Source organism: Pseudoduganella lutea (genome assembly GCF_004209755.1).
In the GTDB taxonomy this organism is placed as follows: domain Bacteria; phylum Pseudomonadota; class Gammaproteobacteria; order Burkholderiales; family Burkholderiaceae_D; genus Rugamonas; species Rugamonas lutea.
In genome coordinates, this window is the sequence record NZ_CP035913.1 from 4,361,912 (window position 1) to 4,417,235 (window position 55,324).

A 55,324-nucleotide genomic window follows, 5' to 3' on the forward strand; every position below is an offset into this window, starting at 1 on the left:
ACGCGCGCTGGGTGCCGGCTGGCAGCCGGAAGGCAGGCTCGCGCAGCTGGCACAGGCGCCGCGGCCATAACCGCCGCGCTACGTGCGTTGCGCGGTTTCCCCGGCCAGCCACTCGATCAGTGCCCGCGCGGCGGGGGAGAGGCCGCGGTGCGGCGCATAGATGAGCGAAAAGGCGCGCATGCGCCCGGACAGCGCGGGCAGCACCGGCACGAGCCGGCCCGCGGCAATGGCTTCGGTGGCCATCAGCTCCGCGCAGATCGTGATGCCGAGGCCCTGCGCGGCCAGCGTGACGACGCCCATCACGTCGTCGGACACGGTGATGGCCGGCGTGGGCGGCCAGTCGACGTCCTTGCCTTCGACACGCAGCATCCACGGGATCACGCGCCCCGTGCTGGGGCGCACGAAGGCGATGCAGCGCTGGCGCCGCAGGTCGTCGAACGTCTCGAGCGGGCCGGCGGTGCGCACGTAGCCGGGCGAGGCCACGAGGATCATCGCGCCGTCCTCGAGCTTGCGGGCGACCATGCTGCTGTCCGGCAGCGGGCCGGAGCGGATCGCCGCGTCGTAGCCTTCGGCCGCCAGGTCCACGTTGCGGTTCGTGATGTTCAGTTCCACGTGCACGCGCGGATGGCGATGGGCGAACGTGGCCAGCATGGGCGCCAGCCGGCAGTGGGCATAGCTGGTGGGCACGCTGAGGCGCACGCGGCCGGCCAGTTCCTCGTGCGGCGCGCTGCCGCTGATGGCCTGCTCGGCTTTCTCGACCAGCGCGAAAGCCTGGCGCGCCTCGTCCACGTAGAGGCGGCCGGCGTCCGTCAGCCCCTGGCTGCGCGTCGTGCGGCGCAACAGCTGCGTGCCAAGCCGCGCTTCCAGGCGGGCGATGGCGCGGCTGAGCACCGAGGGCGTGGTGCCGAGCACAACGGCGGCATTCGTCAGCGAACCTTCGTCGACGACGCGCAGCAATGCCTCCACGTCGGCCAGGTGATCGAAACGGCGCGCCATTTTTACCTTTCAAGAACAGATGATTTGTCGATGAGCCAGTTTATCGGCGCTTCGGCGAAAAATACAATGGCTTCATTCACCCACAAAGGAAAATCAACCATGCCATTACTGGAAAAACTGCAGTGGCGCTATGCCACCAAGAAGATGGACCCGAGCCGCCCGGTGCCGGCGGACAAGGTCGAGCGCATCATCGAGGCGGCCCGCCTGGCGCCCACGTCCAGCGGCCTGCAGCCGTATGAGATCCTGCTCGTGACGAACCCGGCCATCCGCAAGCGCATCGCCGAGGTGGCGTGGAACCAGCAGCAGGTCGTCGACGGTTCGCACCTGCTCGTGTTCGCCGCATGGGACGACTACACGCCCGAGCGCATCAACCAGATGTTCGACTACACGAACGACGTGCGCGGTTTCCGCAACGAAGGCTGGGAAGCCTATCGCCAGCAGCTGCTCGCCACGTACCCGCAGCGCGGCGCCGACGTGAACTTCAGCCATACCGCCCGGCAGGCCTTCCTGGGCCTGGGCGCGGCGCTGATCGCGGCCGCGTTCGAGGAAGTGGACAGCGTGCCGATGGAAGGCTTCGACCCGGCCGCCGTGGACGACATCCTCGGCCTGCATGCCCGTGGCCTGAAGAGCGTGGCGATGCTGCCGCTCGGTTATCGCGCCGAGGAGGGCGACTGGCTCGTCAACCTGCCGAAAGTGCGCCGCCCGCGCGAGCAGTTCGTTACCGAAGTCGCGTAAGCAGCACCCGCACCCGGGCGAAGCCGGCCTGCACGATCACGGGCCGAAGCGCTCCAGCAGGTAGCCGACGAACGTCGTCAGCTTCGGCGTGGCGCGCCGGTCGCGCGAGTACACGAGGTGCATCGGGCGGGGCGCCGGCAGCCAGTCGCGCAACAGGGGAACCAGCCGGCCTGCGGCGATGTCGTCGGCCAGGATGCGTTCCGCCTGCATCACGATGCCGAAGCCGTTCAGCGCGGCCATCCGCAATGCGGCCGTGCTGTTCGCGCGAAAGCGTCCCGGCCGCACCAGGCGGCCATCCACTTCTCCCTTCAGCTTCCACCTTGCCTGCGGCAGCCAGCCCGTGAATTCGAGGCACTCGTGGTGTTCCAGGTCCGCCGGCGTGCACGGCGTGCCGTGCCTGGCCAGGTAATCAGGGGCGGCGCAGATCGCCATCGCATAGGGTGCCAGGGGCCGCGCCACGAGCGTGGAATCGGGCAGAGGCCCGATGCGCACGGCAAGATCGAAACCTTCCTCCACCAGGTCCACGGTGCGGTCGCTCAGGCTCAAGTCCACCGCCACGTCCGGATAGCGTGCCAGGTAGCCGGTGATTGCCGGGCTGAGCCACTGGGCGCCGAACGATACCGGCGCGGTCACCCTGACCAGGCCGCGCGGCGCCGCCCGCATCGCCTCGGCCACCGATTCCGCTTCGCCGATTTGCGCCAGGATCGCGCGGCACTGCTCGGCGTAGCGCCGGCCGATTTCCGTCAGCGCCTGGCGCCGCGTGGTGCGGGCCAGCAGTGCCGCGCCCAGCATCTGTTCCAGTGCGCGGATGTGCTTGCCCACCATCACGGGCGACATCGCGCAGCGCTCGGCCGCCGCGGTGAAACTGCCGGCGTCGACAGCGGCGACGAACACTTCCATACTGCGCAGCTTGTCCATTGCGAACCCTGGGTTTGTAATATCCGTCATACTAGCGCATTTATTCTTCAGAAGACAGGGACGATACTGGCTGCTCACTCAAGCAAAAGGAGCAGACATGAAGATCATCGTCATCGGCGCGGCAGGCACTATCGGCAAGGCCGTCGCGGAACGGCTGGGGCAACGGCACGACATCATTTCCGCCGGGCGTTCCAGCGGGCAGCAGCAGGTGGCGATCGAGGATTACGCCAGCGTGCAGGCCCTGTTCGCGCGCACCGGCCCCGTGGATGGCGTGGTCGTTGCCGCCGGCGGCCTGCACCTGGGACCATTCCCGGACATGACGCCCGAGCAGTTCCGCACAGGCCTGGACAGCAAGCTGATGGGGCAGGTGCACGTGGCGCTCGCCGCGCAGCACGCCTTGAACGACGGCGGCTCGATCACGCTGACGTCCGGCATCGACGCCTACCACGCCATCCGCCATGGCGCCAATGCGATGGCCGTCAACCTCGGGCTGGAAGGATTCGTCGCCGGTGCCGCGCTGGATCTCGCGCGTGGCGTGCGCATCAATGTCGTTGCCCCCACGGTGCTGACGGAATCCGTGCCGCTGTACGGACACCTGTTCCCGGGCTTCGAGTCCGCCGACGGCAAGCGCGTCGCGCTCGCATACGAACGCAGCGTGGACGGGCCGGAAACGGGCAAGGTGTACCGCGTCTACTGATGCCGGGCGCCGGCATGCCGGGCTTACAATGGGCGCTTCTTTCTACCCGAGGAAACGCGCATGAAGAATCTCCTGCTCCCGATGGTACTGGCCGTGTCGGCCGCGACGGCGATGGCGGCGCCGCCCGGTGTGGCCGAATTGAACCGGATGACGCAGCGGTTCGCGCCCGTCGAGCTGAAGGCCGATACGTCGAAGCTGTCGGCCGGCGACCGCAAGGCGATCGCGAAGCTGATCGAGGCGGCGCAGGTCATCGACACGCTGCAACTGCGCCAGCGCTGGGTGCACAACGAGGCGCTGTGGGCCGCGCTGAAAAAGGACGCGACGCCGCTTGGCAAGGCGCGCGCCGATTACTTCTGGCTGAACAAGGGCCCATGGTCGAACCTGGACGGCAACGCCTCGTTCCTGCCCGCGCGCATCAGTGGCATCGCCATCCCGGCCAAGAAGCCGGAAGGCGCGAATTTCTACCCGGCCGGCGCCACGAAGCAATCGCTCGAACAATGGATGAACGGCCTGCCGCCAGCGGATAAGCAGCAGGCCCAGTGGTTCTTCACGACGATCCGCGCCGGCAAGGACGGCAAGTTCCGCACGGTGAACTATGCCGACGAATACCGGCCCGAACTCACGAAGCTGGCGGCGCTGCTGAGGGAGGCGGCGGCCGCCACCGATAACGCATCGCTGAAGAAATTCCTCACCCTGCGCGCGGACGCCTTCCTGTCGAACGATTATCTACCGTCCGACTTCGCGTGGATGGACCTCGATTCGGCGGTTGACGTGACGATCGGCCCCTACGAGACCTATAACGACGAGCTGTTCGGCTACAAGGCCGCATTCGAAGCGTATGTCAGCATCCGCGACGAGGCCGAGACGGCGAAGCTGGAATTCTTCGCCAGGCACATGCAGGAAATCGAGGACAGCCTGCCGCTCGATCCGCAGTATCGCAATCCGAAAGTGGGGGCGGTGGCGCCGATGGTCGTCGTCAACCAGGTGTTCGGCGCCGGCGACGGCAATATGGGCGTGCAGACGGCCGCCTACAACCTGCCGAACGACGAACGCATCATCAGCCAGCGCGGTTCCAAGCGGGTGATGCTGAAAAACGTGCAGGAGGCGAAGTTCAAGGCCACGCTGACGCCGATCGCGCGGATGGTGCTGCGGCCGCAGGACCAGCAGGACCTGGATTTCAATTCCTTCTTCACCCACATCCTGGCGCATGAGATCACGCACGGCCTGGGCCCCCACAGTACGCAGGGCGGCAAGTCGACACCGCGCCAGGACCTGAAGGACACGTATTCGACGATCGAGGAAGCCAAGGCCGACGTGACGGGCCTGTACGCGCTGGCGACCATGATGGAAAAGGGCCAGCTGAAAAGCATACTGGGGCAGGGGGAAGCGGCCGAACGCAAGCTGTATACGACGTTCCTGGCATCAGCTTTCCGCACGCTGCATTTCGGCCTGTCCAGCTCGCATGCACGCGGCATGGCGATCCAGGTCAACTACCTGCTGGACAAGGGCGGCTTCGTCGCCCATGCCGATGGCACGTTCTCCGTGGATTTCACGAAGATCCGCCAGGCCATTACCGATCTCGACCGTGAATTCCTGACGATCGAAGCCACTGGCGACTACGCCCGCGCCAGGGACATGATGGCCAGGTACGTGGTGATCCGGCCTGAAATCGCCCGCGCGCTGGACCGGATGAAGGCGATCCCGAACGATATCCGCCCGGCGTTCCCGACGGCCGCGACACTGCTGGCGAACTGAACCTTCCCATGGCAGGCCACTGGCCTGCCAGTCACTTGCGCTATCTGTTGCGCATTCCCGCATTGCTTTGCGAAATCTCAAACCTGGTCAGCACATGGCAACATTCATATTGCCCAATGTTAAGACCACTATGTCGGGCCGCAAGAGCCATTACGCTTCGTGCAAACTTGTAAATTTCAGTAAGGAAATATTTTGTAACAGCCCGGATTTCCCGGTAACAAATTTCCGTACGGCATGTATAGTAATTCTTCCCGATGGAGAAATTCATGCCGACGTTTTCCTTTATCCCTGCCCGCGCCGCCGTCACTGCACTGCTGCTTTCGCTGTCCGCGACGTCCGCCTTTGCCGCCCAGCTCACCACGCTGGAAACCCGTTGGCTGGCCGCCGCCGCCCCCGTGCTCGCCTATGCGAAGACCTTGAACCTGCCCATCGATATCATCGTGCAGCCGAAAGCGGGCCCGAACGACGTGCCGCTGGCGATGGGGTTTGCCGACGGGCGCTGCAAGATGGTGCTGTCGATGCGGGGCAATCCGAATGCGGAAACGATCCTGGCCGACGTGGTGGACGACCAGCGCGATATTTTGATCGAGGCCATGGCGGCGCACGAGGTAGGCCATTGCTGGCGCATCGCGCGAGGACACTGGCATGCGCTGCCGGCCGGTTTCACCGAGGCAGGGCAGGAAATCGCCGCCACGCCGGAGTTGCTGGAGCTGTCGAAACAGATGCGGGAAACGCGCCGCGAAGAAGGCTTTTCCGACCTGGTGGCCCTGGCATGGACGCAGTGGCGTCATCCCGCCCAGTATGGCCATGTATATGGCTGGATGCGCAAGGTGCGTGACGACCAGCCTGCCAGCCATGGTTCACACGACACGCGGGCCTGGCTTCAACTGGCGCCGCACGGCGGCGTGTTTGCCGCGGCTGCCGGTCCATTCGAGCAGGCTACCGCATTGTGGAGCAAGGGCTTGCTCGTGCCTGAGTAACAAATCGACAACAAGTTCCAGTCTGTGTTCGGCTGCGCACAGAAGGATGGGCTGCGGTAGCGTTTAATCGTTCGTGCCAACCATCCTAAGGGGACTATCATGAAAAAAGCCGCATTCATCACGCTGGCACTGGTCAGCGCATTCGCCACCGCCCAGACCGCGAACAACTCGGCCTACAAGGCAGCGCACGACAAGGCTGAAGCCAACTACAAGGCCGCCAAGGACCGCTGCGAGAAGCTGAAGGATAACGCCCAGGACGTGTGCGAAGAAGAAGCCAAGGTCGCACAGGCCCAGGCAGAACGCGACGCCGTGGCCAAGCACAAGAACACCGGCAACGAACTGGCCCGCGCCGATCGCAAGCTGGCCGAGGCCAAGTTCGAACTGGCCCAGGAGAAATGCGACGACCTGAGCGGCAACGCCAAGGATTCCTGCCAGGCCCAGGCCCGCTCGATGAAGGCCAATATGGCATCGACGATGGCCGGCGATGGCCGCACCGCCGTGCTGGTCGATAACGGCACGGGCGCCGCCGTGGCCGGTACCGCCGCCGACGTGCGCGATCGTACCGCCGCTGCCGCCGACCGCGCAGGCGACCGTACCGAGGCCGCCCTGGACCGTGCCGGCGACCGCACCGCCGCCGCCACCGCGAATGCCCGTGACAAAGCTTCCGACATGGCCGCCAACGCCAAGGAAAAAACGGCTGACATGGCACATTCTGCGAAAGAGAAGACCGCCGGCGCCGCCGGCACCGCACAGGCTGCGATGTCGGACACGATGATCACCGCGAAAGTGAAAGCCGACATGGCCGCCGACAAGACCGTGAAGGCGATGGACGTGCACGTGGAAACCCAGAAAGGTGTCGTGATGCTGAGTGGCTTCGTGCCATCGAAGGCCGAGGCTGACCGCGCCGTCGAACTGGCCAAGGGCGTGCAGGGCGTGACGGACGTGAAGAGCTCGATCCAGGTCAAGAAATAAGCGTCAACCAGCTGATTTCAGCATCTCCGGTCTGGCCCGCCTCTCAGGCGGGCCTTTTTTTCGGACCTGTTTTCGGTCTTTTCTGGCCGTCCCCCGCTCCGCCTAGCGCGCGGTATAGCCGCCGTCGACCGCATAAAAGCCGCCGGTGCAGAACGAGGCCCGCTCCGACAGCAGGAACGCGATGAACTCGGCGACTTCCTCGCGGGTGGCCAGGCGTTGCAGTGGATGCGATGCGGCCATGGCATCGAGTACTTCACCGGGCGATTCCAGCATGCGTGGCGTGGCCACGTAACCGGGGCCGATGGCGTTGATGCGCACGTTCTTGTCCGCGTATTCGAGCGCCGCGGCCCGGGTCAATCCCAGCACGCCGTGTTTCGCGGCCGTGTAGGCGGCAATGCCGGCCACGCCGACGATCCCGTTGGCGGACGACAGGTTGACGACCGCGCCGCCGCCCGCTGCGACAATGGCCGGCAACTCCGCCTTCAGGCTGAGGAAGATCCCCGTCAGGTCGGTGCCGATGACCGTGTTCCAGGTATCGAGCGACAACGCTTCGAGCGGCGTGTCATGGGGCCCCGTCAAGCCCGCATTGTTGACGGCCAGGTGAAGCGCGCCGAAGGTGTCGACCGTGCGGCGCACCACCTCGCGCACGGCCTCTTCGTCGCGCACGTCGGCTTCGATCGCCAGTACGCGCCCGCCGCCCGGGTCGAGTTCGCGGCGCAACCGTTCCAGCGCCGCGCCGTCATGCCCGGCGACGGTAACCGCCGCGCCGCCGGCATGCAGCCGCCGGGCGACCTGTTCGCCGATACCTGTCGCGGCGCCCGTCACCAGCGCCACGCGGGATGAAAATTCAGTGGAAGAATCCATGGAGCCTCCTCGATGGGACTTTCTGAATGGAAGCCACTGTCATGATCCGGTCAAATTCCGGTGGGATCATGGCGGCCTTTATCCGACCGGAGTATTACATGCACCCTCGCGCGTACGGCGCCGCCCTGGCGCTGGCCCTGCTGTCCGCCTGCGGCAGCGATAACGATCATGATCGCGGCACCGGTACCGCCCCGCCGCAGGCCGTGCCGGAAGCGCCGGTCGCCACGCCGGCGGTGGCATTCATGACGGACGTGCACTTCGAGAACGTGTATGGCGATTTCAAGAGCACGCAGTTCGCCGGCATTCCCACGAAGGATGGCAGGAACGCGACGATCCGCACCATGTATGCGCAGCTGACGTCGACCCGGCTGTTCAACGAAAACTACTTTGCGTTCCGCGCCGCGCTGGACGACGCCTATGCAAAGGGTATCCGCCACGTGGCGCTGCCGGGCGATTATTCGGACGACGCGCAACCGATCAACATCGATGGCATCGCGGAGATCCTGAAGGAATACCAGGGCAAGGGCATGCGCTTCTTCCTGGCGCCGGGCAACCATGATCCGAACGAGCCGCATGACGACAACGAGGCGGGCAAGAACGATTTCCTGACGAAGGACGGCAAGGAACAGAAGGTATACGCCACCGGCAACGCAGCCTGCAAGGCCAAGGATCCCACGGTAGTCTGCACCGACCAGCTGATGGAGCAGGGCTACGAGAAGCTGCTGGTTAAGCTCGGCGAGCATGGCTTCATGCCGAACCGGGCCGACGTGTACTGGGAAACGCCGTTCAGCAGGTACGGCGGCGCGTATAACTATGACCAGGCAAGCACCCAGGCGGCGCTGGCCAACCGCCACTTCGAGATCTGCGCCGAAGGCACCGGCGGCACGTACAAGGCGGCGGGCGAGACAAGGCTGGGCCGCTCGTACACGAAGTGCACCAGCATCGTCGACGCCAGCTACCTGGTGGAACCCGTGAAGGGCCTGTGGCTGCTGGCGATCGACGCCAACGTGTTTGTCCCGAACGGGAACTTCGACCCGGCCAACCCGAAGAATTTCAAGGGCTTCGATGGCGCCGGCAACGCCGGCTGGAACAAGGTACTCACGCACAAGCAGCACCTGATGGCGTGGATCAAGTCCGTCAACGAGCGGGCCAGGGCGCAAGGCAAGCAGCTGATGGCGTTCTCGCATTACCCCACGATGGATTTCTACGCGAACCAGACGGGCGCGATGAAAGCCGTGTTCAAGCCGGGTGCCTTCCAGACCGCGCGCGTGCCCGAAGCGGCGACCACGGCCGCGGTGGCCGCCACCGGCATCCCGCTGCACGTGGGCGGCCACATGCACTTCAACGGCACCAACGACACCACGGATGCGAACGGCAACTTCCTCGTCAACGTGCAGTCGCCTTCGCTGGCCGTCTATGGCGCGTCGTACAAGATCGTCGCGTACAAGGACAAGGACACGATCGATGTGCAGACCGTGCCGCTGAACGCGGTACCGCGCTTCAACGAACTGTTCCCGCACTACCAGGTCGAATACGACCAGCTGCAGGGCAGCCCCAAACGCTGGAACCGCACCGTGCTCGATACGCAATCGTATGGCGAATTCACGCGCTACTATTTCGGCGAGCTGTCGCGCCTGCGCTTCATGGACGAATACTGGCCCTGCGAAATGAAGGAAGCGGCGATGAGCCTGGACGGTCGCCAGATGCTGATCCTGTCGCAACTGCAGACGAAGGTCACGCTGGCCCAGCTGAAGGACGTGCCGGGCGTGCTGCCCCTGACCGCGGGCTGCGCCGCGAAGGGCACCGCCGGCAGCGATGGCGTGCCCGCCAGCCAGCTTGCCGCCGACTGGGCCGCGGCCACCACGAAAGCGGACAGGCTGGCCAGCGCGGCCGGCCTCACGCTGGCCAGCTTTGCCAGGATCACCGCCTACGACTTTTATGGCGACTTCCACCGCACCGCGTATGCCGGGGAGCTGGCGCTGCGCGACATGGGCCAGGAGCGGGTGAGCCAGTACAAGGTGCTGATGGGCGCGTTCCCGGCCGCGCCGGCGCCGATCGCGATGAGCGGTGGCCAGCTGTCCGACCAGAATCCCGTGCATGTGGCGTTCCAGAACCAGTTCAAGGCGGTCTTCGGCATCTTCCGGGGCCTCGGTTCGGCCAAGCCGAGCGGCCACTTCACGATCGACCTGAAAGGCAAAAAGGTCAGCAACGCCGAAAGCGCAGCGCTCACGTTCAACTGACCTGCAACGCAAAAACGGCGGGTATACTGGCTGCCCAGGAGGATGGCCAATGATCGATGAAGTGAAACGGGTGGCGGCGTTCTGCGCCGGCGGCAGCGGTGGTGAGCACGGCGGCAATCCCGCCGGCGTATGGACCGGCGCGGTGCTGCCCGCCGAAGCGGACATGCAGCGGGTCGCCGCCGCGATCGGCTATTCGGAGACGGTGTTCGCCGCCCCCGATGGCGAAGGTGCGGCAGCGGGCTGGCGGGTGCGCTATTTCTCCCCCGAATCCGAGGTGCCGTTCTGCGGCCACGCAACGATCGCGCTCGGCGCCGTGCTGGCGCTGGAACACGGCCCGGGCACGTTCGCGCTGCGCACCAACCATGCCAGCGTCAGCGTGGAAAGCAAAGTGGAAAGCGGCGCCATTGCCGCCAGCCTCGTTTCGCCCCCTGCGAGCGGCACCCCGGCGCCACGGGCCATCGTCGACGAAGCGCTGGCGCTGTTCGGCTACACCGATGCCGACCTCGATGAACGCATCGCCCCGGCGCTGGCGAACGGCGGCGCGGGCCACCTGATCCTGGCATTGAAAACGCGCGCTGCATTGGCCGCGATGCGCTACGACCTTGCCGCGGGCCGTGCACTGATGCGGCGCGAAGGCTGGGCCACGATCGCGCTCGTGCATGCCGAAACGCCGCGCCGCTTCCACGCCCGCAATCCGTTTGCTTCCGGCGGTGTCTACGAAGATCCCGCAACCGGTGCCGCGGCTGCCGCACTGGCCGCCTACCTGCGCGACAGCGGCTGGCCTGAACCGGCCATCGACATCGTGCAGGGCGAGGACATGGGCGTGCCGTGCCGGCTGCATGCGCAGGCGCTGCCGGGGCGGGGGAGTGCGGTGCGCGTCTCCGGCCGGGCGCGGCTGATCGGGGAGGGGGCGTGATGCGCGCCGTGTCGCTGTTGCTTGCGGGGGTGCTGCTCGCTGCCGGCGCCCACGCCCGCGCCTGGGAGGCGCCGGCCGCCTGTCCCGCGAATGTATCGGATGCCGACTTGCCCAGCATCTTCGCCGGCCACGAGGGCTGCAATCCGATCGGTAAATACTACGGGGCGCTGCGCAGCGCCAGGCCGGACTGGCAGGCCGTGCATCGCTGCGCCGTGCAGGACCGCAACGATGCGGTGCTGATGATGCTGCATGCGAATGGCCATGGCGTGCCGCGCGACGTCGACCGCGCGATCGGGCATGCGTGCCGCGTCGACGGCGCGAAGGCCGAACTGGAAGGCCGCATCGCGCACCTGCAGCAGATCAAGGCCGGCAAGGACAACGAGCCTTTCGACCTGTGCGACGACATCACCAGCGGCATGATGATGGGCTTCTGTGCGGGCATCGAAGAGGATGGCGACAGCGCTGAACGGCATGCCGCGCTGGCCAGGCTGGGCGCATCGTTCACCGCCGCGCAGCAGGCACGTTTCGCGGCGCTGCGCAAGGCCACCGATGCGTTCGCGGAGAACGTGGGCAGGCTTGAAACGGACCTTTCCGGCACGGCGCGTGCCGCGATGGTGATCGGCGCAGAGTCGGCAGTCCAGGATGCATTGCTGGCCGACCTGCGCGCCGCCGAAAGCGGCAAGCTGCCTTCCGCGACCGAGGCTGCGTTCGCCACCGCCGACAAGGCGCTCAACGACGTCTATCGCAAGGTCATGGCGCTGCCGGCCGACGCCGAGGGGCGCATTGGATATTCCACCGTGACGAAGCCGGATATCCGCATGACCCAGCGCAGCTGGATCGCCTACCGCGATGCGTGGACCGCGTTTGCACAGGCGCGTTATCCATCGGTGCCGGCTGCCGCATGGAAGGCGCGGCTGACCACGCGCCGCACGGCAAGCCTGCAGGAGTGGCTGGACTGAGTGGCTGGACTAAGTGGCTGAACTAGGTGGCTGAAACCAGGCGCCGCCGTCAGTGCGATGTCGTCTTCGAGAACAGCTGCATGACGAGCACGCCGGCGACGATCAGGCCGATGCCGACCAGTGCCGGCAGGTCGAGCCGCTGCTTGTACAGGAAGTAGCCGGCCAGCGTGATCAGCACGATGCCGGCTCCGGACCAGATCGCATAGACCACGCCCATGGGGATTGTGCGCAGCGTCAGCGACAGCAGGTAAAACGCGATGCCGTAGCCGGCCACCACGAGCACGGAAGGCAGCGGGCGCGTGAAGCCTTCGGAAACCTTCAGCGCCGAGGTGGCGATCACTTCAGCCACGATGGCGATAGCCAGGTACAACCAGTTCATTGCGGGGTCCTTGCAGGGAAAACCTCACTCTAGCATTCCGCCGCGGATTGCTACCCATGCGCACCCATGCGCCTGTTCCGCTACCTTGCCGCAACATGCAAGTCGTATGGCATCATCGCGCGCACCGCAGTGCCCAATTGGTCCCGCAGTTTCCCGAACGATCCTGTCACGAAAGGAAATCAGATGCCATCCCGCTTGCCGCTTGCCCGCTTGTCCGCTTCCCTTGTCGCCGCCGCCCTGATGGCCGGCGGCACGTCCGCCGTTGCCCAGACCGCGCCGCTTCAGAAAGGTATTACGCTGGAAAAAGTGGCCGACTTCGGCCACCAGGTCACCGGCGTGACGGTGGCCGAGGATGGCCGCATCTTCGTCAACTTCCCGCGCTGGACCGAGGATTCGCCTGTCTCCGTGGCCGAGGTGCGCGATGGCGCGACCGTGCCGTTCCCCAACGAGCAGTGGAATGCGTGGCGCAACGCGCGCAAGGATGAACTGTCGCCCGGCGAGCACTGGGTGTGCGTGCAGAGCGTGGTGGCCGACAAGGCGGGCAATGTGTGGGTGCTGGACCCGGCCGCGCCGGCCCAGGGGCCGATCGTGCCGGGCGGGCCGAAGCTGGTGCGCGTGAGCCTGGCGTCGAGCGCGGTGCTGCAGAACATCCGCTTCGACGAAAGCGTGGCCACGCAGGGTTCCTACCTGAACGACGTGCGCTTCTCGCCGGATGGCAAGTGGGCGTACATCACCGATTCCGGCGTGCGCGGCGCCATCGTGCTGGTGGACCTGGGCACGGGCGAAGCAAAGCGGCTGCTGGACGGCCACCCGTCCACGCAGCCGAAGAAGGGCCTGGTGGTGACGGCCGACGGCAAGCCGCTGCGCCGGCCGGACGGCAAGGGCATCGAATTCGCCGCCGACGGCATCGCGCTGTCGCCGGATGGCCAGTACCTGTACTGGCAGGCGATCAAGGGCGATACGCTGTACCGCATCGCCACCAGCGTGCTGGTCGAGGAGGGCTGGCGCGGCGACGATATCGGCGGCAAGGTGGAAACGGTGGGGCGCAACGGCGTGGCGGACGGGTTGCTGATCGACCGCGGCGGCAAGCACATGTACATCACGTCGCCCGAGGACGACTCGGTCAAGGTGCGCAACCTGCAGCTGCCCGGCAGCGAGCCGCGGCTCGTGATCCGCGACCAGCGGCTGCGCTGGCCCGACACGTTCAGCCAGGGCCCGGACGGCACCGTGTACGTGACCACGTCGCGCATCCAGGATTCGGCATTCTTCAAGCCCGATGCGCCGATCGCCTTGCCCACGTCGCTGTGGCGGCTGAAGAACGGCAAGTAAACGAAAACAAACGCAGGCAAGCAGCCTGCGACAGCATTTCTGCGAACAGACGTGCGCTTTTTTGCGCCACGGATCAGCCAACTCGGCTATTCTCCCGTCCTTTATCAAATCGTCACGGCCCACAAGGCCGTGGCGGGCAGCAAAAAGGAAGCGGATGAAGTTGGCAAGCCCTGGAGACCATGCACAAGCAAGATCGGAATTTGTACTCATCAACCTGTTGAAGGCCGTGGCCGCACAGTTGATCGTGCTGCACCACCTGGCGTTCTACGGCCCCATGGCCGACCGGGCACGGCCCCTGGTGCCGGACCTGATGGACTGGCTGGGCGACACGGCGCGGATCGCCGTGCAGGTATTCCTCGTCATCGGCGGCTTCCTGGCCGCGAAGTCGCTGAGCCCTGCGGCGCATGCCGGGCTGGCCAGGCCGCGCGCGGCGATCTGGCGGCGCTATGTGAAGCTGGTACCGCCGTTCATGGCCGCGACCCTGCTGGCCGCGCTGGCCACGGCCGTGGCCGCCGCCTGGATGACACACGATTCCATTTCCGCGCCCGCCACGTTCGCGCAGCTGTGCGCCCACGCGGTCCTGCTGCATGGGGTGCTGGGGTATGAATCGCTGTCGGCCGGCGCATGGTATGTCGCCATCGATTTCCAGCTGTATGCGGCGCTGGCGCTGCTGCTGTGGCTTGCGGGGCGCGTGGCCGGCACGCGTGCGCTGCCGTACCTGGTGCCCTGCGCCGTGGCCGCGGGCATGGCGGTGTCCCTGCTGTACTTCAACCTGGATGCGGACTGGGATGACTGGGCGCCGTATTTCTTCGGCAGTTATGGGCTGGGCGCGATGGCCTGGTGGGCCGGGGATCGCGGCCGCAAGGGCGGTGCCGTGGCGCTGCTGGTAGCACTGGCCGTGCTGCCGGTGCTGGGTGCGCTGGTGCTTGAATTCCGTGAACGGATCGCGCTGGCGCTGGCCGTTGCCGGCGTGCTGTTCCTGTTCGGCCGGTCGAGGACGGCGTCGGGCAGCCTGGCGGCCACCGTCATCGGCAGGCTGGGGCGCATCTCGTATGCGGTCTTCCTCGTCCACTTCCCAGTGTGCCTGGTCCTGAACGCGGCATTCACGCGCTTCGTGCCGCTCGATCCGCAATGGCAGCTGCTTGGCGTGGCGGGCGCGTGGGCCGCGAGCCTGGTGGCCGGTGCCGCGTTCCACCGCTGGGTGGAAGTGCCGCTGGGCCGCATTGTGCATTCCGCGACGAGGCGCGCCACCGGCCCGGCCAGCCCGGCCTGGCGGTCCGAAGGGAAAGCGCTGCGCTCCTGAGGCGTTCGTGGACGCCCCGTTCTACAGCTCGATCTTCAGGCGGGCGACCACGCTGCGTTCGGCGCCCGGCGTGACGTACAGGTTGCCCCACGATGACGTGTAGAACGTGCGGTTGGCCAGGTTGTGCACGTCCACCGACAGGCGCGTGCGCCCGTTGACCTGCCAGTAGCTGACCAGCTTGAACGTGGTATAGGCCGGCAGCGAGTACGTGTCGGCGCTGTTGCCCGAGCGCTCCCCCACGTGGTTGACGCCGGCACCGATGCCATAGCGGCCGCCGCCGGGCAGGCGGTCTTCGCGGATCGCCAGCAGGCCCGCGCTGACTTCGGGCACGTTGGCCAGGCGCGTGCCCGCGGCCAGCGTCCTGTCCTTCGTCACGCGCGCATCGTCCCACGTCAGGTTGCCCATCACGCGCCAATGGCGGCCTACCTGGCCGTTCACGTCGGCCTCCGCCCCGGTGCTGCGGATTTCGCCGGCCGCCACCGAGTAGCCGGGAATGTCGCTGGCGGTCAGCACATTGGTCTTGGTGATGTCGTAGACGGCGAACGTGGCGCCCAGGCGGCCATCGCGCGATTGCAGTTTCCAGCCCGCTTCATAGGCGGTCGAACGCTGCGGGTCGAAGGCCTGGCCCGCGATGTCGGTGCCGTTGTTGCCGCGGAACGATTTGCCGGCCGAGACATACAGCGAGCTGGTGTCGTTCGGCAGGTACGTAATGCCGGCACGCGGCGTGACGGCGCTCTGCTTGCGCGACACGAACGTTTTCGCCACGCGGTTTTCCAGCGACTGGCTGTATTCGTCCCAGCGCAGGCCGGCCAGCAGTTTCCAGCGGTCGGTGAGGCTGACCTGGTCTTGCGCGAACACGGCCTTGACGCGCTGGCGCTCGTCGGAACTGGAGGTGCGATTCACCAGCGCCGGGGCAGGCGTGCCGTACACGGGCGCATGGATGTCGATCGGTCGGTTCGACGAGCGCAGGATTTCCGTGTTCATCCACAGGCGCGATGCCTCGGCGCCGACCAGCAGCGTGTGCCCGACGTCACCGGTGGTGAACTTGCCTTCGAGTTCGGCCTGCAACGCCGTGTCGCGCGAGGGCAGCGTGCGCCAGGTGGCCTGGCGGTTCAGCGTGCGGTTGTCCGCCGCCAGCGCATTCGCTTCCGTGTACTCGCCGTCAAATTCGCTTTCCTTGTAGCTGGCGCCGATGCGCAGGCGCCAGCCGTCCGCTAGCATGTGCTCGAGCGTGGCCTGGTACGTGTCGCTGTTCAGGCGCATGTTCTCGTCGCCGGGTTCGTTGAGCACACGGTCGCGCGGCAGCGTGCCCAGCACGCCGCGCACATTGATCACGCCGCGGTCGAGCGGCGTGTTCACACGCAGGAATTCCGATTCGACATTGAGCGTGGTGCGGCTGTCGATCACCCAGGTCAGCGCGGGAGCGACGAGATGGCGCTTGTTGTGCAGCAGCGAAGAGCGCGTGGCGCCTTCCTCGGCCATCACGTTCAGGCGGTAAGCCACCGACGCCGTCAGCGCGCCGGTGCTGTCCAGCGTGGCACGGCGCAGGCCCGTGCTGCCGACGCTGACCTCGGCCACGTTCGCATTGTCGAACCTTGGTTTCTTGGTGACGATATTGATCGTGCCGCCCGGCTCGCTGCTGCCATAGACGGCACCGGCCGGCCCCTTCAGGAATTCAAAACGCTCCACGGTGGCGGTATCGCGCGGCGGATTGTAGCCGCGCGACCCGGGGAAGCCGTTCACGAGGTAGCCCATGTCCGTGCTGCTGAAACCGCGTATCGCGAAGTTGTCCCACGTGCCGCCGAAGTCGTTCAGCCGCGCGATGCCGCTGACGAAATCGACGGTGTCTGCCATTCGCGTCGCGCCCAGGTCATCGAGCTGCTGCTGGCCGATCACGCGCACCGATTGCGGCACTTCCCTGAGGGGCGTATCGGTGCGCGTGGCGCCGCGCGACTGCTGCGCGTTGTAGCCGTCGGCTGCGCGCTCGGCAACGACAGTCACCTGCGGCATCGCTGTTTCGGTGGACTCATCGGTATTGGCGCCGGCGGGTAACGCAGCGGAAAGAAGGCACAGCGCGGCAAGGCCGGTGGCGGAAGATGGGGACTTGCGGGCTGGCATGGCGACTTTCGGGCAAAAAGCCAGCAATATAAATGAGAATCATTTCTAATTGCAAGGTGTTTGCCTTGGCAACGTCAAAGGCCAACCGGGGGCGGTTGGCCTTTGCCGAGGCGGAAGCGACGCTGCCGTGTTATTTGCGCCGTGCGCGACGCGTCTGCCAGCCAAGCCCCGCCAGGCCAAGGGTCAGCAGTGCAAGCTGCGACGGTTCCGGCACCGGGCTGACGCCGGCGTAGGCGCCGGCAAAGTAGCCGAGTTCGCCGACCTGTTCCGTGTCGCCGCTCGTGAAGGTGACGGTAAGCTGGCGCCCGGCCGTGTTGCCGAGATAGCTCGTCAGGTAGTCTTCGGTCTGGACCGGGACGCCGGTGACGGGATCGTCGTTGATGGCGAACAGTCCAGTGTGGCTCGGGCTCCATACATTGCCGGCATCGGCGCCCCCGGCGACCTCGGCATCGAGGTACAGGATGACTTGCGTGTTCGCCGTCAGCGTATAAGTATGGCCCACGGCGACAGTGCTGAAGAGCTCGCCTGTAATGCCGTTGAACGATGCCGATGCATGCCCCAAGCCGTTCTCCAGCGATGCCGTTGCACTGCCGGCACCGACTGTGGCGGTGACGGTGCCGTCTTCGAACAGATACTCGAGCGGGGCGGGGAAGCCGTTGCCGGGGTCGAAGCCGGCAGTCAGTCCCTTGCCGGGTTCGTCCAGCGTCAGGGCAGCCGTAATGCCGTCGTTCAGGTCGAGATCGATGACTTCGTAATGGAAATTGCTGAAGTGTGCCGAGGACGACACATCGGCAAGGGCGGTCAGTGGCAGCGACAGGGCGAAGGTGGCAGCGATAAGGGGCAGTTTCATGTTCTTGGGCTCCGGCGTGTTATGGAAAGAACATCATGTTAGCCCGGCCGGTAGCGGCGTCTTGCGTGTTTGTTGCGCGGATTTGTCGTGAAAGTTTCACGAAAAAAAGGCCAACCGCGAGGGTTGGCCGAACGAGGGAGTGTCAGGCAATGGTGCAGAGTTCGTGGTCAATTCAAGAATCGCGGCGCATGCTCCTTGCGCCTGCACGAGTTCGCCATGGCATGAACGAGCGCCATGGTAGCTGGACTGGTGAGCGGGGTCTTCAGCGATAGTTGCGCGAAATTGTCATGAATGTATGACCTTGCGCAAGGTGGGAAATTGCCATCACGGTGGCCGACAGGATGAGACAGCAAGTGCGGCGAATGGTTCAGTTCACTCCACAGGCGCGGGTGACAGCGCCAACAAAAAGGCGCTGTGCGCGTAAAGCTGGGGAACTTCCCTGCGGAATCACAGTCTGATCTTCTGTTGAGATACTTCATGTATACGCGGAGGGGACGATGGGCGCAGCAGAGTTCCACGTGGTGTTCAAGGCGCTGGCGCAGCTCCAGCTTTCCGACGATGAGATCGCTCTTTTGCAAGGCTTCCTGGCGAACGTCGTGCAACCCGGCCAGTGCCTGCGCCTGATCGAGGAGGCTGCCGGCAAGCGGCCTTGTCCCGGATGCGGCGGCACGCGATGCCACCGCAGCGGTCACGCCAACGGCCTGCAACGCTATCGCTGCGTGGCCTGCCGGCGCTGCTTCAATGCGCTGACCGGCACGCCGCTGGCCCGCCTGCGGCTGCGCGACAAATGGTTGCCTTACTTCCAATGCCTCATCGAGTCGAGCACGGTGCGCAAGGCTGCCGAGCGGGTAGACGTGGCGAAGTCCACCAGCTTCCGCTGGCGTCATCGTTTCATCGCCGCCGTGCGCTGCGAGCGCCGGCCACAGCTCTCGGGCATCGTCGAAGCCGACGAAACGTATCACCTTGAATCGCAGAAGGGGTCGCGCCACCTGGATCGGCGACCTCGCAAGCGTGGCGGCAAGGCGTCAAAGCGCGGGATCAGCAAGGAGTTCGACTGCATCCTGGTGGCGCGTGACCGCAATCGGCAAACCTGGGAATTCGTGACGGGTCGCGGCCCGATCAGCGCCAGCCAGCTGTCCGAACACCTGAAACCCGTACTGGCACCGGACATCCTGTTGATCAGCGATGCCGCCAGGGCGTATGTCACATTCGCCAGGCAGGCTGGCATTACGCATGAGGCGGTGAACGTCAAGGCGGGCATCCGAACGCGCGGCGCCATCCACATTCAGGGTGTAAACGCTTGGCACAGCCGCTTCAAGGCCTGGCTGCGTCGGTTCAATGGCGTGGCCAGCCGCTTCCTGAGCAACTATACGGGCTGGCTGCGCATGCTCGATACGGCGGCGTGGCCGGCACCGGCGCAGTGGCTGCGTGTTGCGGTAGCGTCTGCCTGATGGCGGCAACCGTGACAACGGCACTCATCAAAAGTTTCGTGCCTCTAAGCAGTGACCACTTTACGCTAACAGCGCCAACAAAAAAGCCAACCGCAAGCGGTTGGCTTCTCTGATCTATTCGTGGTAGGCCGTGCGGGATTCGAACCTGCGACCAACGGATTAAAAGTCCGCTGCTCTACCAGCTGAGCTAACGACCCGAAAGAGGCCGTATTATATACGCGTCGTTGCGCTCTGCCAAGGTGCATCGAACATAAAATTGCGCGATGTCATGGCTGTCTCGACGGAGCCGGGTCAGGAAAGCGATGCCGTTGCCTTCAGCACTTCTTCCGCGGTCGTTACGCCTTCAATGATCTTCCAGGCACCGGCAATGCGCAGCGGCTTCATGCCATCGGCGACCGCCTGCCGGCGCAGTGCGGCGATATCGGTTTCTTCCTGCACCAGATCGTTGAACGCGGCGCTGACGGTCAGCAGTTCATAAATGCCCGTGCGGCCGCGAAAACCCGTCTGCCGGCATTCCGGGCATCCGGCCGGCCGGTACACCTGCTGCGGTTTCGGCAGGTTCCACGCGCCACCGATGCCTTCCCAGATATCGTCCGCCAGTTCGCCGTCGGGCGTCTTGCATTCGGCGCACAGCGTGCGCACCAGGCGCTGGGCCATGATGCCGATGATCGTTGCCTCCAGCAGGTAATACGGCACGCCCAGCTCCAGCAGGCGCATCACGGCCGATGGCGCATCGTTCGTGTGCAGCGTCGACAGCACCAGGTGGCCTGTCAGCGCGGCCTGGATCGCCATCTCGGCTGTCGCCAGGTCGCGGATCTCGCCGACCATGATGATGTCCGGATCCTGCCGCATCAGCGCGCGCACACCGTCGGCGAACGACAGCTCGATGCCGGGCTGTACCTGCATCTGGTTGAACGACGCTTCCACCATCTCGATCGGATCTTCCACCGTGCACACATTCACCTCGGACGTGGCCAGCGCCTTCAGCGTGGTGTACAGCGTGGTGGTCTTGCCCGAGCCGGTAGGACCGGTAACGAGGATGATGCCGTGCGGCCGCTTCGTCAGCGCATCCCAGCGTGCGGCGTCTTCGGGAGGAAAGCCCAGTTCCGGCAAGGTCTTGACGACGACGTCCGGGTCGAAAATACGCATCACGAGCTTCTCGCCGAACGCCGTGGGCAGCGTGGACAGCCGCAGCTCGATTTCCTGGCCGCCAGCAGTGCGCGTCTTGATGCGGCCATCCTGCGGGCGGCGCTTTTCGATCACGTCCATCCGCCCCAGCAGCTTGATGCGCGCCGTCATCGCGATCATCACCACGGCCGGCACCTGGTACACCTGGTGCAGCACGCCGTCGATGCGGAAGCGGATGTTGCCGATGTCGCGCTTCGGTTCCAGGTGGATGTCCGAGGCACGTTGCTCGAACGCGTATTGCCACAGCCAGTCGACGATGTTGATCACATGCTGGTCGTTGGCATCGACCTGCCGGTTGCTCTTGCCCATCTCGACCAGCTGCTCGAAATTGTTGCGCAGCGCCAGGTCCTGGCCGGTGGACTTGTTGGCATCCCGGATCGACTTCGCTAGGGAAAAGAATTGCGACGTGTACTGGGCGATATCGAGCGGGTTGGCGATCACGCGGCGGATGGAGCGACGCGAAATCTTGGCGATTTCCGGCTCCCACTCAAGCGCGAACGGGTCGGCCGTGGCAACCGTCAGGGTATCGGCCGAGATCTCGACGGGCAGGATGTTGAAGCGCGCGGCGTAGCTGGCCGACATCACGTCCGCCACGCGGGTGAAATCCACCTTCAGCGGATCGATGCGGTACAGCGGCAGCCGCGCGCGCCCGGCCAGCCATTCGGTCAGCAGGTCCAGCGTCAATTGCCGGTGCGGTGGCTGCGCGGACAGGATCTTGCAATGCGCGACGGCGCACAGCGGGTGCATCGAGCCCGCGGTATTGCGCAGGATGCCCTGCGCCTGCGCGTACAGTGCCTTGACGCCGGCTTTCTCGACCATGCCGTCGGCAAGGAGCCACGTAAAGATCTGCTGCAGGTCGAGTGTCCTGGTCATGGTGTCAGGTCTTTGTCGTGGCGAGGCCCTTGACCCAGGTTTTCGCCGGCAGCTTCGTCTGCGCGAGGATTTCCTTTGCGCGCGCTTCCAGGGCCGGGATGTCGAGCGGGCGTGCGCGCTTGAATGCCAGCGCCACGACATTGCCGTCATGGACCTCGGGCAGGCTGACCACCTGCGGGAAGGCGTCCTTCATCGCCTTCAGGTTCTTTGCATAGCTGGGGTGGTCGCCGAACAGGTTCACGGTCATGATGCCGTCATCTGTCAGGCACGCCGCGCAGGCGGCATAGAATTCCGCCGAGTCGAGCACCGGTCCGCGCGCGGTGGCGTCGTACAGGTCGACCTGCAATGCATCGAGCGTGTTGTGGTTGCCAAGGTCGTTGACGAAATCCAGCGCATCCATTTCCAGCACGCGCAGCCGCGCATCGTCCGGCGGCAGCTTGAACATCGACTGGCAGATCGTGATCACGTGCGGGTTCAGTTCCACCGCTGTCACCTGCGCCTCGGGGAAAGTGCGGTAGCAGAACTTCGTCAGCGCGGCGGTACCCAGGCCCAGTTGCGCAACCCGCCGCGGCGCCGCGATCCACAGCATCCACGCCATCATTTGCTGCGCGTATTCCAGCTCCGGCCAGTCCGGCTTGCGGATGCGCATCGCACCCTGCACCCATTCGGTACCGAAATGCAGGTAACGCACGCCATCCTGCTCGGACAGGGTAACGGGGGCGAATTTGGGTTTATAGGGAGCCAGCTTGCGCGCGGCGGTTTTTGTCGCCGACCGGGCCGGACGGGACGATTCTTCTTTTTCGATGGATTTACGTTTGATCAGCATGGTGGGATCCAGGTGGGGCCTCATTATCCCGCGCCGCTTTGCCTGGAATCAAGCACTGTCATCAAGCACTGTCATCAAGCACACAAATCAGGCGCCGCCGTCATGCACTGCATGGCATGCCTGCGTCAACCCTTCGATCCAGGCGCGCCAATGCAGGCGTCGGAATAAAAACTGCCGGCCCGGGCCGGCAGCTGCATGTTCCGTAAATCGATTACTGGACCGGTTCGACCGATACGCGCAAGCGTACCCGCTCGCCCGGATCCTGCGACATATAGCTGGTGTAATTGCGGCCACGGTAGTCATACACGACTTCATACCCGGTGGTGCGCGATTCCCAGCTGTCGACGGTGCGGCACTGTTTCACCGCCTGTTCCTGCACCCCGGCCGGCGCGGCATTCTGGTTGCCGACGCGGTCGCCGACCACGGCGCCGGCAATGGCACCGGCGGCGGCGGCGGCCGTGCGGCCGCTGCCGCTGCCCACCTGGCTGCCCAGCAGGGCGCCGGCAATGCCACCAACGATGGAGCCACCCACACCACGCTGTTGCGGCTGCTGTACCTGCACGTATTCAGTACGGCATTCCTGTTGCGGGCGGTTCACCCGCTCGACCTGCGGCGTTACGCGCACGACACGGCCGTAATCCTCGAAATCGGCGGCCTGCACGACCGGCAGCGAGCCGAGCAGCGTGGCCGACAATAAAAAATTCAATGGCAACCGGGCTTGCAGTTTCATTTGGGGTACCTCATTGGATGATTGTCTTTATCAGCACAAGACAAGAAATAAGCATTATGCGATTCAATGGTAATGCCGGCGCGCGACTGCAATCTGGGCTTATGGCAACAAAATGTAACCCGCTAATGGATGGCCCGCGCTAGGACATCAAATCCGCCAAGGTGAAGGATTGTCGGCGAAGCATCTTAAAGGGCCCTGAAGATGACCGCTTTTTAACAAATCTTGCGCGCGCTGCCACATTAAAGTTGATTCATGCTGTACAACACGTTACCCTTACACTCTAGGGATCGAATTGACGGAGAGAAACGCGACTAGCGCTGCCGGTGCAGCGGCATACCGTGGTGACCGACGGGTATCGCATGAGGCCGCACTGAGGCCGCACTCGAGGACGCACCTGAGGCAGGACCTGAGGCAGCACCTGAGGTCCCGCCGAGGCGCGTTGTAAAGTGCCTCATGAAGTGTCCCATCGAGTCGCGCCGCATGCCTTGTATAGGTGCCTTCAATATAAAACACATACCGTACAACAGGTCGATTTTGAGGGAAAAATGAGTTTGTTCTTAACCGTGCCGCCCAACCTCGTTCAGTCCATCAGGGCATTCCGGATCGCTGAACTGCAAGAGGAGGCCGGCCGCCTGGGCCAGCATTTTCTGTATGCGCATTGCCATGCCGGCCTGACGAAGCAGCAAGTGCTGGGCATCATTGCCGAATCATTCAGGTTCCCCAAGCCCTGCGGCAAGAATTTCGATGCGTTGCGCACCACGCTGACGGAAACGCTGGCGGCGGCCGGCGAGCAACCCGGTTTCGTGATCGTGCTCGAACAACTGCCCAATACCCAGAAATTCGACCGCGAAGCACGCGAAACGCTGCTCGACGTGTTCCGCGATTCCTCCGATTGGTGGGCTGAAAAGAAAGTGCCGTTCCGCGTCTTTTATTCGTTCGAATAAGGCCTGCCGCCATGCCGTGGGCTGCCGGCCGTTGGTCCGCCCGGCGGCACCGGGTACAATGTCGGCCATGAAAAATATCGTCATCCTCATTTCGGGCCGCGGCAGCAATATGGAAGCCGTGGTCCGCGCCGCCGAAGCGGAGCAGTGGCCGGCGCGGATCGCCGCCGTCATCAGCAACCGTGCCGATGCCAAGGGCCTGGAATTCGCCGCGGCGCGCGGCATCCCGACTGCCGTGGTGCCGAACAAGGAATACCCGAGCCGTGAAGCATTCGATGCCGCGCTGCAGACCGTGATCGACGGCTTCGCGCCGGATCTCGTGGTGCTGGCGGGCTTCATGCGCATTCTCACGCCCGCTTTCGTGGAGCACTACAGCGGCCGGATGCTGAACATCCATCCCTCGCTGCTGCCGCTGTTCCCCGGCCTGCACACGCACGAGGCGGCGCTGGCCGCCGGCCATGCCGAACATGGCGCCACCGTGCATTTCGTGACGGCGGAGCTGGACCATGGCCCGGTGGTGGATCAGGTAGCGGTACCGATCCTGCCGGGCGATACGCCGGACACCCTGTCGGCGCGCCTGCTGGTGCAGGAACATGTGCTGTATCCGCGCGCCATCCGCTGGTTCATCGAAGATAAACTGACCGTCGAGAACGGCCAGGTCATTACCCCGCACAATTCGCGCCCCGCGAACTAATTCATCACCAGGATTCCCATGAGATTGCCACCAGCAGTACTCGCCAGCGCCGAAGAAGTGCTGCGCGAGATCTTGCGCTTTACCGCGCCGGCCGACACCACGTTGTCGCGCTACTTCAAGGACCACCCCCGCCTCGGCGGCCGCGAGCGCGGTGCCATCGCCGAATGCATTTATGCGGTGCTCCGCAACAAGAATTTCTTCACGGAGTTTTCCGAGCCGAACGGCGGCGCGACCATGCGCCGCCTGACGTTGCTGGGCCTGGCCGATGCCGTCGGCATCGACGCGCTGCCCGGCCTGTCGGAGGAAGAGGTCGAGTGGCTGACGCGGATGAGGGACATCGACCGCTCGCTGCTGCACAAGTCGCTGCGCACCAATATGCCGAAATGGCTGTGGGAAAAGCTTGCCGAGCAATACGGTGAAGAAGAAGCGCTGCAGCTTGCCGATGCGCTGAATGCGCCCGCGCCGCTGGACCTGCGCGTGAACGCGCTGAAGGCAGACCGCGACAAGGTCATCGAGCAACTGGCCCAGGCACCGATCGTCGCCACGGCCACGCCATTCGCGCCGCTGGGCCTGCGCGTGCTGAAAAAGCCGCAACTGCAGAATCTGCCGCTGTTCAAGGAAGGCGCGATCGAAGTGCAGGACGAAGGCAGCCAGGTGCTGGCCCAGATCCTGGGCGCGCGCCGCGGCGAGATGGTGGTGGACTTTTGCGCCGGTGCCGGCGGCAAGACGCTGGCACTGGGCGCGCAGATGCGCAACACCGGCCGCCTCTATGCGTTCGACGTTTCCGAAAAGCGCCTGGCCAAGCTGAAGCCGCGGTTGGCGCGCTCGGGCCTGTCGAACGTGCATCCGGTGGCCATCGCGCATGAACGCGATGCCAAGATCAAGCGCCTGACCGGCAAGATCGACCGCGTGCTGGTCGATGCGCCATGCTCCGGCATGGGCACGCTGCGCCGCAACCCGGACGTGAAGTGGCGCCAGCCGGTGGAGGCGATCGCCGAGATGCACGCCAAGCAGGTATCGATCCTGGACGGCGCCGCCCGCCTGGTAAAGAGCGGCGGCCGCCTCGTGTACGCCACGTGCAGCCTGCTGAACGAAGAGAATGACGCGGTGGCGGAACAGTTCATCGCCAACCATCCGGATTTCCAGCTGGTGCCGATGAGCCAGGTACTGGCCGAACAGAAGATCGACCTGGAAATGGGCGACTACCTGAAGCTGCTGCCGCACCGGCACCAGACCGATGGCTTCTTTGCCGCCGTGTTCGAGCGCAAGCCGATGGCCAAGGCGGCGCCGGCTGACGAGCCTTCCGAAGACGAGGCCGGGTCCAAGGCCGAAGACTGATGAAGCAGATCCCGCTGTCGGCATTATGGAACGACCTGCTGGGCGACCTGCGCGATCCGGGCCTGATGTGGCAGCTGGGAGCGCTGGTCCTGTCCGTGACACTGGGCTGGACATTGTCGCGCATGGCGCTGTCCCGGATCGGGCGGCGCGAAGACCGCGGCACCATGGCCCGGTTCGGCGTCGAAGGCTTTGCCCGCGTAATCGGGCCGCTGGCGATCGTCTGCCTGCTGTGGCTGTCGCAGATCGTGCTGTCACGCTGGTATCATGTCAACCTGCTGAAGGTCGCGCTGCCCATCTGGGGCTCGCTGGCCGTGATCCGCCTCACGTTCTACTTGTTGCGGCGGGTCTTTGCGCGCCGTGGCGAGATCGGCGCGGCGATGCTGACGTTCGAAAAGATCTTCCAGTTGCTGGTCTGGATAGCGTTCGCGCTGTACATCACCGGCTATTGGGACGACATCTACCGCTATCTCGACAATATGACGCTGCACCTTGGCAAGAACAAGGTGACGGCGGCAGAGATCCTGCAGGGGCTCGTGTCGGTGGTGGTCACGCTGGTGCTGGCGATGTGGGCCGGTGCCGCGATGGAAGAGCGGCTGATGGGCGTGGAAACGCTCAATTCGAACGTGCGGGTGGTGCTGGCGCGGATCGGGCGGGCGCTGCTGATCGTGTTCGCCGTGCTGTTCAGCCTGAACCTGGTGGGGATCGATCTCACCGTGCTGTCCGTGTTTGGCGGCGCGCTGGGTGTCGGTCTCGGTCTTGGGCTGCAGAAGATCGCCAGCAACTACATTTCCGGCTTCATCATCCTGCTGGATCGCAGCCTGCAGATCGGCGACATGATCACCGTGGACAAATGGAGCGGCCGCGTGGCGCGGATCAACACACGCTATACGATCCTGCAAGGGCTCGACGGGGTGGAATCGATCGTGCCGAACGAAATGTTCGTGTCGAGCCCGGTGCAGAACACCACGTTGACGAACAAGGAAGTATGGCTCAGCACCAAAGTGTTCGTTTCCTACGATACCGACCTCGATTTCGCGCTGGGTTTGCTGGAAAAAGCGGCCGCTTCCGTGCCACGCGTATTGCAATCGAAACCGCCGGGCGCCTCGCTGCTCAATTTCGGCGCCGATGGGCTGGAATTGCAGGTGGGGTTCTGGATCGGCGACCCGGAAAAGGGGCGCGGCGGCGTTACGTCCGACGTCAACCGGGCGATCTGGAAAGCGCTGAAGGAGCACGAAGTGCTGGTGCCGTATCCGGCACGCGAGATGCGCATTATCGGAGCGTCAACGGTTTCCGGGCAGGATCTGGGAATACCACAGGAAACGGCGTGACGGTACGGAATCGTTGTGCCTGTCCCGGACGAATGCGCGTACAATTGACGGTAACGTCTGCTGGCGTTGCGCAAGATTTCCGCGCGCCTGGAAATCATTTATTGGATGGATAAAGCTTGAACGCTGTTTTGGACTTCCTGACGCATGGCATTACTGGTCTGTCTAACTGGCAAACCGTCATCTATACGCTGATCGTCACACACATCACGATCGCGGCCGTCACGATCTACCTGCACCGGCACCAGGCGCACCGCGCGCTGGAGCTGCATGCGATCCCGAGTCATTTCTTCCGCTTCTGGCTGTGGCTGACCACGGGCCAGGTCACGAAGGAATGGGCAGCCGTGCACCGCAAGCACCATGCCAAATGCGATACCGAAGAAGATCCGCACAGCCCCGTTACGCGCGGCATCAAGAAGGTGTTCTGGGAAGGCGCCGAACTGTACCGCGCTGAAACGAAGAACAAGGAAACGCTGAACAAGTACGGCCACGGCACGCCGGACGACTGGATCGAGCGCAACCTGTACACGAAATACAGCTGGCAGGGCGTGGCACTGCTGCTGATCCTGAACGTCACGCTGTTTGGTGCCAAGGGCCTCACGGTCTGGGCCGTGCAGATGCTGTGGATCCCGATCACGGCCGCCGGCATCATCAATGGCATCGGCCATTACTGGGGTTACCGCAACTTCGACTGTTCGGATGCCGCCACCAACATCATTCCTTGGGGCATCATCATTGGCGGCGAGGAGTTGCATAACAACCACCACACGTATGCCACGTCGGCCAAGCTGTCGTCCAAGTGGTATGAGTTCGACATCGGCTGGGCTTATATCCGCATGATGGAAATGGTGGGCCTGGCAAAGGTGAAGAAGCTGCCGCCGAAGCCGAAGTTTGCCACCGCCAAACTGCAGGCCGATATCGAAACGCTGCAGGCCGTGATCGCCAACCGCTATGACGTAATGGCCAAATATGCCAAGTCCGTCAAGCACGCGTGGGACGAGGAAGTGGAACACCTGAAGCACAAGCCCCAGCTGGAATCCAGCTTCCTGAAGTCCGCCCGCAAGCTGATGCAGCGCGAGCCGGCCAAGCTGGAAGCGGCGCAGAAAGAACACTTGAGCGAGCTGTTCCAGCATAGCAAGGCGCTCGAGACCATGCACAATATGCGCGTGGAACTGGGCGTGATCTGGGAGCGTTCGCACTTCACCCGCGAAGAGCTGGTGCACAAGCTGCAGGACTGGTGCCAGCGCGCCGAAGCTTCCGGCATCAAGGCACTGCAAGAGTTCTCCCTGCGCCTGCGCAGCTACGCCTGATTCGTCAAAGCGTCATCAAAACGGCCCTGCGGGGCCGTTTTTTATTGCCTGCTCTCACACTGTTGCCAAAATTCGGGGACAGTCCCCTGTCTCTTTCCTGCAAATGCGCAGGCTAACTGTGGTGGCGGCGCGACAGATAGGAGACTACCAGAGCAAGGATCTCGGGCTGTCAACCCTGGCGTCACGGGGAGCAAAGTGCATTGGCGAAATATTGCCCGAAACCGGGGTCTGACCCCGGTTTTGGGAAATTAAGACGGGGACAGTCCCGCCGGGAGGGACAGTCCCCAAGGTTTTTACAACAGTCCAGATGCAAAAAAGCCGCTCGAGAGCGGCTTTTTCAGTGGAACAAGATCGATTACTTGATCTTGGTTTCCTTGTACGTCACGTGTTTGCGGGCTTTGGGATCGAACTTCATGATCTCCATTTTGCCAGGCATCGTGCGCTTGTTCTTGGTCGTGGTGTAGAAGTGACCCGTACCAGCGGTCGATTCCAGCTTGATTTTGTCGCGGCCAGTTTTTGCCATGATAGCTCCCTATTAGACTTTTTCGCCACGAGCGCGCATGTCGGCCAGGACGGCGTCGATGCCGACCTTGTCGATCACGCGCAGACCGGCGTTGGACAGACGCAGGGAGACCCAGCGGTTTTCAGATTCAACGAAGATGCGGCGGTTCTGCAGGTTCGGCAGAAAACGACGCTTGGTCTTGTTGTTTGCATGGGAAACGTTGTTGCCGACCATCGGCTTCTTCCCAGTGACTTGGCAAACACGTGCCATGTTGCACTCCTTAAAATTACTTCCGAATTCGGAAAAACAGAAGTGTATCCAAAAAACTGAGCTTTTTCAATCACTTGTGAAAAACAATTGTGTCATACTTGATCGGAAAAATTTAACATTTTAAGGCGGTGTGACGAGGCAATCATCTGCTCCAAGCCGAAGTCCTTGATATCTAAGGGTAAACAGCGCCGGGGCAGGGCGCGAATCGTTAAATCTGGCCATTCTCCGCGAAGGAATGGACGCGATGCCCCGCCACAACGAAATGGTCGAGGATGCGGATATCGACCAGGGCCAGTGCCTGCACCAGCGAGCGCGTGAGCAGGACATCGGCCTCGCTGGGCTCCGGCGTGCCCGATGGATGGTTATGCGCCAGCATCACGCTGGCGGCATTGCGGGTCAGCGCCTCGCGCACGACTTCGCGCGGGTAGACGCTGGTGTGCGTGAGCGTGCCGCGGAACAGTTCGCGTGCCGCGATCAAGCGGTTGCGCACGTCCAGGAACAACACGTGGAATGATTCGTAGGGCCGTCCCGCCATGGCCAGCCGCAGGTATTGCTTGGCCGCCTGGGGCGAGCAGATCGATTCGCCGGACAGCATCTCGTCGCTGATCGCCCGCCGCGCCAGTTCGATCACGGCATTCAGTTGCGCATACTTGGCCGGCCCCAGGCCCGGCACGTCGGTGAAGTCCTTCAGGCTGGCGCGCAGCAACGCTTGCAGGGAACCGAAGTGCCGTACCATGTCGCCCGCCAGTTCGACGGCATTCTTGCCGCGCACGCCTACGCGCAGGAAAACGGCCAGCAGCTCCGCGTCCGACAATGCCTGCGCGCCATCGCGGATCAGGCGTTCGCGGGGGCGCTGGTGGACCGGCCAGTTCGAGATGCTCATGGGGTGCCTTTCGTGACGGGATCGGAAGGCCATTATGAAAGCCGCCGGGCCCGCTCATACTGATATGGCAAAGACATCGGCGGACTTGCCGGGAACGCTGCGCGATCCGCCAGGCAATGCCAAGCTGGCTTACAATACCGGTTTGCCCGCCCAACGCATTCATTTGCCCCCATCATGTCGAACGTCGTCACCCCATCCGCGTACCTCACCCTGCATTACCGACTGGCCCAGCTGGACGGTACCGATATCGTCTCCACCTTCGACGGCAACCCGGCCACGCTGATGCTCGGTTCCGGCCAGCTGGCTCCGGTGCTGGAAGAGCTGCTGCTCGGCCTGCCGGAAGGCACGCACAAGACATTCGACCTGGAGCCGGGCGTCGCCTTCGGCCCCCGCAATCCCGACCTGGTCCGGCCCGTCACCCGTGCCACGCTGGACGAGAATTCGGTACCTGGCGCGGAATACCGCGTGGGTGACCTGGTCGACTTCGCGGCGCCGGGCGGCGGCCGTTTTTCCGGCATCCTGCGCGAGTTGCATGACGATGCCGCCATCTTCGACTTCAACCATCCGCTGGCCGGCCAGCCGGTGCGCTTCGAAGTGAACCTGATTTCCGTGCTGTAACCGGATAAGCAAGCCCATGACTACCGCCATGCAAACCGATAAAGAAATCCTCCTGGCCCAGCCGCGCGGCTTTTGCGCCGGCGTCGACCGCGCGATCGAGATCGTCGAACGCGCATTGCAGCAGTTCGGCGCCCCCATCTACGTGCGCCACGAAATCGTGCACAACGCCTATGTCGTCGAAGACCTGCGCGCCAAGGGTGCCATCTTCATCGAGGACCTCGACGACGTGCCGGCCGGGAACACGCTGGTGTTTTCCGCGCATGGCGTGTCGAAGGCCGTGCGTGCCGAAGCCGAAGCGCGCGGCCTGGCCATCTTCGATGCCACCTGCCCGCTGGTGACGAAAGTGCACGTGGAAGTGGCCAAGATGCGCAAGTCCGGCTGCGAGATCATCATGATCGGCCACGATGGCCACCCGGAAGTGGAAGGCACGATGGGCCAGGCCGAGGAAGGCATGCACCTGGTGGAAACCATCGACGATGTGGCAACACTGCAGGTGGCCAACCCGGAAAACCTGGCCTACGTGTCGCAGACCACGCTGTCGGTCGACGATACCGCCGAGATCATCGAGGCGCTGAAGGCGCGCTTCCCGGCCATCCAGGAGCCGAAGAAGGGCGACATCTGCTATGCCACCACGAACCGCCAGGAAGCGGTGAAATTCATGGCGCCTCAGGTCGAAGTCGTCGTTGTCGTCGGCAGCCCGAACAGCTCGAATTCGAACCGCCTGCGCGAAGTGGCCCGCAAGATGGGCACGCCCGCCTACATGGTGGACCGCGCCGAGCAGATCGATCCGGCCTGGCTCGAAGGCCACCAGCGCATCGGCGTCACGGCGGGTGCCTCGGCACCCGAGGTGCTGGTGCAGGCCGTCATCGACCGGTTGAAGGAACTGGGGGCGAAGAGCGTTCGCCCGCTGGAAGGCGTCGAGGAAAACGTCACGTTCCCGTTGCCGAAAGGCCTCGTTTGACCCGTCATGCTGTAAACTAAATATTGTTCAGCATTCACGCGGTTTTTCCACGCGAAGTTTTCAGCCGGAATCGCTATGATGGCGAGCCGGCGATTTCCTCATTGCCGATCAGACTTCTTTTTGACCGGCTTCCGGGAGGCGCGCGGAAGTAGTAGGATGCAGGCCCGCCGTGTGCACGATATGCACGATGGCGGCAACGGACAGCGGCGCGAAGGATGCGCCATGCGGCGGCACTGCGGGGCTATCCTCCGGGTGCCGTTTTTGTTACGCGGCGGCGGGCGATACGCCGGCCTCCGCAAAAAAAGGTCGAGCAAACCAAGGGGAGCGATGGATACCTTCATCCAACAAATTATCAACGGGCTGGTGCTGGGCAGCATGTATGCGCTGGTCGCACTGGGGTACACCATGGTGTACGGCGTGTTGAACCTGATCAACTTCGCCCATGGCGACGTGCTGATGATCGGCGCCATGATTGGCCTGACGATCCTCAACCTCCTCGGCGCGCATTTCCCCGAGATGAATGGCTGGCTGCAGCTGGGCATCGCCATCCTCGGCGCCATTCCCGGCTGTATCATCGTCAACGTGCTGATCGAACGCATCGCCTACCGCCGGCTGCGCAACGCGCCGCGCCTGGCGCCGCTGATCACCGCGATCGGCATGTCGATCCTGCTGCAGACGTTCGCGATGATGATCTGGGGCCGCAACCCGCTGCCGTTCCCGCAACTGCTGCCTTCGGAGCCGATCGCCATCGGCGGGGCCGTCATCAGCATCACGCAGATCCTGCTGCTGGCCCTGGCCGCGCTGTCCATGTGCGCGCTCGTGCTGCTCGTGGAGAAAACCAAGATGGGCCGGGCGATGCGCGCCGTGGCCGAGAACCCGCGCGTGGCGGGGCTCATGGGCGTCGATTCGAACCGCGTGATCGTCTACACGTTCGCGATCGGCGCCGCGCTGGCCGCCGTGGCCGGCGTGATGTGGGGCGCCAATTATGCGTCGATCCAGTTCGCGATGGGCACGATTCCCGGCCTGAAGGCGTTTTGCGCCGCCGTGCTGGGCGGTATCGGCAATATCTATGGCGCGATGATCGGCGGGATCGTGCTGGGCATCATCGAAAGCCTGGGCGCCGGCTACATCGGTGACCTGACCGGGGGCTTCCTCGGCAGCCATTACCAGGACATCTTCGCCTTCATCGTGCTGATCCTGGTGCTGACGGTGCGACCGTCCGGCATCATGGGCGAACGCGTGGCCGACCGCGCCTGAGGAGACGAACATGGCACTGCTCAATTTCGATACCTCGCGCGACCCGAAAAAGGCTTATACCAGCATGGCGCTGCTGCTGGCGGTCATGCTGGTCTTCCCGTTCATCGCCCAGAACTTCGGCAACTCGTGGGTACGCATCGCCGACCTGGCGCTGCTGTACATCATGCTGGCGCTGGGCCTGAACGTGGTGGTCGGCTTTGCCGGCCTGCTGGACCTGGGCTATATCGCGTTCTACGCGGTGGGCGCCTACCTGACAGGCCTGCTGGCCTCGCCACAATTCGCCACGCTCCTCGAATCGATCATCATGCTGCACCCGGCGTTCGGGGAAACGCTGGTGGTCATTCTCGGCGAGGACATCCGCACGAACGGCATCCACCTGTCCGTGTGGTTCATCGTGCCGTTCGCGGCGGCGCTGGCCGGCCTGTTCGGCGCGATCCTGGGCGCCCCCACGCTCAAGCTGCGCGGCGACTACCTGGCCATCGTCACGCTGGGCTTCGGCGAGATTATCCGGATCTTCATGAACAACCTGAACGATCCGATCAACTTCACGAACGGCCCGCAGGGGATCAACCTGATCGATCCGATCCGGGTGTTCGGCGTGGACCTGGCGGGCGAGCAGGGCTCCGGCGCGATGGTGTCCATCGGTGCCTGGCAGCTCCCGTCCGTCAACGCCTACTACTTCCTGTTCCTGGGCCTGACGATCGCCACGATCTTCATCACGGCGCGCCTGCAGCATTCGCGGCTGGGCCGCGCCTGGGTGGCCATCCGCGAGGATGAAATCGCCGCGAAGGCCATGGGCATCAATACCCGCAACGTGAAGCTGCTGGCCTTTTCGATGGGCGCCTCGTTCGGCGGCGTGGCGGGCGCCATGTTCGCCGCGTTCCAGGGCTTTGTGTCGCCCGAATCGTTCTCGCTGACCGAATCGATTGCCGTGCTGGCGATGGTGGTCCTGGGCGGCATCGGCCACATCCCGGGCGTGGTGCTGGGCGGGCTGCTGCTGGCGGCGCTGCCGGAAGTGCTGCGCCACGTCGTCGAACCGGTGCAGATGCAGCTGTTCGGCAAGGTACTGATCGAGGCCGAAGTGCTGCGCCAACTGCTGTATGGCCTGGCGCTGGTGCTGATCATGCTGGTGCGCCCGGCGGGCTTGTGGCCTTCGCCGAAGCACGAGGATCGCCCCGATGGCGATTCCGATACCAAGGGCAAGGCGACCGGCGTCGTGGCAGCGTAAGGAAAACAGATGAGCGAAGAAGTCATCCTGAACATCCAGGGCGTCAATAAACGGTTCGGCGGGCTGCAGGCGCTGACGGACGTCCGCATCAACATCAAGCGGGGCCAGATCTATGGCCTGATCGGCCCGAACGGGGCCGGCAAGACCACGTTCTTCAACGTGATCACGGGCCTGTACCAGCCCGATACGGGCACTTTCGAACTGGCCGGCAAGCCGTATTCGCCTTCTGCCCCGCACGCGGTGGCAAAGGCGGGCATCGCCCGCACGTTCCAGAACATCCGCCTGTTCGGCGAGATGACGGCGCTGGAAAACGTGATGGTGGGGCGCCATGTGCGCACGCGCCAGGGCGTGTTCGGCGCGGTGTTCCGCCACAAGGCGGCGCGGGAAGAGGAAAAGGCGATCCGTATCCGTGCGCAGGAACTGCTGGACTTCGTCGGCATCGGGCAGTTCGCCAGCCGCACGTCGAAATACCTGTCGTATGGCGACCAGCGCCGGCTGGAAATCGCCCGCGCGCTGGCCACCGACCCGCAACTGCTGGCGCTGGACGAACCGGCCGCCGGCATGAACGCCACCGAAAAGCTGGCGCTGCGCGAGCTGCTCGTCAAGATCAAGGCCGAAGGCAAGACCGTGCTGCTGATCGAACACGACGTGAAGCTGATGATGGGCCTGTGCGACCGCATCAGCGTGCTCGAATACGGCAAGCTGATCGCCGAAGGCCTGCCGCATGAAATCCAAAGCAACCAGGCCGTCATCGACGCCTATCTGGGAGGGTCGCATTGATGGCGGTCGATAGCGCAAAGAATGTCCTGAAGATCTCCGGCCTGCACGTCGCCTATGGCGGCATCAAGGCCGTCAAGGGCATCGACCTCGAAGTGAACGAGGGTGAGCTGGTCACGCTGATCGGCGCCAATGGCGCCGGCAAGACCACGACCCTGAAGGCGATCACCGGCACGCTGCCGGCCTGCAAGGTGGAAGGCACGATCGCCTACCTGGGCACACCGCTGAAGGGCATGCAGAGTTTCCATCTCGTCGAGAAGAAACTGGCGATGGTGCCGGAAGGGCGGGGCGTGTTCACGCGGATGACGATCCACGAAAACCTGATGATGGGCGCCTATACCCGCAACGACAAGGCGGGCATCGAGGCTGACATCGCCAAGTGGTTCGACATCTTCCCCCGGCTGAAGGAGCGCTCGGCGCAACTGGCCGGCACGCTGTCCGGTGGCGAACAGCAGATGCTGGCGATGGCGCGAGCGCTGATGTGCCACCCGCACCTGCTGCTGCTGGACGAGCCGTCGATGGGGCTGTCGCCGATCATGGTCGACAAGATCTTCGAGGTGATCCGCGACGTGTCGAAGCAGGGCATCACGATCCTGCTGGTGGAACAGAACGCCAAGCTGGCGCTGCAGGCGGCCAACCGCGGCTACGTGATGGATTCCGGCGCGATCACGATGACCGGCGACGCGCAGGACATGCTGCACGACCCGCGCGTAAAAGCCGCTTACCTGGGCGAGTAAGCTGCACCAAAAAAAACTGGGACGTACCCCTGTTTAGAGGCAATTTCTGAACGTGCAGACAGGTTGGCATCTCGATAAGCCAACAGTTTCCTGGAAACAGGGGTACGTCCCTTGTTTTTCCCGCGAATATTTGCATGACAGAAAACTGGGGACGTACCCCTGTTTAGAGGCAATATCTGAACTTGCAGACGGGCCAGCCTCTCAGATAAGTCGATTGTTTCCTGAAAACAGGGGTACGTACCCAGTTTGTCAGCTGAGCAACTCGGCGAAGCGGGGCAGGTCCACGTTGCCGCCGCTGAGGATGATGCCCACCTTCTTGCCGCGCAGTTCGTCCTGCATTGCGCGGGCGGCGGCCAGGCCGAGGCAGCCCGTGGGTTCGACGATCATCTTCATGCGGCTGGCAACGAAGCGCATCTCGTCGATCAGCTGGGCGTCGCTTGCCGTGAGGATGTCGTCCACGTGGCGCTGGATGATCGGGAAGGTCAGCTTGCCCAGGTGCTGGGTCTGCGCGCCGTCGGCAATGGTCTTCGGCGTGTCGATGTGGACGATGGCGCCGCTGCGGAACGATTGCTGGCCATCGTTGCCGGCTTCCGGCTCCACGCCGAACAGCTTGCAGCGGGGCGACAGCGCCCGCGTCACCAGCGCCGTGCCGGACAGCAGCCCGCCGCCGCCGAGCGGTGCGAACAGGTAGTCCAGCTCGCCCACTTCCTCGAACAGTTCCTTTGCCGCCGTGCCCTGGCCGGCAATCACGTCCGCATGGTCATAGGGCGGGATCAGGGTCAGGCCATGCTTCGCCGCCAGGTCGCGGCCGATCTGCTCGCGGTCCTCGGTATAGCGGTCATAGGTGACGACCGTCGCGCCATACCCGCGCGTGGCCGCCACCTTGGCCGCCGGCGCATCGAGCGGCATCACGATCGTGGCGGGAATGCCCAGCAGCCTGGCCGACAGGGCGATGGCTTGCGCATGGTTCCCGGACGAGAAGGCAACGACACCCGCCTTGCGTTGCGCCGCATCGAACCTGGCCAGCGCATTGAAACCGCCGCGGAACTTGAACGCGCCCATTCTCTGCAAGTTCTCCGCCTTGAAATACAGCTCGGCACCCAGCTGCTCGTTGGCAATGCGCGACGTCAGCACCGGCGTGTGGTGCGCATGCCCGGCAATCCGCTCTGCGGCGGCCACCACGTCGTTATAAGTCGGAAGCATCGATTCGGTCATCATGGTCCTTTCGAATTTGAGGCCTGAACAGATTATCTGAAATTGGAAAAACTGTATATATCCAGACGAGAAAAAGCCCACGGATGTCGGGGATAAAAACCAGTCGGGGAATAAAAAACGCCCCGATCAAGTCGGGGCGGGCGAAGGACATCCGCTGAGAGGATCCACGGATGCCGAGGAGACCTGGTACAGCGATGCTTTCAGTGTGCCGGCGCGGCCGGCACAGGTATTACGCGGCTGCCGAAGCGGCGTTGGCGGCCGGTGCGGACTTGACGGCGGACGTGAACTGGTTCACGGCGGCGTTGACATTCGCTTCGTAGGTCTCGGCGGCTTGCTTGGCGGTGCGGGTGATCTGCTCGTAGCCAGCGTTGGCGCTGCCCAGTGCGGACTTGAACAGGGCCACGGCGTTTTCGGTGCCGGCCGGGGCGTTCTTGCTCACTTCGTCAACCAGCGAGATGACCTTGCGGTTGGTTTCCAGGATCTGTGCTTCAGCGGCCTTCGAGAACTCCGCAGCGGTGCTCGATGCGATCGATGCCAGGTTACGGCTGTAGGCGATGGCTTTCTCGGCATTCGGCTGGGCACGCGAAGCGCTCAGCGAGAAGAATTCTTGCGGATCCTTGGCGGCCAGCAGCTGCTTCGCGGTGGCGGAGGTATCTTCCAGCGAAGCTTTGGCAGCGGTCAAGTTCAGGTCGACGAGCTTTTCAACGCCTTCGAACGCCTTGTTCGTCAGGGTGGAGAAAATCGCGAATTGGCTTTCGAAGCTCGCCTTGGTCGCATTGGAAAATTGCTCAGGAATCGAAAACATGTGGCTCTCCAGAAATGGAATATCGTTGATGAAAGCTTGCTGTGGTCTATGACAGCTATTGTGCAACGCAACATGCTCAATTTTACGGCTGCGCTAGATTAAGTCAAGCGAAATTTGTGCGTTGCACAAAAGAACGAATCGATCGCTGATAACAACACCCGCCTGGAGCGGGAGCTGGCACTGGCTGGAAGAACGAATCTCCCACGTCGATGACAGCGAAGTCGCGTGAAGTTTGTGCGTTGCACAAGAGCATGAATCGGTCGCTCATGGCAATACAGTCCAGTCAACCCGGCCGTGATAGACTAAAAAGATGACCTCACTTGTCTCACCCGTTCCGCTGTTTTTCGTTTTCCTGTGGAGCACGGGATTCATCGTGGCCAAATTCGGTTTGCCCTATGCGCCGCCACTCACGTTCCTCCTGCTGCGCTATGCGTGCGCGGTGGCCGTCCTGGCGCCGCTGGTCTGGTTGCTGAAGGCGCCATGGCCGAAAGGCAAGACCGGGCATATCGCCATCGCCGGCCTGCTGCTGCACGGTGGTTACCTGGCCGGCGTGTGGTGCGCGATCAAGCTGGGCATGCCTGCCGGGCTGTCGGCACTGATCGTTGGCATGCAACCCATCCTGACCGCCTTTGCCGCGCCGCTGATCGGCGAGCGTGTCACGCCGCGCCAATGGCTGGGACTGGTTTTCGGGCTGGGCGGCGTGGCGCTGGTTGTCTATGCGAAGATCACGCTGACGGGCCTGTCCTGGCAAGCCATCGCCCTGTGCCTGGGGGCGCTGCTGTCGATCACGGCGGGCACGTTGTATCAGAAGCGCCATTGTCCCCAATTCGATTTGCGCACCGGCACGGCGATCCAGTTTTCCGCGTGCTTCGTTGCAACGCTGCCATTTGCCGTCGTGTTCGAAGGACTCACGCCGGCGCTGGCGGCCGTCGAATGGACGCCGCGCTTTGCCGGTGCGCTGGCATGGTCGGTATTCGGGCTGTCGATAGGTGCCATCTTCCTGCTGTTTGCGCTGATCCGCCGCAGCGACGCAACCCGCGTGACGAGCCTGCTTTACCTGACACCGCCAACGACCGCACTGATGGCATGGCTGATGTTCGGCGAAGCGTTCAGCGCGCTCGGCGTGGCGGGCATGGCGCTGGCCGTGGCCGGCGTATTCTTTGTGGTCAAGAAATAGGAATGCCGATGATTTCCAGTCCCGCACAGCAGGCGGTCGATGCCGCCATCACGTCGCGCCGGTCGATCCGCGCTTTTCTTCCCACGCCGGTGGCGCGCGAAGACATTGCCGCGATCCTCGAGGTGGCCAGCCGGGCACCGTCCGGCACCAATACGCAGCCGTGGAAAGCCTATGTGCTGACCGGCAGCGCGCGCGATGCGCTGTGCGCCAGCATCACGGCCGCTTACCGCGACCCGGATCTGAATCGCCGCCACCAGGAAGAATATGCGTATTACCCGCGTGAATGGAAATCACCCTATATCGACCGCCGTCGTAAAGTGGGGTGGGACCTGTATTCGCTGCTGGGACTCACGCGCGACAACAAGGAGGGCATGGCGGCCCAGCATGCCCGCAACTTCAATTTCTTCGACGCCCCGGTCGGCATGATCTTCACGATCGATCGCATCATGGAGCAGGGCTCGTGGCTCGACTATGGCATGTTCCTGCAGAACGTGATGATCGCCGCGCGGGCACGCGGCCTCGATACGTGTCCACAGGCAGCCTTCACACAATTCCATTCGATCATTGCGCAACAGCTGGCATTGCCCGACAATGAAATGGTGGTATGCGGGATGGCCCTGGGGGTTGCCGATCCGTCACGGATCGAGAACTCGCTGGTCACGGAACGCGAGCCCGTGGCCGGTTTTGCCACCTTCATCGGCGAGTTTGCTGACCGTTAATATTCCGTTGCAGCGCTGCGTCAGGATTGTTGATTGCGCTATCGATTCGGCGGAATTTTGTGCTCGACAATGTGAAATTCGATTGTGCGCGATCAGTGTTTTGCTACACTGCAACGTATCGTACAAATGACGTACAGTTGCTGACCGGAGTTATCCTATGTACAAAGTTATCGTAGCCGCCTTGATTTCCGCCTTGTGCATCTCGGTGCCGGTGACTGCCGTGCAGGCAGCGAATGGTGCCAAGAAAGTGGCGGTAAGCAAGGCTTCCGCCAAGAAGAAGGTGGTCAAGAGAGCCGGTGTGCGCCGCAAGGCGGTCGCCGAGCCACGCGGCAAGGTCGTGCGCCGCGTCGTTACCGTGCGGGGCAAGAAAAGGGTGGTGTACCAGCGCGCCCTCGTGGCTGCCGCCGCGGTGCCCGCCGTGGTTGCCGCCCGCCCCACGATGGGCGACCTGGCCGGCCTGAACCTCACACGCGACCCGCTCGACCTGAAATCGAACGTGGCACTCGTGGTCGACCAGGCCAATGCCGAAGTGCTGTTTGAAAAGAACGCGGGCGTGGCGCTGCCGATCGCTTCGATCACGAAGATGATGACCGGACTCGTCGTCGTCGAAGCCAACCAGAACATGGATGAAGAGCTGACGGTCACCGAAGACGATGTGGACCGCGCCAAGTTCTCCAGCTCGCGCCTGAAGGTGGGCGACAGGCTGACGCGCCGTAACATGCTGCACATCGCCCTGATGAGTTCGGAAAACCGCGCCGCGTCCGCGCTGGGCCGCAACTACCCGGGCGGCCTGCCCGCGTTCGTGGCCGCGATGAACGCCAAGGCCCGGGCGCTGGGCATGACCGAGACGCGCTATGCCGACTCGACCGGGCTGTCGAAACAGAACGTGGCCAGCGCGCGCGACCTGGCGAAGCTGGCGATGGCGGCCTATGAACATCCGATGCTGCGCGAGTTTTCCACGGATGCCAAGGCCGTGATCGAACGCAACGGGCGCCCGGTGCAGTTCGGTACCACCAATGGCCTCGTGGTCCCCACGTCCGGCTGGCAGATCGGCTTGCAGAAAACCGGCTTCATCAACGAAGCGGGGCGCTGCGTGATGATGCAGGCCGTGATCGAAGGCCGCGCCGTGATCATGGTGCTGCTCGATGCAAAGGGCACCGCGGCGCGCGTGGCCGATGCGATGCGCATGAAGAAATGGCTCACGGCCTTGCGCCCGGCGCCGTTTGCCGAAACCGTGGGCAGCGGCACCACGATCGGCACGGCCATGGGTACCGGCAGTGCGCTCCGTGGCGGCGCCGCCGCAATGACTCACTCCGCGGCCGGCATGTAACCCAGTGTGGCGGAGATCTGGTTGGCGGTATTGACCAGGTCTTCCAGCCAGTCATCCTGCAGGCGGTCGGCCGGTGCCGAGATCGACAGGCCGGCTACCAGCTTGCCGCTGTCGTCGCGAATGCCGGCGGCCATGCAGCGCACGCCCAGTTCCAGTTCCTCGTTGTCCCGCGCATAGCCGCGCGAACGCACCAGCGACAGCTCGCGTTCGAGCTTCGACAGGTCCGTGATCGAATTCTTGTTGTGCCCCGCCAGCCCGGTGCGGGTGGCGTAGGCGCGGATCGCCTTCGGTTCATCCACTGACAGGAACAGCTTGCCCGTCGATGTCAGGTGCAGCGGCCCGCGGCCGCCGATCGCACGCACCACCTGCATGCCGGAGCGCTCGGAAAAGGCGCGGTCGATATAAACGATTTCGTCACCCTGGCGCACCGACAGGTTGATCGTCTGCTGGGTTTTCTTGTGCAGTGCACGCATGAAGTCCAGCGCGGCTTCCCGCACCGAGAGCCGGCTCTTGACGACATTGCCCAGTTCCAGCAGGCGCATGCCCAGGCGATACGTGCCTGGTTCGATACGGTCGACAAAGCGCGTCAGAACCAGGTCGTTGAGGATCCGGTGCGCCGTCGAAGGGTGCAGGCCTGAAACCTTCGATAATTCCTTCAGGCTGACGGGGTCCGGGTACTTCGCCAGGGCGTCGAGCAGGCCCACCATGCGTTCGATGACCTGGATGGTCGTCTTCTGTTCTGGAACGGATTCGATTTTCATGATGTGGTTGGTGCGGTGCAGTATGTGTCCGGTTATTTATACCATGATGTGAAAATAATGGGAAATTGCGCGCGTATCCTGACCATGTCGAATCGCTATAATGGCGCACTTACTTTCACATGATCCTCCATGGTCCAGCCCATCAGCGAATTCAAGAGCAAGAATGGCTTGAAGCGCATCCAGTCCGCCCTGTCCTACTCATTCGATGGCCTGAAAACCGCCTGGCGCTGCGAATTCGCCTTCCGGCAGGAGCTGGTCGTGTTTTCGTTTGCCGCCATGATTGCACTGCTGTTGCCGGTGTCCGCTTTCCAGAAGCTGGCACTGATCGGCGTGCTCATCCTGGTGCTGATCGTGGAACTGGTCAATTCGGCCATCGAAGCCGTGGTCGACCGGATTTCGCTCGAACGCCATCCGCTGTCGAAGAATGCCAAGGACCTGGGCAGCGCCGCCGTGCTGCTGGCCTGCCTGCTGGCCGCGGCCACCTGGAGCGTCGTGCTGTTCAACCGCTTCTGGTAGCGCAAGCCGTGGCGTTATAAGTTTTATGCATAAGGAATGGACGAAAACTTCGTTCTCATTCATAAGCTCAGCAGCTAATCTGCAACCTCCAACAAAAAGGGGAATCAGATGTTGTCCAAAAAACTTTCCACGCTGGCCGCCGCAGTTGTTACGACCCTCGCCGTATCGCTGACCGCACACGCGGCCGAAATCACGCTGCTCAACGTTTCATACGATCCGACGCGTGAGCTGTACCAGGACGTCAACGCCGCCTTCGCCAAGGAATGGAAGGCCAAGACGGGCGACGACGTGAAAGTCAAGCAATCGCACGGCGGCTCCGGCAAGCAGGGCCGCTCGGTGATCGACGGCCTGCAGGCGGACGTCGTCACGCTGGCCCTGGCCTACGACATCGACGCGATCGCCGAAAAAGGCATCGTCAACAAGGATTGGCAAAAGCGCCTGGCCAAGAATTCCACGCCTTACAGCTCGACCATCGTGTTCCTGGTCCGCAAGGGCAATCCGAAAGGCATCAAGGACTGGGGCGACCTGGTCAAGCCGGGTGTGTCGGTGATCACGCCGAACCCGAAAACCTCCGGCGGCGCACGCTGGAACCACCTGGCCGCCTACGGCTACGCGCTGCGCCTGCCGGGCGGCACGGATGCCACCGCGCGCGACTACCTGAAAAAACTGTACAAGAACGTGCCGGTGCTCGATTCGGGCGCGCGCGGCGCCACCACCACGTTCGTCGAGCGCGGCATCGGCGACGTGCTGCTTGCCTGGGAAAACGAAGCCCTGCTGGCGATCAAGGAACTGGGCCCGGACAAGTTCGAAATCGTGGCGCCGTCCGTGTCGATCCTGGCCGAACCGCCGGTCGCGGTCGTCGACAAGGTCGTCGACAAGCGTGGCACCCGCAAGGTGGCCGAGGCTTACCTGAACTTCCTGTACACCGATGCGGCGCAGGAAATCATCGCCAAGAACTACTACCGTCCAACCGTGGACAAGGAAGCGAAGAAATACGCTGCACAGTTCCCGGCCGTGAAACTGTTCTCGATCGGCGACGTGGCGGGTGACTGGGCCAAGGCGCAGAAAACCCACTTTGCCGATGGCGGCGTGTTCGACCAGATCTACCAGAAATAAGCGGCAAGGCCTGGGGAGGAGGGCGCATGACAGGCAATCTTTCGCGATTCCGCGTGCTGGTGGCGCCGGGCCTGCACGACAGTGGTCCGGAGCACTGGCAAAGCCGCTGGCAGCGCCTGTATCCCGCCTTCGAGCGGGTGGTGCAGGACAACTGGAGCGATCCGGTGTTGCCGGTGTGGAGCGAACGGGTCGACGAAGTGCGCCGGCGCGATGCGCGTCCCACGCTGATCGTCGCCCACAGCTTCGGGTGCCTGGCCTCGGTGCACAGCGTGGCCGCCGATGCGGCCAATGTGGCCGGCCTGCTGCTGGTGGGGCCGGCCGACCCGGACAAGTTCGGCGTGGCCACGCTGCTGCCGCGGGAACCGCTGCCCATCCCGTCCATCATGATCGCCAGCACGAACGACCCATGGATGCCGCTCGAGCGCGCGCAGCAATGGGCGCAGCGCTGGGACAGCACCTTCATCAATGCCGGCGCCCTGGGCCACATCAATGCCGAATCCCGGCTGCGCGACTGGCTGTTCGGCCAGCAGCAGTTGCAATTGCTGGTGGATCGGGCGCAGAATGTGAAACCACTACAATATTGATCTTTGTCTATCACTGGAGACTTCCATGACGCTACGCCTCGGCGATACCGCCCCTGACTTCGAGCAGGATTCTTCCATCGGCCGCATCAAGTTCCATGACTGGGCGGGCGATTCCTGGGTTGTGCTGTTCTCGCACCCGGCCGACTTCACGCCCGTCTGCACGACGGAACTGGGCCTGACCGCGAAGCTCAAGCCCGAATTCGACCAGCGCAACGTGAAGGCGATCGCCCTGTCCGTCGACCCGGCCGATTCGCACAAGGAGTGGATCAAGGATATCGAGGAAACGCAGAAGACGGTCGTCGGCTTCCCGATCATCGCCGACGCCGACAAGAAAGTGGCCACGCTGTACGACATGATCCACCCGGAACAGTCGGCCACCGCCACCGTGCGCTCGGTATTCCTCATCGACCCGGCGAAAAAGATCCGCCTGCAGCTCACCTACCCGATGAGCACCGGCCGCAATTTCGACGAAATCCTGCGCGTCATCGATGCGCTGCAACTGACCGACAAGCACACCGTGGCCACGCCGGGCAACTGGAAGGACGGCGACGACGTCATCATCCCGCTGACCGTGCAGGATCCGGAAGTGATCAAGCAAAAGTACCCGAAAGGCTTTACCGCCCAGAAACCGTACCTGCGCCTGACGCCGCAGCCGAACAAGTAAGCGGCACCGCACCACGACAAACCCGGGTCCGCCCGGGTTTTTTGTTGCCCGAACTCCCCGGTATCCCGCATGGTTGCTCCATATCGGTTCCTGCATCTAAGCAAATGACAAAAGGTTAGTTTGGTTTATAACGCCCAGATGCGAGACTTCGGCCTCATTATCCGAAATTGTAATAAGAGGCCACCATGTCTGCAGTACTGCCGGTAACGCAACCGGTGCCGTTCGAAGCCAGAAAGCGGGCGCCGTACCGGGTGATGCCGGGCTTTAAGCTCTCGCTGGGCTTCACGATCTTCTATCTGACGCTGATCGTGCTGATCCCGCTGTCGGCGTTGTTCCTGAAAACGTTCACGATGACGTGGGAGGCCTTCTGGGCAGCTGTCACGTCCGAGCGCGTGATGGCTTCCTACCGCCTTACGTTTGGCGCATCGCTGATCGGCGCCACGATCAACGCCGTGTTCGGCGGCATCGTGGCGTGGGTACTGGTGCGCTACCGCTTCCCCGGCAAGCGCTTCATCGATGCGCTGGTCGACCTGCCGTTCGCGCTGCCGACGGCGGTCGCGGGCATCACGCTGACGGCGCTGTATTCGTCGAATGGCTGGATCGGCCAGTTTCTCGAGGGCACGCTGGGCATCAAGGTGGCATTTACGCCGCTGGGCGTGGTGCTGGCGCTGACCTTCATCGGCCTGCCGTTCGTCGTGCGCACGGTGCAGCCGGTGCTGGAAGACGCGGAGCGCGAAATCGAGGAAGCCGCCGCCTCGCTGGGCGCCTCGTCCTGGACTACGTTCCGCCGCGTGATCTTCCCGACCGTCTTTCCGTCGCTGCTGACCGGCTTCGCGCTGGCCTTCGCGCGTGCGACGGGCGAATACGGTTCCGTGATCTTCATCGCCGGGAATATGCCGATGGTGTCCGAGATCACGCCGCTGTTCATCATCACCAAGCTGGAACAGTACGACTACACGGGCGCCACGGCCATTGCCGTCGTCATGCTGATCGTGTCGTTCATCATGCTGCTGGGTATCAACCTGTTGCAGGCCTGGGCCCGCGGAAAGTCGGGGAAATAATATGAGTGGAACTTCCCAACGCGGCGAACTGCCGTCCGTATCCGAAGTGCTGGAACCACGCTGGGTGCGCTATGTGCTCGTCACCGTGGCGCTGGCGTTCCTGACGCTGTTCCTGTTCGTGCCGCTGATCGCCGTGTTCGCCGAGGCGCTGAAGAAGGGCCTCGACGTCTACCTGGAATCGATCCGCGAGGACGACGCCATCGCCGCCATCAAGCTCACGCTGATCACGGCCGCGATCGCGGTGCCGCTGAACCTGGTGTTCGGCGTGGCCGCATCGTGGGCGATCGCCAAGTTCGAATTCCGCGGCAAGAGCCTGCTGCTCACGCTGATCGACCTGCCGTTCTCCGTGTCGCCGGTGATTTCCGGCCTGATCTACGTGCTGCTGTTCGGCGCCCAGGGCTGGTTCGGCCCATGGCTGGCCGAGCACGACATCAAGATCCTGTTCGCCGTGCCCGGCATCGTCATCGCGACCATCTTCATCACGTTCCCGTTCGTGGCGCGCGAGCTGATCCCGCTGATGCAGGCGCAGGGCAGCGAGGAAGAGGAAGCGGCCGTGGTGCTGGGGGCCTCGGGCTGGCAGACGTTCTTCCGCGTGACGCTCCCCAACATCAAGTGGGGCCTGCTGTATGGCGTGATCCTGTGTAACGCCCGCGCGATGGGCGAGTTCGGCGCGGTGTCCGTCGTGTCGGGCCACATCCGCGGCGAAACCAACACGATGCCGCTGCAGGTGGAAATCCTCTACAACGAATACAACTTCGTCGCGGCCTTCGCCGTCGCCTCGCTGCTGGCCTTGCTGGCCCTGGTGACGCTGGCGCTGAAATCCTTCATCGAGTGGCGCCTGCATGAATCGCGCAATGCCGACGACAACAATTAATGGTCAATAAAAGCTGGAGCAAGACATGACGATCGCAGTCAAGAACATCAACAAGCGCTTCGGCGACTTCGTGGCGCTGAACAACGTGTCGCTGGACTTCCCGGCCGGCGAACTGACCGCGCTGCTCGGCCCTTCGGGCTGCGGCAAGACCACGCTGCTGCGCTGCATCGCCGGCCTGGAACACCCCGATTCGGGCCAGGTGCTGCTCGATGGCCAGGATGCGTCCGACCGCCACGTGCGCGAGCGCCAGGTGGGCTTCGTGTTCCAGCACTATGCGCTGTTCAAGCACATGACCGTGTTCGAGAACGTGGCGTTCGGCCTGCGCGTGAAACCGCGCGCCGACCGGCCTTCCGAAGACCAGATCCGCAGGAAAGTGAAAGATCTGCTGGAACTGGTGCAGCTGGACTGGCTGGCCGACCGTTATCCGCCGCAGCTTTCCGGTGGCCAGCGCCAGCGGATCGCACTGGCGCGTGCCCTGGCGGTCGAACCCCGTGTGCTGCTGCTGGACGAACCGTTCGGCGCGCTGGACGCGAAGGTGCGCAAGGAGCTGCGCCGCTGGCTGCGCCGCCTGCACGACGACCTGCACGTGTCGTCCATCTTCGTCACGCACGACCAGGAAGAAGCCCTTGAAGTGGCCGACCAGGTGGTGTTGATGAACAAGGGCACCGTCGAGCAGATCGGCACGCCGGACCAGGTGTACAACCACCCGGCCTCGCCCTTCGTGTACGGCTTCCTCGGCAACGTCAACGTCTTCCATGGCCGCGTGCACGAAGGCGTGCTGGCCAGCGAAGGCACGCAGATCGACGTGCCGGACCATACCCACGTGCGCGACGCGAAAGGCACTGCCTATGTGCGGCCGCACGAGATGGACGTGGAGCGCTACGTCAGCGGCGCGGAAGGCATCGTCGTCAAGCTGCGCCGTGCCCACGCGATCGGCCCGCTGGCCCAGCTGGACCTCGAGCGCACCGACAATGCGCAGCTGATCGAGGCAACGATTTCCAATGAGCGCTTCCGCAACCTGGAACTGAAAGAGGGCGAGACCCTCGTGGTGCGGCCGAAGCGCCTGCGTGTGTTCGTCGATGAAGGAGCTTCCATATGAATTTCCAGCAGCTGCGGTCCATCCGCGAGGCGGCACGCCGCAACTACAACCTGACCGAGGTGGCCAATGCGCTGTTCACGTCGCAGCCGGGCGTCAGCCGCCAGATCCGCGAACTCGAGGACGAGCTGGGCGTCGTCATCTTCGAGCGCAACGGCAAGCGGCTCACGGGCCTGACCGATCCGGGCAAGGGCATCCTGAAGATCATCGACCGCCTGCTGATCGAGGCCGAGAACCTGCAGCACGCCAGCATGGAATACAAGGGCCAGAGCACCGGCACGCTGAAGGTGGCCGCCACGCACACGCAGGCGCGCTATGCGCTGCCGCGCGCCGTGTCGCACTTTCGCACCGCGTTCCCGGACGTGCGGATCGCGCTGCAGCAAAGCTCGCCCGAGCACATCGCCGAGTGGGTGTTGTCGGGCAAGGCCGATATCGGTATCGCTACCGAGGGCCTGTCGCAGTTCCCCGACCTGGTGTCGTTCCCGTGCTACCGCTGGAGCCACCTGATCGTGGTGCCCGACGATCACCCGCTGCTGACACGTACCCCGGTGCGGCTGGAAGACCTGGCCGAGTTCCAGCTCATCACGTACGACGTGGGCTTCACGGGCCGCGGCCACATCGACGATGCGTTCGACAAGGCCGGCGTGCGGCCGGACATCGTGCTGACGGCGATGGATTCGGACGTCATTAAGCAGTACGTATCGCTCGGCCTGGGCGTGGGCATCGTCGCGTCGATGGCGTTCGACCATGGCCGCGACAGGGGCCTGCGCGCGATCGAGGCATCGCACCTGTTCGCCTCCAATACCACGCGGCTGGCCGTGCGGCGCGGCGCTTACCTGCGGCAGTATGCGTACGAATTCATTTCGCAGTTCGCGCCGGAGTTGAAGCGGGGCGATATCGAGCAGGCGCTGCTCGGGGCGAGGCGGCATGAAGGTGAATGCTTGCGTTGAACAGTTCAGCAGTTGATCCCGGCTCGAGCCGGGATTTTTTTTGCGCCGACCTGAGAGAAGTTGCCGGCGTTAAAAAAATCCCGCTGACAAGCGGGATTTTTCGTTGAAGGACAGGCACTTACCAGCTGTACCCCACCTTCGCATAGAAGAACCGCCCGTTGAACCCCGCCGGCGAGAAGTTCGAGTACGGATAGATGCCGTTCGTGTTCAGGTTGGCCACGGTGGTGGTCCTGTCGGGATAGCTGTCGGCCAGGTTGTCGATGCCGGCGGTCACGCGCCAGTTGTCGGCCAGCCGCACGGTGGCGGAAACATCCAGTACCCATTGCCGGCCGTACGTCTGGTCGTTCGCCGCGTTGTTCTGCGGGACAGTGAACTTGCCATATTGCGTGGCCAGCGCCCGGGCGCTCCACGCCTGCGCGGTGTAGTCGGCGCCAAGGCTGAACTTGTCCTTCGGCGAGCCCACCGTGTTGCGCAGCACGGTCTGGCGGTCGATGAGCAGCAGGTTGTTCTGGCTGAGGATCGCCGGATTGGCGGCCACGTTCTCCACCGTCGTCTTGTTGTGGTTGTAGGCGGCGGTGAAGTCCACGCGATCGCGGTTGACCAGGTTCCAGCGGTAGGTGCTGACGATATCCACGCCGGTGGTCTTCGTGTCGATCGCGTTCGTGAAATAGCGGCCCGCGCCCACCTGCACGCCCTGGGCGGCCAAGGTGTTGCGCAGGGCCGGCGACAGCGTCATGTTGGCCGACAGCGCGATGCGGTCGTCGACGAAGATACGGTACACGTCCACGGTGGTGTTGAAGTTGCGCGTCGGCGCCCATTGCACGCCAATGCCGTAGTTGCGGGCCTTCTCCGCCTTCAGCTGCGTGGCGCCCAGCGCCTGCGCGGCGGCGCTGCCGACGGCGAACGTGCCCGTTTCGATCGGCCTGTTCTCGCCGTTGACGACGGCGAAGTTGGTGGTGGTGATCGTGTAGAACTGCTGCGCCAGCGACGGCGCGCGGAAACCGGTCGACGCCGTGCCGCGCACCGACAGCTGGTCGTTGAACGCATAGCGCGCCGAGGCCTTGGCCGACGTGGTGCTGCCGAAGTCCGTGTAGTGCTCGTAGCGGGCGGCCAGCGCGCCGGACAGCTTCGGCGTCACCTGCGCTTCCAGGTTCACGTAGGCGGACTGGTTGCTGCGGCTGTTCTTGCCCGCGTTGACGGGGCGGAAGCCCGAGAAACCCTGCGCACCCGACCCGGTGTACGACGCGGCATCGCCCGCGTCGATCTCGTATTCCTCGTGGCGGATTTCCAGGCCGGTTGCCACCGTCAGCGGGCCGGAGAATGCCGCTACGGGGATTTCACGCGCAAGGTCGAAGTTGGCGACGGATTGCGTGTTCGTCAGCTTGCCGAGGTGGAAGTGGGTCGGGCTGGCCGCGCCCAGGTCCTGGTTGACGGTATTGTCGATGTCGAGCCAGAAGCTGTTGCGTCCCCAGTCCACGCTGGCATCCCAGCGCCATTCACCGATGTCGCCGCGCACGCCGGCCACGATCGACGAATCGGTCGACGTGCTGTTCTGCAGCGGCAGGAAGCCTTGCGCGAACAGAGGCGTACGCTGCACGTAGCGCACCGGTGGCAGCACGCCGTTCACGGCGGGATCCTGTACCGCGACGAGGGCGGTGCGCCACGTGGCGGCCGCCTCGCTGTCACGTTCGCCGTACTGGCCGAACGCGTAGAAGTCGGTGTTCTCGCCCAACTGGTATTGCGTGTTGAAGAACACGTTGCGCGGCTTCGTCTCCGAATCGCCGTAGCGCTGCGTGACCTGGCCGTACAGCGGCTCGAGCTGGTTGCGGCTGTCGGCGCCCGCGCGGTTGGTGGGATTGCGGTCCGCGCCCTCGGCTGCGAGGCGCAGCCAGCCCTTGTCGCCCAGCGCGAAGCCGGCCGATGCCTTCAGCGACACCTGCTCGCCGTCGCTTTCCCCATACCAGCCGGTGCCGATTTCAACGTCGCCGCCGGTTGGGCCTTTCTTGAGGATGATGTTGACGACGCCGGCGATCGCATCCGACCCGTATTGCGCCGAGGCGCCGTCGCGCAGCACCTCGATGTGGTCGATCGCGGCCAGCGGGATCGCGTTCAGGTCCACCGGCGCCGAGCCGCGACCCGCGGTGCCGTTGACGTTGACGACGGCGGAAGCATGGCGGCGCTTGCCATTCACCAGCACCAGTACCTGGTCCGGCGCCAGGCCGCGAAGCTGCGCGGGGCGCACCGCATCCGACGCATCGGCGCCGGACGGGCGCGGGAAATTCATCGATGGCAGCAGGCGTGACAGCACGGTGGCCAGCTCGGTCGAACCGGTGGCCTGCAATTCCTTCGCGCCGATGATGTCGATCGGCGATTCGGAGTCGGCGGTGCGGCGGTTCTTCGCGTACGTGCCGGTGACCACGACGGTCTGCAATTCTTCGGTGGGGGCTTGCGGCTGCTGCTGCGCGCTGGCGGGAGCGGCGACGGCCGCTGCAGCGGCGGCGATCAGGGTGAGAACGAGGGGGGAATGCCTGTGGCGTGTGCTCATCGTTGCGTGTGTGAGTTGATTGACCGCGCTATGTTAGCTGGTCAATCGCACCGCACGAACGATGGAGTAGGGGTTTGCTTATGCTACCGCCGCATAAGGCAGTGCTTGAGCCGCTGGTGTCGGACACCTTCAGGTGTCGGACACCGGTTTTCTGCTGAAGAAGACGGGCACAATGCGGCGAAAAACCGGTGTCGGACACCGAAGTACCGGTGTCCGACACCAGACCGCTACCACAGACGAAGCATCAAAGGTCACTATCAGCGGCATTAGAGCCTGTCACTGGTTATTGCTACTGCCCCGGATTCGGCAGCCTGGCGTGGATCGCATCGACCGCTTCCAGCACGTGCTGTGGCAGCTTCACGTTGTAGGCGTCGATGTTTTCCTGCAGCTGGGCCAGCGTGGTGGCGCCGATGATGGTCGAACCCACGAACCAGCGCGAGTAGCACCAGGCCAGCGCCAGCTGCGTGGGCGTGATGCCGTTGTCGCGCGCGAGCTTCGTGTACTGTGCCACGGCTTCCAGCACAGCGGGGCGCAGGTAGCGCGGGCTCCACGTAGGCGGGAAGATCGTCAGGCGGCCATGCGCCTTCGGATCGTCGTGGTACTTGGCCGTCAGCTGGCCGAACGCCAGCGGGCTGTAGGCCAGCAGCGTCACGTCCTCGCGGAAGCACGTCTCGTCCAGGAAGCTCGTCTCGTAATGGCGCGCGGTCAGGTTGTACAGGTTCTGGATCGTGGCGATGCGCGGCAGCCCCTTTGTTTCGGACTGCTTGATGAATTCCGAAACGCCCCAGCTCGATTCGTTCGACACGCCGATATGGCGGATCTTGCCTTCGTCAATCAGCTTGCCCAGTGCGGCCAGCGTGTCCTCGATCGCCACGGATGGGCGTTCGGCGGCCGGGTCGAAGGCGTTGTTGCCGAAGATGGGCACGTTGCGGCTCGGCCAGTGCAGCTGGTACAGATCGATGTAGTCCGTCTGCAGGCGCTGCAGGCTCGTCTCGACCGCGGCGCGCAGGTTCTGCTCGTCGAAGTTCTGCTCGCCGCCGCGCACCCAGTGGATGTTCGGGTTGGGGCCGGCCGCCTTGGTGGCCAGCACGACGTTGCCGCGCATGCCGCTCTTCTTCAGCCACGTGCCGATGTAGCGCTCCGTCAAGCCCTGCGTTTCGGCGCTCGGCTGCACCGGGTACATCTCGGCCGTGTCGATGAAGTTGATGCCGCGCTCGATCGCGTAGTCGAGCTGGCCATGCGCATCGGCTTCCGTATTCTGGCGGCCCCACGTCATCGTGCCGAGGCAGATCTTCGTGACGTCGACATCGGTACGGCCCAGTTTGATCTTTTCCATGAACTCCTCAAATTGCATCAAGGTTTGCGGATGGCGTCCGCGCAATCGCGAACGAGCGCCGGGCCCGCGTAGATCAGGCCACTGTACAGCTGCACGAGCTGGGCACCGGCATCGATCTTAACCTTTGCATCATTTCCGCGCATGATGCCGCCCACGCCGATGATCGGCAGCGCGTCGCCCAGCTCGGCCTTCAGCAGGCGGATGACCCGGTTCGACAGTTCGAACGCGGGCGCGCCGGACAGGCCGCCCGCCTCGGCGCCATGCTGCATGCCTTCGACGGCGCTGCGCGACAGCGTGGTATTCGTGGCGATCACGCCATCGATGCGGTGGCGCACCAGCGCATCGGCAATATTATTCACCTGGTCTTCGTCCATGTCCGGCGCGATCTTCAGCGCCAGCGGCACATAGCGCTTGTGCTGGTCGGCCAGGCGCTGCTGGGCATCCTTCAGTTGCCCCAGCAGGCCGTCGAGTTCCGAGCCGCCCTGCAGCTGGCGCAGGTTCTTCGTGTTGGGCGATGAGATGTTCACGGTCACGTAGCTGGCGTACGGATACACCTTCTGCAGGCAGTGCAGGTAATCGTCGGCCGCGCGCTCGATCGGCGTATCGGCGTTCTTGCCGATGTTCAGGCCCAGCACACCTTCGCCTTTCTGGTAGAAGCGCGAGGACTGCACGTTGGCCACGAACGCATCCACGCCACCGTTGTTGAACCCCATGCGGTTGATGATGCCGTGCGCGGCGGGAATGCGGAACATGCGCGGCTTCGGGTTGCCGGGCTGGGCGCGCGGCGTCACGGTGCCCACTTCGATCGAGCCGAAGCCCAGGTCGGCCAGCGCATCGATGTAGGCGCCATCCTTGTCCAGGCCGGCGGCCAGGCCGACGGGGTTCTTGAATTGCACGCCCATCACGGTGCGTGGATCCGGTTTCGGCGCCCGCACGATCGTGCGCAGCAGGCCGAGTTTCGCCAGGCGCTTCAGGTTGTCGAGGGTGAAATGGTGGGCGGATTCGGCGTCCATCGAGAACAGCGCCGGACGCGCGAGGGAATACAGGAATTTGTCGGACATGGAGGGGCGAGGAAGAACAGCGGGAAGGGGGGCGAAAATGCAATAAAAACGCAATGCCCGGTATTCTACCTTGCCGGCCCGCTATTGCGCCGCGTCCGCCTCGCGTGGCATGACGGCCCACACGCCCTTGCGGCGCGCTTCCAGCGGCTGGAACTTGATCTTGTAGCTCATCTTCGGGCTTTCCTCGATCCAGTAGCCCAGGTAGACATAAGGCAGGCCCAGCTCGCGCGCCTGCTGGATCTGCCACATCACGTTATAGGTGCCGAACGAAGCGCCCGGCACGTCCGGATCGAAGAACGTGTACACGGAGGACAGACCGTCGGACAGCACATCGATGATCGATACCATGCGCAGCGTGCCATCGGGCTCGCGGAATTCCACCAGCCGCGTATTGACGCGGCTTTGCAGCAGGAATTGCGCATACTGGTCGCGGCTGTCCTGGTCCATGCCGCCGCCCGCGTGGCGCGTGCTCTGGTAGCGCAGGTACAGCGCATAGTGCTCGTCCGAGAACGACAGCGTGGCCACGCCCGTGCGCAGGTCGCTGTGCCGGGCCCAGGCGCGGCGCTGGCCACGCGTGGGCGTGAAGGCATCGGCCACCACGCGCACGGGGATGCATGCCTGGCAACCGTCGCAATACGGGCGGTACGTGAAGATGCCGCTGCGGCGGAAGCCGTTGCGCACCAGTTCGGAATACACGTCCGCATTGATCAGGTGCGACGGCGTCGCGACCTGGGAGCGGGCCTGGCGCGTTTCCAGGTAACTGCAAGGGTAGGGCGCGGTGGTATAGAACTGGAGCGCGGCAAAGGGTAGGTCGTTCAGCTGCGTCATGCAGAACCTGTCGAGGGGATGTCGGTTGTTCGTATCATAGCGCGTTCACGAAAAACGCTGTGTACGCGGCCCCACCGGTGCCGGTGGGGCATCTTATCTGGAGGATGCCACGGGCGGTATCGGCCGCCAGTCGCGAATCCGGGGCTTCGCAATGGCCCGTTTCAGGTGATCGAGAAAGGCCGCGCGCGGGATGGGCCGGGCACCCAGCGAGGCCAGGTGGCCGGTCTCCTGCTGGCAGTCGATCATTGCCACGCCCTGCAGTTTCAGGAAATGCACGAGGTAGGCCAGCGCCACTTTCGAGGCGTCCGACACGCGGGCAAACATCGACTCGCCATAGAACATTTGCCCGATCGACACGCCATAGGCACCTCCCACCAGTTCGCCATCGAGCCATACCTCGGACGAATGGGCGAAGCCCAGCGCGTGCAGGCCGGTATAGCCACGGATGATGTCGTCGGAAATCCAGGTGCCGGGCCCGTCGCGCCGTGGCGCCGCGCACGCGCGCATCACTTCCTCGAAAGCGCTGTCGAAGCGTATCTGCCAGCGGCCGTCCGTGCGGCTGCTTTTGTCCACTTTCTTCAGTGTTTTCGCCAGGCTGTCCGAAATCTTGAACTCGTCCGTATGCAGCACCATGCGCGGATCGGTCGACCACCACAGGATCGGCTGCCCTTCCGAAAACCACGGGAAAATGCCGCGCTGGTAGGCCGCCAGCAGCCGCTCGGGCGACAGGTCGCCGCCGGCCGCCAGCAAACCGGGCGCCTCGGTG

At 63.9% G+C, this 55,324-nt stretch carries 54 protein-coding genes and 1 tRNA gene (2 of these 55 cut by a window edge); 34 read left to right on the forward strand and 21 right to left on the reverse strand.

The features are described 5' to 3' along the window. Positions 1-70: the final stretch of an efflux transporter outer membrane subunit gene (locus tag EWM63_RS18475; RefSeq protein ID WP_130187846.1), read on the forward strand. 1,394 nt of this gene lie to the left of the window's left edge; the window shows 70 of its 1,464 coding nt (coding positions 1,395-1,464); its start codon lies off the left edge, out of view; its stop codon occupies positions 68-70. A gap of 8 nt (positions 71-78) precedes the next feature. On the opposite strand, the gene EWM63_RS18480 is transcribed toward EWM63_RS18475, so the two are convergent. Further along, a complete protein-coding gene (locus tag EWM63_RS18480; RefSeq protein ID WP_130187847.1) occupies positions 79-996 on the reverse strand; it encodes a LysR family transcriptional regulator in 918 nt (305 codons plus the stop codon). Positions 997-1,095: 99 nt separating this feature from the next. Here EWM63_RS18480 and EWM63_RS18485 point away from each other — a divergent pair, with 99 nt between their 5' ends. Beyond that, the gene (locus EWM63_RS18485) at positions 1,096-1,731 is read left to right on the forward strand and encodes an NAD(P)H-dependent oxidoreductase (protein WP_130187848.1); all 636 of its coding nucleotides are present in this window, start codon (positions 1,096-1,098) and stop codon (positions 1,729-1,731) included. A gap of 36 nt (positions 1,732-1,767) precedes the next feature. On the opposite strand, the gene EWM63_RS18490 is transcribed toward EWM63_RS18485, so the two are convergent. Further along, the gene (locus tag EWM63_RS18490) at positions 1,768-2,649 is read right to left on the reverse strand and encodes a LysR family transcriptional regulator (RefSeq protein WP_130187849.1); all 882 of its coding nucleotides are present in this window, start codon (positions 2,647-2,649) and stop codon (positions 1,768-1,770) included. 97 nt (positions 2,650-2,746) lie between these two features. On the opposite strand from EWM63_RS18490, the gene EWM63_RS18495 reads away from it, so the two are divergent. From EWM63_RS18495 to EWM63_RS32075, 4 genes are all read left to right on the forward strand, one after another. Then, the gene (locus EWM63_RS18495) at positions 2,747-3,346 is read left to right on the forward strand and encodes a short chain dehydrogenase (protein ID WP_130187850.1); all 600 of its coding nucleotides are present in this window, start codon (positions 2,747-2,749) and stop codon (positions 3,344-3,346) included. A gap of 60 nt (positions 3,347-3,406) precedes the next feature. Continuing rightward, positions 3,407-5,101: a DUF8614 domain-containing protein gene (locus EWM63_RS18500; RefSeq protein WP_130187851.1), complete on the forward strand. Its 1,695-nt coding sequence runs from the start codon at positions 3,407-3,409 to the stop codon at positions 5,099-5,101. Positions 5,102-5,367: 266 nt separating this feature from the next. Further along, entirely contained in the window at positions 5,368-6,081 is a 714-nt protein-coding gene (locus tag EWM63_RS18505; RefSeq protein WP_130187852.1) for a hypothetical protein, read from the forward strand. A 99-nt stretch (positions 6,082-6,180) separates the two neighbouring features. Next, positions 6,181-7,053 carry a BON domain-containing protein gene (locus EWM63_RS32075; protein WP_207221113.1) on the forward strand — a complete coding sequence of 291 codons (873 nt, stop codon included), beginning with the start codon at positions 6,181-6,183 and terminating at the stop codon, positions 7,051-7,053. A 102-nt stretch (positions 7,054-7,155) separates the two neighbouring features. On the opposite strand, the gene EWM63_RS18515 is transcribed toward EWM63_RS32075, so the two are convergent. Then, positions 7,156-7,917: an SDR family NAD(P)-dependent oxidoreductase gene (locus EWM63_RS18515; RefSeq protein WP_130187853.1), complete on the reverse strand. Its 762-nt coding sequence runs from the start codon at positions 7,915-7,917 to the stop codon at positions 7,156-7,158. A 98-nt stretch (positions 7,918-8,015) separates the two neighbouring features. Between EWM63_RS18515 and EWM63_RS18520 the strand changes: the two genes are divergently transcribed. From EWM63_RS18520 to EWM63_RS18530, 3 genes are read left to right on the forward strand one after another with little or no spacing between them, the layout of a single operon-like run. Beyond that, positions 8,016-10,157, forward strand: a complete 2,142-nt coding sequence (locus EWM63_RS18520; protein WP_130187854.1) for a metallophosphoesterase family protein — start codon at positions 8,016-8,018, stop codon at positions 10,155-10,157. Positions 10,158-10,206: 49 nt separating this feature from the next. Further along, entirely contained in the window at positions 10,207-11,073 is an 867-nt protein-coding gene (locus tag EWM63_RS18525) for a PhzF family phenazine biosynthesis protein (protein WP_130187855.1), read from the forward strand. Next, complete coding sequence (locus EWM63_RS18530; RefSeq protein ID WP_229487966.1) at positions 11,073-12,032, forward strand: lysozyme inhibitor LprI family protein; 960 nt, start codon at positions 11,073-11,075, stop codon at positions 12,030-12,032. Before EWM63_RS18525 ends, EWM63_RS18530 begins: the two co-directional genes overlap by 1 nt. 49 nt (positions 12,033-12,081) lie before the next feature. On the opposite strand, the gene EWM63_RS18535 is transcribed toward EWM63_RS18530, so the two are convergent. Next, positions 12,082-12,411, reverse strand: coding sequence for a DMT family transporter (locus EWM63_RS18535; RefSeq protein ID WP_130187857.1), 330 nt, complete (start codon positions 12,409-12,411; stop codon positions 12,082-12,084). 183 nt (positions 12,412-12,594) lie between these two features. Here EWM63_RS18535 and EWM63_RS18540 point away from each other — a divergent pair, with 183 nt between their 5' ends. After that, entirely contained in the window at positions 12,595-13,740 is a 1,146-nt protein-coding gene (locus EWM63_RS18540; RefSeq protein WP_229487372.1) for an L-dopachrome tautomerase-related protein, read from the forward strand. A gap of 154 nt (positions 13,741-13,894) precedes the next feature. Then, positions 13,895-15,043: an acyltransferase family protein gene (locus EWM63_RS18545; protein WP_130187858.1), complete on the forward strand. Its 1,149-nt coding sequence runs from the start codon at positions 13,895-13,897 to the stop codon at positions 15,041-15,043. Between the two features lie 21 nt (positions 15,044-15,064). Here EWM63_RS18545 and EWM63_RS18550 read toward each other — a convergent pair whose 3' ends face one another. Together EWM63_RS18550 and EWM63_RS18555 are read right to left on the reverse strand one after the other, a co-directional pair. Beyond that, positions 15,065-17,161: a TonB-dependent siderophore receptor gene (locus EWM63_RS18550; RefSeq protein ID WP_130187859.1), complete on the reverse strand. Its 2,097-nt coding sequence runs from the start codon at positions 17,159-17,161 to the stop codon at positions 15,065-15,067. A 130-nt stretch (positions 17,162-17,291) separates the two neighbouring features. Continuing rightward, complete coding sequence (locus tag EWM63_RS18555) at positions 17,292-18,011, reverse strand: PEP-CTERM sorting domain-containing protein (protein ID WP_130187860.1); 720 nt, start codon at positions 18,009-18,011, stop codon at positions 17,292-17,294. Positions 18,012-18,508: 497 nt separating this feature from the next. On the opposite strand from EWM63_RS18555, the gene EWM63_RS18560 reads away from it, so the two are divergent. After that, the gene (locus tag EWM63_RS18560; RefSeq protein WP_165390863.1) at positions 18,509-19,462 is read left to right on the forward strand and encodes an IS1595 family transposase; all 954 of its coding nucleotides are present in this window, start codon (positions 18,509-18,511) and stop codon (positions 19,460-19,462) included. 121 nt (positions 19,463-19,583) lie between these two features. On the opposite strand, the gene EWM63_RS18565 is transcribed toward EWM63_RS18560, so the two are convergent. The 4 genes from EWM63_RS18565 to EWM63_RS18580 form a co-directional block, all read right to left on the reverse strand. Beyond that, positions 19,584-19,659 (reverse strand) — tRNA-Lys (locus EWM63_RS18565). Positions 19,660-19,753: 94 nt separating this feature from the next. Continuing rightward, on the reverse strand, positions 19,754-21,523 hold the full coding sequence (tfpB, locus tag EWM63_RS18570) for a type IV pilus assembly ATPase TfpB (protein ID WP_130187861.1): 1,770 nt from the start codon (positions 21,521-21,523) through the stop codon (positions 19,754-19,756). A gap of 4 nt (positions 21,524-21,527) precedes the next feature. Then, on the reverse strand, positions 21,528-22,349 hold the full coding sequence (locus EWM63_RS18575) for a spermine/spermidine synthase domain-containing protein (protein WP_130187862.1): 822 nt from the start codon (positions 22,347-22,349) through the stop codon (positions 21,528-21,530). 211 nt (positions 22,350-22,560) lie between these two features. Further along, positions 22,561-23,079: a glycine zipper 2TM domain-containing protein gene (locus EWM63_RS18580; protein ID WP_130187863.1), complete on the reverse strand. Its 519-nt coding sequence runs from the start codon at positions 23,077-23,079 to the stop codon at positions 22,561-22,563. A gap of 545 nt (positions 23,080-23,624) precedes the next feature. On the opposite strand from EWM63_RS18580, the gene EWM63_RS18585 reads away from it, so the two are divergent. The 5 genes from EWM63_RS18585 to EWM63_RS18605 all read left to right on the forward strand — a co-directional run bounded on the left by EWM63_RS18585 (position 23,625) and on the right by EWM63_RS18605 (position 28,687). Continuing rightward, a complete protein-coding gene (locus tag EWM63_RS18585) occupies positions 23,625-24,023 on the forward strand; it encodes a barstar family protein (protein ID WP_130187864.1) in 399 nt (132 codons plus the stop codon). Positions 24,024-24,090: 67 nt separating this feature from the next. Beyond that, on the forward strand, positions 24,091-24,714 hold the full coding sequence (gene purN / locus EWM63_RS18590) for a phosphoribosylglycinamide formyltransferase (RefSeq protein ID WP_130187865.1): 624 nt from the start codon (positions 24,091-24,093) through the stop codon (positions 24,712-24,714). Between the two features lie 18 nt (positions 24,715-24,732). Continuing rightward, positions 24,733-26,052 carry an RsmB/NOP family class I SAM-dependent RNA methyltransferase gene (locus EWM63_RS18595; RefSeq protein WP_130187866.1) on the forward strand — a complete coding sequence of 440 codons (1,320 nt, stop codon included), beginning with the start codon at positions 24,733-24,735 and terminating at the stop codon, positions 26,050-26,052. Next, positions 26,052-27,380 carry a mechanosensitive ion channel family protein gene (locus EWM63_RS18600; RefSeq protein WP_130187867.1) on the forward strand — a complete coding sequence of 443 codons (1,329 nt, stop codon included), beginning with the start codon at positions 26,052-26,054 and terminating at the stop codon, positions 27,378-27,380. The genes EWM63_RS18595 and EWM63_RS18600 overlap by 1 nt, the downstream gene beginning before the upstream one ends. A gap of 116 nt (positions 27,381-27,496) precedes the next feature. Continuing rightward, entirely contained in the window at positions 27,497-28,687 is a 1,191-nt protein-coding gene (locus EWM63_RS18605; protein WP_130187868.1) for a DesA family fatty acid desaturase, read from the forward strand. A gap of 355 nt (positions 28,688-29,042) precedes the next feature. Here the strand turns inward: EWM63_RS18605 and rpmG are convergent, their stop codons facing one another. The 3 genes from rpmG to radC all read right to left on the reverse strand — a co-directional run bounded on the left by rpmG (position 29,043) and on the right by radC (position 30,342). Next, entirely contained in the window at positions 29,043-29,210 is a 168-nt protein-coding gene (rpmG, locus tag EWM63_RS18610) for a 50S ribosomal protein L33 (RefSeq protein WP_050411857.1), read from the reverse strand. Positions 29,211-29,222: 12 nt separating this feature from the next. Further along, entirely contained in the window at positions 29,223-29,459 is a 237-nt protein-coding gene (gene rpmB / locus EWM63_RS18615) for a 50S ribosomal protein L28 (RefSeq protein WP_008451488.1), read from the reverse strand. Between the two features lie 208 nt (positions 29,460-29,667). Continuing rightward, positions 29,668-30,342, reverse strand: coding sequence for a RadC family protein (gene radC / locus EWM63_RS18620; protein WP_130187869.1), 675 nt, complete (start codon positions 30,340-30,342; stop codon positions 29,668-29,670). Between the two features lie 174 nt (positions 30,343-30,516). Between radC and EWM63_RS18625 the strand changes: the two genes are divergently transcribed. The 6 genes from EWM63_RS18625 (at position 30,517) to EWM63_RS18650 (ending at position 35,920) form a co-directional block, all read left to right on the forward strand. Continuing rightward, positions 30,517-30,960 carry an FKBP-type peptidyl-prolyl cis-trans isomerase gene (locus EWM63_RS18625; protein ID WP_130187870.1) on the forward strand — a complete coding sequence of 148 codons (444 nt, stop codon included), beginning with the start codon at positions 30,517-30,519 and terminating at the stop codon, positions 30,958-30,960. 28 nt (positions 30,961-30,988) lie between these two features. Continuing rightward, positions 30,989-31,921 (forward strand): 4-hydroxy-3-methylbut-2-enyl diphosphate reductase, encoded by a 933-nt coding sequence (ispH, locus tag EWM63_RS18630; protein WP_130187871.1) that lies wholly within the window; start codon positions 30,989-30,991, stop codon positions 31,919-31,921. Positions 31,922-32,248: 327 nt separating this feature from the next. After that, complete coding sequence (locus EWM63_RS18635; protein ID WP_130187872.1) at positions 32,249-33,178, forward strand: branched-chain amino acid ABC transporter permease; 930 nt, start codon at positions 32,249-32,251, stop codon at positions 33,176-33,178. A gap of 10 nt (positions 33,179-33,188) precedes the next feature. Next, positions 33,189-34,406: an ABC transporter permease subunit gene (locus EWM63_RS18640; protein WP_130187873.1), complete on the forward strand. Its 1,218-nt coding sequence runs from the start codon at positions 33,189-33,191 to the stop codon at positions 34,404-34,406. Between the two features lie 9 nt (positions 34,407-34,415). Beyond that, positions 34,416-35,186 (forward strand): ABC transporter ATP-binding protein, encoded by a 771-nt coding sequence (locus EWM63_RS18645; protein ID WP_130187874.1) that lies wholly within the window; start codon positions 34,416-34,418, stop codon positions 35,184-35,186. Next, complete coding sequence (locus EWM63_RS18650) at positions 35,186-35,920, forward strand: ABC transporter ATP-binding protein (protein WP_130187875.1); 735 nt, start codon at positions 35,186-35,188, stop codon at positions 35,918-35,920. The genes EWM63_RS18645 and EWM63_RS18650 overlap by 1 nt, the downstream gene beginning before the upstream one ends. Positions 35,921-36,169: 249 nt before the next feature. Here EWM63_RS18650 and EWM63_RS18655 read toward each other — a convergent pair whose 3' ends face one another. Both EWM63_RS18655 and EWM63_RS18660 read right to left on the reverse strand, forming a co-directional pair. Continuing rightward, positions 36,170-37,135 carry a threo-3-hydroxy-L-aspartate ammonia-lyase gene (locus EWM63_RS18655; protein ID WP_130190468.1) on the reverse strand — a complete coding sequence of 322 codons (966 nt, stop codon included), beginning with the start codon at positions 37,133-37,135 and terminating at the stop codon, positions 36,170-36,172. A gap of 229 nt (positions 37,136-37,364) precedes the next feature. Next, a complete protein-coding gene (locus tag EWM63_RS18660) occupies positions 37,365-37,940 on the reverse strand; it encodes a phasin family protein (RefSeq protein ID WP_130187876.1) in 576 nt (191 codons plus the stop codon). Between the two features lie 310 nt (positions 37,941-38,250). On the opposite strand from EWM63_RS18660, the gene EWM63_RS18665 reads away from it, so the two are divergent. The 3 genes from EWM63_RS18665 to EWM63_RS18675 all read left to right on the forward strand — a co-directional run bounded on the left by EWM63_RS18665 (position 38,251) and on the right by EWM63_RS18675 (position 41,166). Continuing rightward, a complete protein-coding gene (locus EWM63_RS18665) occupies positions 38,251-39,117 on the forward strand; it encodes a DMT family transporter (protein ID WP_130187877.1) in 867 nt (288 codons plus the stop codon). A gap of 8 nt (positions 39,118-39,125) precedes the next feature. Next, complete coding sequence (locus EWM63_RS18670; RefSeq protein ID WP_207221115.1) at positions 39,126-39,836, forward strand: nitroreductase; 711 nt, start codon at positions 39,126-39,128, stop codon at positions 39,834-39,836. 157 nt (positions 39,837-39,993) lie between these two features. Then, the gene (locus tag EWM63_RS18675) at positions 39,994-41,166 is read left to right on the forward strand and encodes a serine hydrolase (protein ID WP_130187878.1); all 1,173 of its coding nucleotides are present in this window, start codon (positions 39,994-39,996) and stop codon (positions 41,164-41,166) included. On the opposite strand, the gene EWM63_RS18680 is transcribed toward EWM63_RS18675, so the two are convergent. Next, positions 41,145-41,927, reverse strand: a complete 783-nt coding sequence (locus EWM63_RS18680) for an IclR family transcriptional regulator (RefSeq protein WP_130187879.1) — start codon at positions 41,925-41,927, stop codon at positions 41,145-41,147. The genes EWM63_RS18675 and EWM63_RS18680 overlap by 22 nt on opposite strands. A 129-nt stretch (positions 41,928-42,056) precedes the next feature. Between EWM63_RS18680 and EWM63_RS18685 the strand changes: the two genes are divergently transcribed. From EWM63_RS18685 to EWM63_RS18720, 8 genes are all read left to right on the forward strand, one after another. After that, positions 42,057-42,443, forward strand: coding sequence for a diacylglycerol kinase (locus tag EWM63_RS18685; protein ID WP_130187880.1), 387 nt, complete (start codon positions 42,057-42,059; stop codon positions 42,441-42,443). 108 nt (positions 42,444-42,551) lie between these two features. Beyond that, positions 42,552-43,559: a sulfate ABC transporter substrate-binding protein gene (locus tag EWM63_RS18690; protein ID WP_130187881.1), complete on the forward strand. Its 1,008-nt coding sequence runs from the start codon at positions 42,552-42,554 to the stop codon at positions 43,557-43,559. A 26-nt stretch (positions 43,560-43,585) separates the two neighbouring features. Beyond that, a complete protein-coding gene (locus EWM63_RS18695) occupies positions 43,586-44,143 on the forward strand; it encodes an RBBP9/YdeN family alpha/beta hydrolase (protein WP_130187882.1) in 558 nt (185 codons plus the stop codon). A gap of 25 nt (positions 44,144-44,168) precedes the next feature. After that, positions 44,169-44,807, forward strand: a complete 639-nt coding sequence (locus EWM63_RS18700) for a peroxiredoxin (protein ID WP_130187883.1) — start codon at positions 44,169-44,171, stop codon at positions 44,805-44,807. A gap of 185 nt (positions 44,808-44,992) precedes the next feature. After that, the gene (gene cysT, locus EWM63_RS18705) at positions 44,993-45,868 is read left to right on the forward strand and encodes a sulfate ABC transporter permease subunit CysT (protein ID WP_130187884.1); all 876 of its coding nucleotides are present in this window, start codon (positions 44,993-44,995) and stop codon (positions 45,866-45,868) included. A gap of 1 nt (position 45,869) precedes the next feature. Further along, on the forward strand, positions 45,870-46,742 hold the full coding sequence (cysW, locus tag EWM63_RS18710; protein WP_130187885.1) for a sulfate ABC transporter permease subunit CysW: 873 nt from the start codon (positions 45,870-45,872) through the stop codon (positions 46,740-46,742). Positions 46,743-46,767: 25 nt separating this feature from the next. Then, positions 46,768-47,841, forward strand: coding sequence for a sulfate/molybdate ABC transporter ATP-binding protein (locus tag EWM63_RS18715; RefSeq protein WP_130187886.1), 1,074 nt, complete (start codon positions 46,768-46,770; stop codon positions 47,839-47,841). Then, positions 47,838-48,788, forward strand: a complete 951-nt coding sequence (locus EWM63_RS18720; RefSeq protein WP_130187887.1) for a CysB family HTH-type transcriptional regulator — start codon at positions 47,838-47,840, stop codon at positions 48,786-48,788. The genes EWM63_RS18715 and EWM63_RS18720 overlap by 4 nt, the downstream gene beginning before the upstream one ends. 118 nt (positions 48,789-48,906) lie before the next feature. Here the strand turns inward: EWM63_RS18720 and EWM63_RS18725 are convergent, their stop codons facing one another. From EWM63_RS18725 to aat, 5 genes are all read right to left on the reverse strand, one after another. Further along, entirely contained in the window at positions 48,907-51,333 is a 2,427-nt protein-coding gene (locus tag EWM63_RS18725; protein ID WP_130187888.1) for a TonB-dependent receptor plug domain-containing protein, read from the reverse strand. Between the two features lie 289 nt (positions 51,334-51,622). Further along, complete coding sequence (locus EWM63_RS18730; protein WP_130187889.1) at positions 51,623-52,669, reverse strand: aldo/keto reductase; 1,047 nt, start codon at positions 52,667-52,669, stop codon at positions 51,623-51,625. A gap of 17 nt (positions 52,670-52,686) precedes the next feature. Next, positions 52,687-53,730, reverse strand: coding sequence for a quinone-dependent dihydroorotate dehydrogenase (locus tag EWM63_RS18735; protein ID WP_130187890.1), 1,044 nt, complete (start codon positions 53,728-53,730; stop codon positions 52,687-52,689). 81 nt (positions 53,731-53,811) lie between these two features. Continuing rightward, the gene (locus tag EWM63_RS18740) at positions 53,812-54,558 is read right to left on the reverse strand and encodes an arginyltransferase (protein WP_130187891.1); all 747 of its coding nucleotides are present in this window, start codon (positions 54,556-54,558) and stop codon (positions 53,812-53,814) included. A 93-nt stretch (positions 54,559-54,651) separates the two neighbouring features. Then, positions 54,652-55,324, reverse strand: the 3' portion of a protein-coding gene (aat, locus tag EWM63_RS18745) for a leucyl/phenylalanyl-tRNA--protein transferase (protein WP_130187892.1). It continues 56 nt past the right edge of the window; 673 of the gene's 729 nt are visible here — the last part of the coding sequence; its start codon lies off the right edge, out of view; the stop codon is at positions 54,652-54,654.

Bases quoted from the DNA above. Each gene is read 5' to 3' on its own strand.
- EWM63_RS18480 (WP_130187847.1), bottom strand. From the start codon at position 996: ATGGCGCGCCGTTTCGATCACCTGGCCGACGTGGAGGCATTGCTGCGC.
- EWM63_RS18485 (WP_130187848.1), top strand. From the start codon at position 1,096: ATGCCATTACTGGAAAAACTGCAGTGGCGCTATGCCACCAAGAAGATG.
- EWM63_RS18490 (WP_130187849.1), bottom strand. From the start codon at position 2,649: ATGGACAAGCTGCGCAGTATGGAAGTGTTCGTCGCCGCTGTCGACGCC.
- EWM63_RS18495 (WP_130187850.1), top strand. From the start codon at position 2,747: ATGAAGATCATCGTCATCGGCGCGGCAGGCACTATCGGCAAGGCCGTC.
- EWM63_RS18500 (WP_130187851.1), top strand. From the start codon at position 3,407: ATGAAGAATCTCCTGCTCCCGATGGTACTGGCCGTGTCGGCCGCGACG.
- EWM63_RS18505 (WP_130187852.1), top strand. From the start codon at position 5,368: ATGCCGACGTTTTCCTTTATCCCTGCCCGCGCCGCCGTCACTGCACTG.
- EWM63_RS32075 (WP_207221113.1), top strand. From the start codon at position 6,181: ATGAAAAAAGCCGCATTCATCACGCTGGCACTGGTCAGCGCATTCGCC.
- EWM63_RS18515 (WP_130187853.1), bottom strand. From the start codon at position 7,917: ATGGATTCTTCCACTGAATTTTCATCCCGCGTGGCGCTGGTGACGGGC.
- EWM63_RS18520 (WP_130187854.1), top strand. From the start codon at position 8,016: ATGCACCCTCGCGCGTACGGCGCCGCCCTGGCGCTGGCCCTGCTGTCC.
- EWM63_RS18525 (WP_130187855.1), top strand. From the start codon at position 10,207: ATGATCGATGAAGTGAAACGGGTGGCGGCGTTCTGCGCCGGCGGCAGC.
- EWM63_RS18530 (WP_229487966.1), top strand. From the start codon at position 11,073: ATGCGCGCCGTGTCGCTGTTGCTTGCGGGGGTGCTGCTCGCTGCCGGC.
- EWM63_RS18535 (WP_130187857.1), bottom strand. From the start codon at position 12,411: ATGAACTGGTTGTACCTGGCTATCGCCATCGTGGCTGAAGTGATCGCC.
- EWM63_RS18540 (WP_229487372.1), top strand. From the start codon at position 12,595: ATGCCATCCCGCTTGCCGCTTGCCCGCTTGTCCGCTTCCCTTGTCGCC.
- EWM63_RS18545 (WP_130187858.1), top strand. From the start codon at position 13,895: ATGAAGTTGGCAAGCCCTGGAGACCATGCACAAGCAAGATCGGAATTT.
- EWM63_RS18550 (WP_130187859.1), bottom strand. From the start codon at position 17,161: ATGCCAGCCCGCAAGTCCCCATCTTCCGCCACCGGCCTTGCCGCGCTG.
- EWM63_RS18555 (WP_130187860.1), bottom strand. From the start codon at position 18,011: ATGAAACTGCCCCTTATCGCTGCCACCTTCGCCCTGTCGCTGCCACTG.
- EWM63_RS18560 (WP_165390863.1), top strand. From the start codon at position 18,509: ATGGGCGCAGCAGAGTTCCACGTGGTGTTCAAGGCGCTGGCGCAGCTC.
- tfpB (WP_130187861.1), bottom strand. From the start codon at position 21,523: ATGACCAGGACACTCGACCTGCAGCAGATCTTTACGTGGCTCCTTGCC.
- EWM63_RS18575 (WP_130187862.1), bottom strand. From the start codon at position 22,349: ATGCTGATCAAACGTAAATCCATCGAAAAAGAAGAATCGTCCCGTCCG.
- EWM63_RS18580 (WP_130187863.1), bottom strand. From the start codon at position 23,079: ATGAAACTGCAAGCCCGGTTGCCATTGAATTTTTTATTGTCGGCCACG.
- EWM63_RS18585 (WP_130187864.1), top strand. From the start codon at position 23,625: ATGAGTTTGTTCTTAACCGTGCCGCCCAACCTCGTTCAGTCCATCAGG.
- purN (WP_130187865.1), top strand. From the start codon at position 24,091: ATGAAAAATATCGTCATCCTCATTTCGGGCCGCGGCAGCAATATGGAA.
- EWM63_RS18595 (WP_130187866.1), top strand. From the start codon at position 24,733: ATGAGATTGCCACCAGCAGTACTCGCCAGCGCCGAAGAAGTGCTGCGC.
- EWM63_RS18600 (WP_130187867.1), top strand. From the start codon at position 26,052: ATGAAGCAGATCCCGCTGTCGGCATTATGGAACGACCTGCTGGGCGAC.
- rpmG (WP_050411857.1), bottom strand. From the start codon at position 29,210: ATGGCAAAAACTGGCCGCGACAAAATCAAGCTGGAATCGACCGCTGGT.
- rpmB (WP_008451488.1), bottom strand. From the start codon at position 29,459: ATGGCACGTGTTTGCCAAGTCACTGGGAAGAAGCCGATGGTCGGCAAC.
- radC (WP_130187869.1), bottom strand. From the start codon at position 30,342: ATGAGCATCTCGAACTGGCCGGTCCACCAGCGCCCCCGCGAACGCCTG.
- EWM63_RS18625 (WP_130187870.1), top strand. From the start codon at position 30,517: ATGTCGAACGTCGTCACCCCATCCGCGTACCTCACCCTGCATTACCGA.
- ispH (WP_130187871.1), top strand. From the start codon at position 30,989: ATGCAAACCGATAAAGAAATCCTCCTGGCCCAGCCGCGCGGCTTTTGC.
- EWM63_RS18635 (WP_130187872.1), top strand. From the start codon at position 32,249: ATGGATACCTTCATCCAACAAATTATCAACGGGCTGGTGCTGGGCAGC.
- EWM63_RS18640 (WP_130187873.1), top strand. From the start codon at position 33,189: ATGGCACTGCTCAATTTCGATACCTCGCGCGACCCGAAAAAGGCTTAT.
- EWM63_RS18645 (WP_130187874.1), top strand. From the start codon at position 34,416: ATGAGCGAAGAAGTCATCCTGAACATCCAGGGCGTCAATAAACGGTTC.
- EWM63_RS18650 (WP_130187875.1), top strand. From the start codon at position 35,186: ATGGCGGTCGATAGCGCAAAGAATGTCCTGAAGATCTCCGGCCTGCAC.
- EWM63_RS18655 (WP_130190468.1), bottom strand. From the start codon at position 37,135: ATGACCGAATCGATGCTTCCGACTTATAACGACGTGGTGGCCGCCGCA.
- EWM63_RS18660 (WP_130187876.1), bottom strand. From the start codon at position 37,940: ATGTTTTCGATTCCTGAGCAATTTTCCAATGCGACCAAGGCGAGCTTC.
- EWM63_RS18665 (WP_130187877.1), top strand. From the start codon at position 38,251: ATGACCTCACTTGTCTCACCCGTTCCGCTGTTTTTCGTTTTCCTGTGG.
- EWM63_RS18670 (WP_207221115.1), top strand. From the start codon at position 39,126: ATGATTTCCAGTCCCGCACAGCAGGCGGTCGATGCCGCCATCACGTCG.
- EWM63_RS18675 (WP_130187878.1), top strand. From the start codon at position 39,994: ATGTACAAAGTTATCGTAGCCGCCTTGATTTCCGCCTTGTGCATCTCG.
- EWM63_RS18680 (WP_130187879.1), bottom strand. From the start codon at position 41,927: ATGAAAATCGAATCCGTTCCAGAACAGAAGACGACCATCCAGGTCATC.
- EWM63_RS18685 (WP_130187880.1), top strand. From the start codon at position 42,057: ATGGTCCAGCCCATCAGCGAATTCAAGAGCAAGAATGGCTTGAAGCGC.
- EWM63_RS18690 (WP_130187881.1), top strand. From the start codon at position 42,552: ATGTTGTCCAAAAAACTTTCCACGCTGGCCGCCGCAGTTGTTACGACC.
- EWM63_RS18695 (WP_130187882.1), top strand. From the start codon at position 43,586: ATGACAGGCAATCTTTCGCGATTCCGCGTGCTGGTGGCGCCGGGCCTG.
- EWM63_RS18700 (WP_130187883.1), top strand. From the start codon at position 44,169: ATGACGCTACGCCTCGGCGATACCGCCCCTGACTTCGAGCAGGATTCT.
- cysT (WP_130187884.1), top strand. From the start codon at position 44,993: ATGTCTGCAGTACTGCCGGTAACGCAACCGGTGCCGTTCGAAGCCAGA.
- cysW (WP_130187885.1), top strand. From the start codon at position 45,870: ATGAGTGGAACTTCCCAACGCGGCGAACTGCCGTCCGTATCCGAAGTG.
- EWM63_RS18715 (WP_130187886.1), top strand. From the start codon at position 46,768: ATGACGATCGCAGTCAAGAACATCAACAAGCGCTTCGGCGACTTCGTG.
- EWM63_RS18720 (WP_130187887.1), top strand. From the start codon at position 47,838: ATGAATTTCCAGCAGCTGCGGTCCATCCGCGAGGCGGCACGCCGCAAC.
- EWM63_RS18725 (WP_130187888.1), bottom strand. From the start codon at position 51,333: ATGAGCACACGCCACAGGCATTCCCCCCTCGTTCTCACCCTGATCGCC.
- EWM63_RS18730 (WP_130187889.1), bottom strand. From the start codon at position 52,669: ATGGAAAAGATCAAACTGGGCCGTACCGATGTCGACGTCACGAAGATC.
- EWM63_RS18735 (WP_130187890.1), bottom strand. From the start codon at position 53,730: ATGTCCGACAAATTCCTGTATTCCCTCGCGCGTCCGGCGCTGTTCTCG.
- EWM63_RS18740 (WP_130187891.1), bottom strand. From the start codon at position 54,558: ATGACGCAGCTGAACGACCTACCCTTTGCCGCGCTCCAGTTCTATACC.